Below are 56,570 nucleotides of genomic sequence, written 5' to 3'. Positions count from 1 at the left end.
AGACGCCGCCGGTGAGGGCCACGGTGGCCAGACCGGTGTCCCGGCGCGCCCGCTCGCAGATCTCCACCACCGCCTGTGCGACGCCGCGGTGGAAGCGCGCGGCGATCACCGGGACCGGGGTGCCGCGCCGCAGGTCGGTGACGATCTCCCGCAGCACCGGGGCCGGATCGCACCGCACCGGGCCCGGCCCGTTCGTGAAACCGAAGGCGTACGCCGAGGCGTCGGCGCCCTGGGCCGACGCGGCCGCGGCCTCCAACTCCAGGGCGGCCTGGGCCTCGTACCCGGCGCGGTGGCACACTCCCGCGAGGGACGACACGGCGTCGAAGAGCCGGCCCATGCTGGACGTGGGCACGCAGGCCAGCCCGCGTGGCAACTGCCGGTCCAGTACGGCCAGTTCCTCGGGCGCGCAGGCGGCGACGCTGGGCAGGTCCGCGTCCCACGGCAGGCCCGCGGCCCACAGCCGGGCCAGCGCCAGACGGCACGGGTTGGCCACGCCCGCGTCTCCGCCGGGGAGCGGGGCGGGGGTCAGATGGGCGAAGCGCCGGTAGCCGGTGTAGTCGGCGAGCAGGACCTCGCCGCCCCAGACGGTGCCGTCGTCGCCGTAACCGGTGCCGTCGAACGCGACGCCGATCACGGGTGCGGTGCCGTCCAGGCCGTGTTCGGCCAGGGCCGAGGCGATGTGTGCGTGGTGATGCTGGACCAACACTGGTTCCAGGCAGGGGAGTTGGCGGGCGCGTTGGCGGGCCCAGCCGGTCGAGTGGTAGGCCGGATGGCGGTCGGCGGCGACGAGGCCGGGGCTCACCCCGGTCAGACGCGCCACATGCTGCTCCGCCCGCCGCGCCGCCTCCAGGGTGGTCAGATCGCCCATGTCGCCGATGTGCGGGCCGAACCACGCCTGGTCGCCCTCGCCGAGGCACAGCGCGTTCTTCAGATCGCCGCCCACCGCGAGCACCGGACGCACCGCGACCGGCAGGCGCAGCGGCCGGGGCACGTACCCGCGGGAGCGGCGCAGTACCTGTTCTGTGCCGTCGGGGCGCACCCGCAGCAGCGAGTCGTCGCACGGCGAGGCGATGGGCCGGTCGTGGGCGAGCCACGCGTCGGCCAGCCCGGCCAGCCGGGTCAGCGCCTCGTCGTCGTCCGTGACGATCGGCTCGCCCGAGCGGTTGCCGCTCGTCATCACCAGCACCCGCGGCCCGGGCGGATCGCCGGGCAGCCCGAACAGCAGGGTGTGCACCGGGGTGTACGGCAGCATCACGCCGAGGTGCGGGCTGCCCGGGCACACCCCGGGAGCGAGCCGGAAGGCGGCGTCGTCCGCGCGGCGGCGCAGCAGGACGATGGGGCGGCGGGGACCGGTCAGCGCGGCACCCTCGGCGGCGGACACCGCGGCGATCCGCCGTACGTCGGCGAGGTCCGCGCACATCACCGCGAACGGCTTGCCGCCGCGCGCCTTGCGGCTGCGCAGCGTGTCGACGGCCCGTGCGTCGGTGGCGTCGCACGCCAGGTGGTAGCCGCCGAGACCCTTCACGGCGACGATCCCTCCGGTGGCCAGCAGCCGCCGGGCCGCCGTCAGGGCGTCGGCGTCCCGGGCCGGGCGGATGTCGCTGCAGGCCGCGGGCACCAGGCGCAGCCGGGGACCGCAGTCGGGGCACGCCAGGGGCTGGGCGTGGAAGCGGCGGTCGCCCGGATCGCCGTACTCCCGGGCACAGGCGGGACACATCGGGAAGCCGGCCATGGTCGTGGCCGACCGGTCGTACGGCATCCCGGTGGTGATGGTGAAGCGGGGGCCGCAGTGGGTGCAGGTCGCGAAGGGGTGCCGGTGGCGGCGGTCGGCCGGGTCGGACAGCTCGCGCAGGCATTCGGCGCAGGTCGCGGTGTCGGGCGGGAGCAGGGTGCGCCCCGGGGACTGCTCGGTCGAGCGGATGGTGAAGGCGTCGTCGGCGCCGGTGGCGGGGAGGTGTTCGACGTCGACGCCGGTGACAGCGGCCAGCGGCGGCGGCTCGGCGGCCAGCCGGTCGCAGAACCGTGCGACGCCCTCCGCCCGTCCCTCCACCTCGATGAGCACGCCGTACGCCGTGTTGCTCACGAACCCGGCCAGCGCGAGGTCGCCCGCCAGGCGGTGCACGTACGGGCGGAAACCCACGCCCTGGACCGTGCCGCGCACGGTGACGCGGCGGCGCACCGCCTCCGTGGCGGGCGCGGTCACGAGACGCGACCGGCCGAGAGAGCGGACGCGTGCCCGGCGTCCCCTCCCGCGCTCTCGTGATCATGGACGTGGGGGTGCGGTGCGAGGGGCGGCCGGTGGACCGGGGCGCCGTCCCGTGCGGCGAGCACGCGTTCCAGGACGACGTCGACGCCTTCGCCGGTGCGGGCGCAGGACCGTACGATCTCCACCCCCGGATTGACCCGCTCCACCTGGGCGTTGAAGGCGGCCTCGTCGAAGCCCGCGGGCTCGGCCAGATCGGTCTTGGTGAGCACCACCAGGTGGGCGGAGCCGAAGGCGGTGGGGTACTTCAGCGGCTTGTCCTCGCCCTCCGTCACCGCCATGAGGACGATGCGCAGGCTCTCACCGAGGTCGTAGGCCGCCGGGCAGACGAGATTGCCGACGTTCTCCACGAACAGCAGCGCCGTGTCCCGCGGCAACCAGTTCTCCACATGGCCGCGCAGCTGCCGGGCCTCCAGATGGCACAGCCCGTCGGTCAGCAGTTGCTTCACCGGCGCCCCGGAACGGGCGAGCCGGACCGCGTCGTTCTCCGTCGCCAGATCGGCGGTGAGCGCGGCCACCGGGACGCCCCGCTCCACCGCACGGGCCAGCACCCGCCCGAGCAGTTCCGTCTTGCCGCTGCCCGGACTGGACAGCAGATTGACCACACTCACCCGGCGCCGGGTCAGTTCGGCGCGCAGGCTCGCGGCCAGGCCGTCGTTCTTGGCCAGGACGGCCTGGGTGGTGACGTCCACGGAATCGCACATGGCGCTGCTCCTCGCGACGAGCTGTGGAAATGAGTCCGGGGGAGATTCGGAGAGATTGAGGGGGACGGGGGCGGCTGCTGCGCTACCGATCCTCGACGTCCCCGGCGCCCGTTCGCGCGAGACCGACCGATGACGGAACCCCGGATTCCTCCGAGCGGCTCAACGAGGGAGTGGCCGCGGGGTCAGCGAGCAGCACGGGAACCATGACGTGCAGCGCCTCGACGGCCCGGCCGACCGCGTCGCGCACCGGCGCGCTGAGGACGGGCAGGATGTCCTCGTCGCCGCGGGGCCGCACCTCCGGCTCGCAGGCGAGCACCAGGACGCGCGGCAGCGGCCCGTCGCCCAGATGGGCGGCCAGGGCAAGGACCTTCGCCGGGTCCATGCCGTGGGCCTCCGGCGGGGCCGCGGCCCGCGCGCCGTCCGGGAGTTCCGGCTCGATCAGCGACAGGGTGCCGGGCCGGTGGCCGCGCGCGGCCGCGTCGACCAGGACGGCGGTGGCGTAGCCGTCCAGCAGCTCGTACGCGAGATCCATGCCGCGGATGCCGAAGTCCCGGACCCGCACCTCGGGCGGCAGCGGGCGCCGGTCCAGGGCCCGGATCACCTCGGGGCCGAACGCGTCGTCCGCGAGGAAGATGTTGCCGACGCCCGCCACCAGCAGACGCGTACCGGCCCGGCTCATCGAGCGTCCCCGGTGCCCTGCTCGCTCACCGGGGACAGCGGCCGGGCGCCGGCGCCGGGCAGCTTCCGTACGAAGGCCGACCGCAGGGCGTGGTACGGGGCGTGCGGATCGAAGAAGACGGCGTGCATCCGGGCGAGTTCTGCATGCCGGTACTCCGCGAGCGGTCGCTCGTCCTCGTCCGCCCGCCGCGCCGCGGCCTTCGCGGCGATCCGCTGCCCGAGGTCCGGAGCATCGAGGAGCGCGTCCGCCATCCGCCCGACCTCACCGGCGAACCCCTGTGCCGGGACCAGCACTCGACGGTCCACCAGCCCGATCCGCACGGCCGACGCGGCGCTCACCGGCAACGCCTCGGTCGTCAACCGCCGGGCCGTCTCCGCTCCGACGCGGCGCGGCAGCGAGTACGTCCAGAACTCCGAGCCGTACAGGCCCATCCGCCGGTAGTGCGGGTTGAGGACGGCTCCCGCGCGGCACCACACCTCGTCGGCGGCCAGCGCGAGCATGAGGCCACCGGCGGCCGCGTTGCCGCCGAGCGCCGCCACCACCAGACGGTCGGTGGTCCGCAGCACCGCCTCGACCAGGTCGTCCATGGCGTTGAGGTTGGCCCAGGACTCCGCCGCCGGATCCGCGGCCGCCTCGATGACGTTCAGATGGATGCCGTTGGAGAAGAAGTCGCGCGCACCGCCGAGGACCAGCACCGAGGTGGGGCGGGTGAGCGCGTACCGGTAGGCGGCGAGCAGCCTGCGGCAGTGGTCGGTGCTCATCGCGCCGCCGGGGAAGGAGAAGTTCAGGAACCCGACGTCGCCGCGCTGCGCGTACCGGATGTCGGTCCAGGTGCGGCGGCCCTGGGGCAGTTCGAGCGGGACGGAGACCTCCTGCAACCACTGCACCCCGGCGTACGACCTCGGTACGGCGTCGGGCGGGGCCGGGAAGGTGGCGAGCACGGAGGCCGCCGGGCGGCGGAACGGCGCGGGGTCGCCGGAGTTCTTGCGGGGCCGTAGTTCGGGGATCCACACGGCGCCGTCCGCGGTGGCCCGGCAGACCGCTCCCGCCCGTGTCGCGAGCAGCTCACCGGGGCGGCCGCGCAGCCGGTCCTCCGAGTGGCCGCCGTGCAGGAACACCTCCCGGCCCAGCAGTTCGTCCAGGACGCCCGGCTGGGAGTCGGCCCCGCGCAGTTTGCGCAGCACCGTCTGCGTGCTGTCGCGCGCCCAGTCGATCCGTCGCTGCTCCTGGCGGAAGGCGTCGCGCCAGACCACGTCCACGACGGCGGGATCGTTCTGCCGCTGCGGCTTGAACGAACCGTCGCCGTAGCGCTGTACGGCCAGCCGGACGGCGGCCGAGGCGGCGTCGGAGACCTCGCCCCGGTACAGGTCGCTCTTGCCCACCGGCGACACCGGGAAGGACTCCGCCGCCCAGATGTCACCCGCGTCCATCGCCGCCTGTGCCTGGAGCACCGTCACCCCCCACTGCGGTGCCGCCTCGGCGATCGCCCAGTCCAGCGAGGAGGGCCCACGGTCACCGGGCGGTCCCGGGTGCACGATGAGGCAGGTGTGCTCCCGCCACACGTCCTCGGGCAGCGCCGTTTTCAGCAGCGGCGCGACGACCAGCTCCGGGCGCCGTTCGCGTACGGCGGCACGGACCGTGTCGGGGTCGTGCGAGGCGAGCACGACGTCCACCCGGTGCCCGAGGTCCGAGAGTTCGGCGTAGACGCGCTGGGACAGGCTGTTGAACGCGCTGACGACGAGCAAGATGTCCATGACGCGGCATGTTCGCGGGTTTCCGGCGGGACGGAAAGGACTACGGCGGCGTTTCGCCTGCCTCCGTCGGATCCCTTCCGCCATCCGGATCGCGTTCCTCAGCGTCCCTGCACGTCACCGGCGGCGATGCGGGCGGTCTCGGCGGTGACCAGGTCGAGCGCCTCGGTGATGCGGTCATGGTGCGTGCGATGGGAGACGACGCAGATGCGCAGGGTGTAGCGGCCGTCGACGACCGTGCTGGAGAGGACGACCCGCCGGTGGGCGTTGATCCGCTCCAGCAGGAGCCGGCTCGCCTCGTCGGCCCGCTCGGCGGCGGCCCGGACGTCGTCCGCGGGACGGACGCGGAAGATCACGGTGGACAGGTCCGGACGGTGCGGCACCTCCAACTCCGGTACCCGGGACAGGGTTTCGTGGACGTGCTCGGCCAGGTCGAGCTTCTCGTCCAGGGCGTCGCGGAAGGCGTCCGTGCCGTGCAGGTGCAGCGGAAGCCAGGCGCGCAGGCCGCGCATCTCGTGGGTCAGCTCGGGGCCCAGGCGGGCGGAGTCCGGCACGCCGCCAGCGTCGCCCATGTCCTGCAGGTAGCTGCCGGTGCCGTCGTGCGCGGCGTGCAGTGCGGCGAGGTCGCGGACGACGAGGGCGCCGGTGCCGAACGGTATGAACAGGGTCTTGTGCGGGTCGAGGGTGATCGAGTCCGCCTCTTCGAGGCCCGTCAGGCGCTGCCGGCCGCGTGCGGTGAGGCGGAAGAAGCCGCCGTACGCCGCGTCGACGTGGAACCACAGGTCCTCGTCGCGGGCCAGGTCGGCCAGGCGCGGCAGCGGGTCGACGGTGCCGCTGTCGGTGGTGCCGGCGGTGGCCACCAGCAGGAACGGCCGCAGCCCGGCGTCCCGGTCGGCGCGGATCATCGCGGCCGCGGCGTCGGCATCCATCCGCAGGTCCGGGGTGTGCGGCACGAGGCGTATGTGCGCCGCGCGAATCCCGGCGAGGCGGGCTGCCTTGGCGACGGAGTGGTGGGCGAAGGCGGTGGTGTAGACGGTGCCGGTGGCGAGGTCCTCGCCGAGCCGGTCGTGGCGGGCGGCCACCGTCGCGGAGAAGGTGGCCATGGAACCGCCGCTGGTCAGCAGGCCGCCGCTGCCCGCGGGCAGCCCGCACACCTCCGTCGCCATCCAGCGGAGCACGCTCTCCTCCAGCGCGGCGAAGGCCGGGGCCACCGCGGCGAGGCCGCCGTAGCGGTTGGTGGCGCGGTTGTAGAACTCGGCGAGCGCGGCGGTGAACAGGCCGCTGCCCGGGATGTACGCGAGGTGACCCGGCCCTGCGGTCTCCAGGGCGCAGTCGGCGGCCTCGTCCAGACGCGCGAGCAGACTCTTCAGCTCGCCGCCCCGCGCGGGCGGCGGCGCCAGGAAGGACTTCACCAGGTCGGCCGTCGCCTCGGGGGAGAGCGGGCTGGTCGCCGGGCGGGCCGGGAGCTGCTCGACGCGGTCGACGATCCGGTCCAGCACGAGGCCGCCCATGTCGGCCATGGCGGCGCGGTCGGGTTCCAGGGGGAAGGGGCGCATGCGGCAATCCAGGGGTGGGAGGGCTCGGATCGGAGGCGGCACTCCGGCCCGTCGGCCGGGGCGCGTGGCCAGCATGCGCCGCCCGGGGCGGCATACGATGGCGTCCTCAGCGCGTCAGGCGCCGGATGGCGGAGGATTGTGCGGGGGATCGGTCGTTACGCTGCATTTCATGCCACGCCCCCTCTACGACCGTATCGACCGGGCGATCCTGGACCACCTCCAGCGCCACGGCCGCACCCCGAACGTCGACCTCGCCGAGGCCGTCCATCTGTCGCCCACCTCCTGCCTGCGGCGCACCAAGGCGCTGGAGGCGGACGGCGTGATCGCGGGCTACCGCGCCGATCTGGACCGCGAACGCCTCGGCCTCGGCCTCACGGTGTTCCTCTCCCTCAAGGTCGAGCACTCGCGCACCACCTCCCGCGTGGTCGAGGAGGCCCTGAAGGCGATCGAGCACGTCGTCGCCTGCCACGTGGTCTCCGGTGACGCCGACTTCCTCGTGGAGCTCGCCGTACCCGACCTGCGCACCTTCGAGCGGGTCCTCACCGACCAGATCCTCGCGATCGGCCAGGTCCGGGACGTCCGCAGCACCGTCTGCATCCGCACCGTCGTGGACCGCGGCCCGCTGCCCCTCACCTCCTGGTCGCCCCCGCGCCCCTGACGGGCCGCGGCGGGCCGGCCCGTCCACCGTCATGAGGACTTGCGGAACCGCTCCACCAGAACGTGTCCTACGGGCGGGACGAGACGCTGGTCCGGGACGCTCACCCCGAACGCCGCGGCCAGTTCGTGGCCGTGGACGTCCACGACCGCCTCGACGACCTCGGCCAGCGTGTCCACCGCCGCCCGGGCCCGCCGCCAGGCCGTCACGCCGAGCCCCGCGCCGACGAGGACGGCCGGCCACCACAGGGCGCCGAGCAGCGCGTACAGCACCGCCCATCCGGCCAGGACCGTCGCGGCCGTGAGCCGCTCGCGGGCCGACTGCACGACGGCACGGGAGGTGTCCGGGAGTATCAGCCACAGCCGCGCCCAGGAGACCGTCAGGTCGAGCCCGTACTCCTGCCATATCCGGGAGTCGGCGGCCCGCAGACGGTCGGCCATCCACGTCGGCTGCGTCGGGCGCTCCAGCCCGATCCGGTTCCGCCGGGCCGTACAGGCGTCGAGTTCGGCGCCCACGGCCCCGGACCGGAGCGCGTCCGCGGCGTCCCAGGCCCGCACCCGCCGGGCCGTCCAGGGCGCCGCGACCCGCCGCGCCCAGCGGGGCCACGGTCCCGTCCACACCCGGTCCACCGTGGCGCCCGCGGCCTGGGCCGCCAGCCCGACCGCGCCCGCCGCGAGCAGAACGACGGTCAGCAGGACGACGACGGACACCCCGGAAGCCGGGGCCTGCGCACCGACGGCACCGGTGATCGGCCGCACCGCACGACGCACCGCCCGGGCGGCGCCGTCCAGGCGCGCACCCCCGAGTGCGGCCGCCGCCAGCAGACCGCCGACGTACAGCAGTCCCGGCAGGACCAGCAGCGCGATCAACCGATCGGCGAGCCGGCGGCCGAGCTCCGCCAGGACGCCGTTCATCGCCCGTCCGGCACGAACCGCAGCGCGTCGCCGTACACATGGCAGACCGGCAGACCCTCACCCGTGCCCCGTACCTCGGCCCGCAGGCACTTGCGGTGCGGGCACAGATACGTGCCCGTCACCACGTGCGGGTCGACTCGCAGCGGAGCCGTCGTGACTCCCGCGTCGCGTCCGGCGAGCGGGCTGTCCTCGCTGCCGACCGCGATCCCCAACTGCCGCAGCAGCGGCGCCACGGGCTCGCCCTCACGGACGGCGTGCTCGGCCCGGTCGAGCAGCGCGAGCTGCCGGGGCGATCCCCGCAGCGCCGCACGCAGGTCAGGCAACTCCGCACAGAAACGGGCAAGTTCGTCAACCGTCATCAGCGATGTCCTCGCAACAGCCTGAAGCGTCCGAATTCCTGATGTCTGTTCAGAAAGTAAGCGTGATCGTACTCTTGGTGGCATGGCGCTCTTTCGGCGATCCAGGTCCAACCGCTCACCCGTGCCGGTCTGGTGCGACTGGTGCACCGCCGAGGAGTGGGCGGCCTTCGAGGGCCTGGTCCGGGAATGCCTCGCCCACGACTACGCCGGGGCGCCATGGATTCCCTGGGCGCCGGGCGGGAGCCTGCTCCCCGAACTGGACCTCGTACAACTCGCCGGCCGACTCCGCGACGAGCCTCACGAGCAGTGGCGCGCGACGGTGGCGCAGTACCCGCAGTGGTCCGCGGACGCGGCGCGCGAGGCACAGGCGCAGCGGACCATGCCCTTCGACGCGGCCAGGCGAGCGCTCCTGCCTACGATCCGCCTCGCCGGTGCGTCCGAGGACCACCTGGACGCGATGACCCGGATCGTCGGCGGCGGACTGGTCGCCGAGGCGCAACTGACGGGTGAATACGCCGACTTGACGATCGGGACGGAGCAGACACGCCGCTGGGACGTGTCGCCCGCCGAGGTGTGGTCGGTCGCGATGGCCAACCTCCGGCGCCGGCCCTGCGACGTTCACGAGGGAGGCCCCGGTGACTCCCCGCTCCACGTGGTGCTGGGCAGCGGCCACCACACCGCCGCGCACGTGCTGCGGCTCGGCGAACTCGCGGGCCGCCCGACGCCGTACGGCATCCTCGTCGTGGTCCCGCGCACCGACGCCCTGGCGTTCTGGATCATCAACGGCCCGGACCTCATCACGGCCGGACCGACCCTCCAGAAGTACGGCAACACACTCCGCGACCTGCCGCAGTCCCCGCAACGGCGGCTGAGCGGCGAGCTGTTCTGGTGGTCGGAGGGCACGCTGGAGATCGTGGAGATGCCGGACTGGAAGGCCGATGCCGCCACCGGCATGGGCACCCGGGACCGGCCGCACACGATCCGCGGATCCGAGCGGTTCCACGACATGTTCTTCAGCCTCGTCTCGCCGCCGGGCGACCGGTGAAGGGCGACAAGCAGGCGGCGCTGGCCGCCGTCCGGGCCCGCGTCGACGCGTACCGGCGCACCGGTGACGCCGCGCTGGTGCTCGGGCCCGATGCCGACGCGGAGGCCACCCGTCTCGTCCTCATGCCGCTGGAGGACCGCCGCGGCCGGCCCGACACCGACGCCTTCCTGGCGCTGGGCTGGCTGCGCTGGTGCGCCCATCTCGCGCTGACACGGCAGGGCCACCCCGCACGCGCGGAAATGCCCTACCAGACCGCGCTCTCCCACCTCGCCGTCGCCCACCGCCGTCGCCCGAAGGCCGTACCCGAGCCGGTCGCCGCGCTGCTGCGCCGTACCTCGGCCGTACGACGCGACCCGCACGCGGCCGTGCTGCGGGCCGGCAAGGAGCTGATGGCCGCATCGACGGCAGGGATCTCGCCCCGAGAGCGGGACGACCTGCCGGACAGCGCGACGCAGCCCACCCGCGCGGCCCGGCGCGGCGGAGCACCGCCCGCCCTGGACGACGTCATCGACACCCTCTATCACGTGCTGGCGGTCACGGCGCGCGGCGACGGCACACACAACGCCGCCGACCTGTTCCTCAGCATGGCGCTGCAACTACGTGCCCAGGAGAACGGCGACCGCGCCGACCTCGACCGCGCCATCGCCAGGCTGCGCTGGGCCGTCGAGGAACGGACCACGCCCGCCGACCTCGACCAGGCCCGCCGCATGCTCGGCGAAGCCCTCTACCAGCGCGGGGCCCGGGACAACGACCCCGCCGAACTGGACGAGGCCGTCACCCTGCTGCGGGCCGGAATCGACAGCGTCCCGCTCAACCACCCCAGCCTGCCCGCCCGTTGGGCCCTACTGGCCGACGCCTGCTACGCCCGGCACCTGGCCGCCCCCGACCCGGCCACGCTGAGCGCGGCGATCACCGCCGTGCGCACCGCGATCCGGGTCGGCCGGTCCCTGGGCCACCGCACCCGCGTCGGCCATCTGACCCAGCTGAGCGGCATGCTGCGCGAGCGCTACCAGACCGTCTCCGACACCGACTCCCTGCACGAGTCCCTGGCGGCCGCACGCGAGGCCATGACCCTGGCCTCGGGAGACCCGATGCTGCTGAACAGCGCCCGGCCCACACTCGGCCGTGCCCTGCTCGTCCGCTTCCGGCACGGCGGAAAGCTCGGCGACATCCTCGAAGCCGTCAAAGTCCTGCGGGAACAACTCGCCGCCGTCAAAACGGATCCTGCGCCCTCACGCGGCCACAGCGCACGCGAGGACCTCGCCGCGGCCCTTCTGCAGTCCTACCGCGCACACGAGGAACTGGAGGGCGACGCCGCCGACCCCGCGCAACTGCAGGAGGCCATCGGCCTGTTGCGCCAGGTGCTGGCAGGCCCGCCCACGCCCCGGCGGGCCACCGTACTGAACAACCTGGGCGCAGCCCTCGCCACCTGGCACGGCCGACCGGACACGCCCGACACCCTCGACGAGGTCATCGACGCCTACCGCCGTGCGGTGGCCGAACCCGACCTCCCGAGCGGCCGCGTCACCTCCCTGCACAACCTCGCCCACGGGCTCGCCCAACTCTCCCGGGAGCGCGGGGACCGCGCCGCGCTGCGCGAGGCGATCGACGTGATGCGCACCGCCGCGTCGGCGCCCGGCGCGACGACCGAGCAGCGGATCGCGGACGCCACCCGGTGGGCCGACTGGGCGGCCTCGACCAGCGACTGGCCCGAGGCCCTGGACGGCTACCGCGCGGCCATCGCCCGCCTGCCGGAACTCGTCCCCGTCCACCTGCGACCCGCCGACCAGGAACGCCTGCTGGCCGGGCGGTTCCAACTGGCGGGCGACGCCGCGGCCGTCGCGCTCCAGGCCGGCCATCCCGAGACCGCCCTCGAAGTACTGGAACACGGACGTTCCGTCCTGCTGTCCGCCGCACTCGACGCCGACCGCGAACTGGACGAACTCCGCTCGCTGGCACCGCACTTGGCCGCCGAACTGCTCGCCGTCCAAGAGGCGCTCGGCGTGCCCCACCCCGACCCCGACCGACGGCACACGCTGGGCCTGCGCTGGGAGCGAACCCTGCGCGAGATCCGCCGGCTTCCCGGATTCGGACGCTTCCTCGACGCCCCACGGGCCGACCAACTGCGTGCGCTGGTCCCGCGGCAAGGTTCCGTGGTCACGGTGAACGTCAGTCGGCACAGATGCGACGCCTTGGTGCTCGACCGCGACGGTCTGCGCGTCGTGCCGCTGCCAGATTTGCATGACGACGAACTTGACCGGCGGGTCAGGGAGTTCACCTCGTCGGTGGCCACGGCCGAAAGTCCTCGCCTGGGGCTCGTCCACCGCCTGGAGGCCCAGGCCACGGTCCGGGAGACACTCGGCTGGCTCTGGGACACGGTGGCCGCTCCGGTGCTCCGGGCCCTCGGCCACACGGACCCGCCACCACCGGACGCCGACACCTGGCCCAGAGTGTGGTGGTCACCGACCGGCGCGCTGAACGCCCTTCCCCTGCACGCGGCCGGACACATCGAGGAGGGAGTTCCGCACGGCGAGGCGGTCCTGGACCGGGTCGTGTCGTCGTACACCCCGACGATCCGCGCGCTTCGGACGATCCAGGCCGGGATTGAGGCCGGGGCCGGGGTTTGGGGCGGGGCGGAGGCCCACGCCGGCGTGCCGACCGAGTCCGAGGTCCCGACCGATCGGCCTGCCGGCCGTCCCTTGGTCGTCGCCGTCCCGGACACCCCGGGCCACCCGCCCCTGCCCGCCACCCTGACCGAGGCCACCGAACTGGGCACCGCAGCCGGGGCGCGGCTCCTCCTGGGGCCACAGGCCACCAGGGCCGCGGTGGCCGACGCCCTACGGTCGAGCGGCTGGGCGCACCTCGCCTGCCACGCCCACCACGATCCGGCCAACCCGTCGGGCAGTCATCTGGTCCTGCACGACCAACCGCTGATGATCACCGACCTGCGGCGTCTGCGGGCCTCCCACGCACAACTCGCCTATCTGTCGGCCTGCTCGACCGCTCGCAGTACGGGCGAGTTCGTCGGCGAGTCCATCCACCTCGGCTCGGCGTTCCGTCTGGTCGGGTTCCGTCATGTGGTCGCCACCCTGTGGCAGGTCAATGACCAGACGGCGGCCCAGATCGCGCGCACTTTCTACGCCGGGTACGGAGTCGACACCGGTACGGACGGCGACGATCGGGTCGCACTCGCACTGCACCGGGCGGTGCGCGCGGCTCGGGCCGCCGATCCGTTGCTGCCGACCCGCTGGGCGGCCCACATCCACACGGGTCCGTGATCATCCGTGGATCCGCGTCCGTGCAGTCGACGTAAGCCTCTGCAACTACGAGGGCGACGCATTCACGAGGGCGTGCCTGTCAGGACTTCCACCTTGCCGGTGTCGAGGGAGTAGTAGGCGCCGACCACGGCAAGGGCGCCCTTGCGTACGAGCGGGGCGAGGTCCTGGTTGGAGCGCAGATCGTTCGCTGTCAACGTGACCTGGGCGCGGGCCATGGCCTCGACCGGGTCGTGGCCGCCTTCTTTCGCCGTCTGCTCGTACGCCGGCCGCAGGGCCCTGACGATCGCCTGCAGGTTGCCGGGGAGCGGCTTGCCGTCGCGAAGGGACTCGTACGCCGCCTTGACGGCGCCGCAGCGCTGATGACCGAGGACGACGATGAGCGGGGTGCCACTAGTCATCGGCCCGTACTCGACGGACCCGGTGACTACGGGACCGACCGCCTCCCCGCCCGTGCGCATCACGTACAGGTCACCGAGCCCGGTGTCGAAGAGGAGTTCAGGCGGCACGCGGGAGTCGATGCAGGCGAGGACCGACCCGAAAGGCTCCTGTTGCTGGGCCACGAGCTGACGCCGGGTCGGGTCCCGGTCGGGGTGTTGCAGGTCGCCGCTCACCCATCGCTTGTTGCCCTCCATGAGTCGCGCGACGGCCGCGGCGGGAGTGGTCGGCCGCGCTGCCGGTGACGAGCCGGCCGCCGATGGGCTGATCGCATGCGTCGCGGCGCTCGTCGACGTGCATCCGGCGAGCGCGACCGTGGCGCCCGCGAGTGCGCCGGCAAGGACGGCTCTACGTTCCGGACATCCTGCTGTGTCCATCGGTCGTTCTCCTCGGTGCCGTTCGGACGCGTGCGGGGCACGCGTGTCTTGAACGGGGCCATTGTTCAGCGAGGTGCGGACGACCGGACAGCAGGCGCAAGCGGGGCCGGCTACTTTGCCACCGACGGCCCACTGGACTTCGCCGGCACGCACACCCACGCGAGGACCGCGGCGATCAGGTAGGCCAGGGCGCCGATGCCCATGCTGACGCGCAGCCCGGTCCCGTAGTCGGCGCTGGCCGCCAGCAGGCTGCCTCCGAGGGCCACGCCCGTGGCGCTGCCGATCTGGCGGGTGGTGTTGAACAGGGCGGAAGCGGCGCCCGCGTAGGCCGAGGGCGCGGCACCCATCACGGTGGCGGTCGTGCCGGTGAGCGCGAAGGACGTACCGAATCCGGCGGCCATCATCGGCGCCACCAGCAGCGGGTAGGCGGGCTCGAGCCCCGCCGCGGTCCAGCCGGCCAGCCCCAGCGCGCCCAGCAGCATGCCGGTGACCACCAGCGGACGATCTCCCGTACGGCGGCTCAGCCGCCCGGACAGCACGGAGGCGAACATGGTCACCGCCACCGCCGGGAACAACGCCAGTCCGGTCTCCAGGGCGCTGAAGCCGCGCCGCCGCTGGAAGTCCAGGCTGGCGGTGAACACCATGCCGTAGAAGCCGAAGTTGAACAGCAGCCCGACGACGGCCGCGCCACTCATCGCGCGCGAGCGCAGCAGACGCAACGGCAGCGCGGGGAACCGGGCGAACCGCTCGCGCAGCACGAACGCCACGACGGCCAGCACGGCCAGGCCCAGCCCGGCGATCACGGCGGGATCGGACCAGCCGCGCCGTCCGGCCTCGTTCAGTGCGGCGGTCAGCAGGGCCACCGCCGCCACCACGGCGCACTGCGCCGGCCAGTCCAGGGCCCGGTCGGCGTGCCGCGGCGAGGGCGCCACGTACCGCAGCGTCAGCAACAGACAGGCGACCCCTACGGGCAGATTGATGAGGAAGACCCAGCGCCAGCCCACCGTGGTCACGAGCAGCCCGCCCAGCAGCGGCCCGGCGGAGGCCGCGACGCCCGCCATCGACCCCCACAGCCCGAAGGCGCGCGAGCGTGCAGCGGGCGCCGGGTAGGCCTGCTGCAGCAGGGCGAGGGAACCGGGCACGATCAACGCCGCACCGAGCCCTTCCACCAGCCGCGCCACGACGAGGAAGGAGGCATCCGGCGCGAACGCACACGCGGCCGAGGCCACCGTGAACACCACCACGCCCATACAGAAGACGCGCCGGTTGCCCAGCCGGTCGCCCAGCGCACCACCGGTCATCAGAAACCCGGCGAAGACCAGGGTGTACCCGTCCGTGATCCACTGGATCCCGGTGAGGGAGGCCGACAACTCCCGGCCCACCACGGGCACCGCGACGTTGATGATCGTGACGTCCAGGATGACCATGAAGTACCCGGCACACACGGCCAGCAACGGCGCCGGAGACCTCCGCCCGGCCCCCGCACCCGAGCACGCACGCCCGGGCTCCCCACCACCGGTCGACTCCGCGAAGGGCACGTCGCCAACTCCGTCCTGTCCGCGGAATCCCTGAGCGGTCAGCATGCTATGGGGCACAGAACGGCGAACCAGGCTCGCCGCGCAGGGGGATGCGCCAGGGCGGCCGAGCAAGCGGCACCAGATGCGCGCGAGCCCGTGCTGGGACACGGACCAGAACTTCTGTGCCTGGGGGAGTGGGTCAGTAACGGCGGCTCAAAGGGGTGGGCCGGTCACTGGCGCGTGGCAATGGCCAGGATGCGGCGGGTGACCAGCGGGAGCTGATTGTCCAATTGACGCTGCAACTCAGCGATCATGGCGACTGCGCGTTCCTCGCCAAGTTCCTCGACAAGTTCGGCGCGACGCGTGATCATGCCGTGACTGGTGGCCTGCCACCGGTGCCTCCAGTCAGTCGTCTCCTTGTAGCCGAGTACCTGGAATCCAGCACGTTCGAGCAGCGGGCGGTGGTCCTGGACCTGGGGCGGCCGGTTGTCCGGGGTGCGCTTGTAGTCCCAGCTGGTGAAGACCAGCCGACCTCCAGGTGCAAGGATGCGTGCCATCTCGGTGAGCGCCTGTTGCTTGTCGAGAGCGAAGGTCAGGGCGTCGACGCTCATGACTGCGTGGACGCAACGGTCTGTCAGACCAGTTGCGGCGAAACCGCCTCTGCGGAACTCCACCCGCTCGGTGAGACCAAACTTCTGTGCCGCCTGCTCCGCGTCAGCCAGAGCCACCTCGGAGATGTCCAGGCCGATCAAACGTGCGCCGGTGCGGAGAGCTACCACGAGTCCTGGGCCGCCCCTCCCGCAGCCGAGATCAACGAAGGCACCGGACTGCCCAATCTGCAAATGCTCTGCGAACTCCTCCAACTCGGAGCGGGACACGTAGCTGTAGGGTTCCGCGTGCTCCGCGTAGTCCTGTCCGTACACCTCACGCCAGACCCTCTGCCTTGTGGAGCGAGATTGCTCCGTGAAGCTGCGGTCGAAGACCCGAGCCCAGTCCACATCGGACACGCCGCTCCTCTTTCATTGCTAGGTCGGACAGGTCACCTTCGGGAGGTTTCCATCGCTGCGGAGGCATGTCCACGGGGCGTGATAATGGGCTGTGGCTGGGGGCGACGCCCTGTTCACCATGGAGTCAGCGCTGCACCGACCGGACGCTGACCCGCAGGTCGTGCGCGATGACCACGTTCTCGTCACCCTGGGCGAACCGCTCGGCCGCCGCCATCCTCAACTTCTCGCGGGAGGCCCGCCGTTCATCGGTCAGCCCGCCCCTTGCGCATACCTCATGCAGTCGGCATACCGCAGGGATCACCGGCCGTCAGCCCCTGCCGACACCACGCTTTGAAACTCAGTAATCAGCGGCCTCGCTGACCAGCGAGCCAGAAGAAGCCCACGGCTGTGACCAGTTCAGATGCCGTGGGCTTCCGTCGTTGTCGGTCGGGTCGGGCGGCCTCGCACGACCCAGAGACGGTCCGGGAGGGCGCTCGTGCGTGAGCACCGAATTAGGAGTTCGATCGCTGCTCGGCACTGCCGGGGAGTCACCCGGCCATGCTGGCCATGCCGGACCGCCCAGGAGTGCCAGCGTCTGGCGTCGTTGATGTCACTCGTGGATGTCACGCCAGAGTAAGACCTCGCGACCGCTGGTCACTCCGCCCGGGGAAGAGGTGAGACATCGTCCATCACGGGCTCGGATCGGTTGTCAGCGTCGTGGTGTTACATGGCGTGTTGATGCCCAGTCAGCGCTGACCGGGCGGGCGAGGATAAGGTGGTCATGGAACCGGTCTACCGAGGGCGGCGAGCGCCGAGCGGGGCACCAGCGGGTGGTCAACGGTTGGGGTGCGCGCCATGACGTTGGGTCCGGCCGGCCACCTCCGTCACTCCGTCGTTCTGGTCGCCATTCCCGCCGCGCGTCAGGGAGAGGTGCTCACGGCTGTCCAGGACCATGGCGCCGCCTGGTCCGGGGAACTGCCGGATCTCGTCCTGCGTCAGGCGGATGAGGAAAGGGCACAGCATCTCGCCAAGGCACTCACCGCCATCGGCGCTGTCACCGAAACCTGGCCGGAGCCGACGCCCGGTCACATGGCGGTCGAGCCTCAGCAGGAAAGCGACCTGGTCGCGGTCGCCTCCACGCCAAGTGACACCTGGGTGGTGCTCGCGCACGCAGGTGACCGGAAGATTCAGGTCATCAAGGTAATCAGGGAGATCACGGAACTGGGCCTCAAGGAATCCAAGGATCTCACCGACGAGGCACCCAGCATGCTGGGGCCCTTCGTCAGGGAGCAGGCCGAGGCCGCGGTCGATCTCCTGACAGCCGCCGGCGCGACCTGCGAGATCATGGAGCCGAGCCCCTCCTCCGTGCTCCTCGACGTCATCCTGACGGCCATCCCGCCCGGTCGTCGTCGAAGCTGGCCGTCGTGGCTCACGGAGCGGCTGGGCGGAAAGCGCCGGATCACGGCACATGAGAAGCCCTTCGTCATCGCGCCCCGAGTCAGCCACCACATCGCCGACAACATCGTGCGCATCATTGACGAACTGGGAGGGGAGACGATGACAGCCCCTTCCGAGAGTCATGACGGCGAGCAACCGAGTGGGGTCGTATGACTGACGTCGCTTTCAAGCCCGGCGAGGAATTCGAACGGGACGTGCGGTCCATCCTGGCGCTCCGCGGGGACATCCAGATCACGGAACACAAGAGGATCGGCGGCAAGGACGTCGACATCGTCTGCGAGGCGCGCAGCCCGATCGGGTCCGTGCAGACCATCGTCTTCGAGTGCAAGGACTATCAGCGGGCCCTGAGCAGGGAGCGCGTGGCGACCGAGATGTCGGGATACTGGCCCCTGCTGCAGAACGGTGACGTCGATCAGATCGTTCTCGTCACCCGTAAGGGCATCGTCGCGAACGCCCGCTCGATCTTCGACGGCAAGAGGACGCTCCACTTGACGCTGGCGGACCTCACAGGGCAGATCCTGCGACCCGAGGCACTGGTCCGCAGCATGATCGACTCTTTCGAACAGGATTTGAGCGACTACTACATGCCGACCAGGTGCCGGGCCATCGACCTGGACTGGGTCGCGGCCAACCACCGACTGCTCCACTCCGACTTCATCACGTTTGCCGAGCAGTCGGGACTGCTCCGGTACGCGGAGGCGGCGGAGCAGTGGGTCGCGTCCACGCGGGGCACCGCGGAGGAGAGCCAGCCGACCCTGTACACGGAGTCGTCCTTCCAGGAGGTGCTCGCCGCCCGCACCAGCTCGCAGATCACCCAACTCGAGCCCCTGGTGCAACAGTGGCTGCGAGACGACGGCATCACCCAGTCCCTGGCCGTGATCGGCTCCTACGGAACGGGCAAGTCGAGTTTCGCCCGCAAGATCGCCCACTCATGCGCCGTGAGCTTCGACAAGAGCGCCACCGGGCGCATCCCGCTCCTCATCGAACTGCGCAACTTCGGCGGCCACCAGACGATCGAAGGCCTGGTGATTCACGAAATCCAGCAGCGCTACGGCACGGCGTGGACCTTCCAGACTTTCAAGCGGCTCAATGAATCCGGCCGTCTCCTCCTGATCCTCGACGGATTCGACGAGATGAAGCACGGGATGACCCAGGAGGCCCTTTTCCACAGCTTCGAACAGATCGGTCGCCTCAGCAGAGGCAAGGCGAAGGTCATCATCTGCGGCCGGCCCACGGTGTTCTCGTCGGACGAGGAGCAGGCGAAGATCCTGGTCGGGAAGCCGGCAACCTACATCGAGCAGGCGACCGGCTACCTCCAGATCGACATCGCCCCCTTCAGCCACGAGGACACCATTACGTTCCTGCGGAGGTTCTGCCTGAGCCGTACTCCAGACATTGCCGCGCTGTTGGAGACCAAGCTTCCGCAACTCCAGCGGTTGGCCAGCGAGAACGACGAGATCGCTCGCCTGCTCGCCCGGCCGGTGCACCTTCCCATGATCGCTGAACTCCTCCCGAAACTGGAGATATCGGCGGATTCACTGAAACGCGCGAAGGTGTATGAGGGGTTCATCCAGCTCTGCATCGACCGCGAGATCCGGAAGCAGGCCGTTCCTCGTCCCTCCGCCGAGGAGCACGCCCGGTTCGCCCAGGAACTGGCGCTGACCATGCTGCGCAGCGGTGAGTCACGGTCCGTCAGGTACTCGGAGGTGACCGACGCGCTGGTGCTTCCCTTTCTGCGGAAGGGCCAAGAGATCGACGAGTGCCGCAGAGAACTCATCTCGGCCTGCTTCCTGGAACGCAAGGCCCCTGACGTCCTCTACTTCCCGCACAAGAGCTTCGCGGAGTTCCTGGTGGCACAGGCCCTGCTGCGCAGGGTCCGTTCGGGCACGGCGGGAACCTCGGGGCTCGGCACCGCCATGTCGGCCGAGGTGGTCTCCTTCTTCCGAGAACTGGCCACCCACCGGGACATGCGCGCGTTGGTCCTGGCATGTGGCAGCAACGTCGAACTGCTGGAACGCCTGATCACCGTCAAGGACACCCGGGTGGTCGGCCTGCTACACGAACCCGAGATCGTCGATTCCATCGGTGCGCGCATCCTCGAACTGCCGAAGCTGCTGCTGTTCCAGATCTTCAAGCTCTGGCGCACCTACGTCGCCTCGGAACCGAGGATCCGCACCGTCGCCGAGCAGATCGCCCCTTACCTCGATGGCGCCCTGAAGATCCTGGTAACGGAACTCACCACGTCCGACGACCCCCGCTAAAGGAGAGAGGCTGGGGTGTCGGGGCGGTGACCTTCTGCTTCGGCGGCCGAGTCAGGGGGCACGTATGCACCCGCCAGCTACCCTTGTTGACCGCTGCTGACCCCTGCATCTGGCACGGCTGTGGCACGGAGACCTCTTCGTCCCAAAGCAACTTAGGCCGGGGCAAGGCCCGGAGTTGTTGTGCCTCTCACCTGGCCGAATGATCCGCAAGTGCGCCTCGTTGGGCGTTGCCGTCTGCTGCCCTTCAACGGGCTTTGAGTGACAGTGCCTCGGCTGGATGGTCACTGCTCCTGGAGCAAGGCCCGTGTCAGTGCCCAGCTTTATCGTGGATCCATGGGGCCGGCCGGGGATCTACTCAGACCAACCACCGGTGACCTATCCTGCCAGCCTCTGTGCTCAGGCGGGGGGCTGCCGGTGGTGGAACTGGTTGGTGCGGGCGGGGAGGGTAATCTGAGCTGGCTCTACAATGCCACTGTCATTCGAACAATGGGGCATGCGGACGAGTATCAGCGGCCTCGATCTGTAAGGAATGTTTCGGCCGGGCAGATGAACCGCTCCGGGTCTGATGGAGGCTCGATTCCCTGAGAGGATCGAGTCATGGCACGTCCGTCCCCGTACCCTGCTGAGCTTCGTGAGCGTGCGGTGCGCATGGTCGCGGAGATCCGTCCCAACTACCCAACCGAATGGGCGGCGATGAAGGCGGTCGCCGCGAAACTGGGCATTGGTGCCGCCGAGACGGTGCGGACATGGGTCCGCAAATCCCAGGTCGACGCCGGCCAGCGGCCCGGCGTCACCTCCGAGGAGGCCGCGGAGATCAAGCGGCTCAAGGCCGAGAACGCCGAACTGCGACGAGCCAACGAGATCCTCAAGGCGGCCTCGGCTTTCTTCGCGTCAAGCTCGACCGGCCGTCGAAGTGCTCGTAGCGTTCATCGACGCACACCGCCAGGTGTTCGGAGTCGAGCCGATCTGCCGGGTCCTGACCAGCCACGGACTGAAGATCGCGACGAGCACCTACTACGCCGCCAAGAACCGCGCCCCCAGCACCCGGTCGGTCCGCGACGCGGAGCTGAGGACGCAGATCAGCTGCGTCCACACAGACAACTTCAGCGTCTACGGGATCCGAAAGGTTTGGCGGCAGCTGCACCGCGAAGGCATACCGGTGGCCCGCTGCACCGTCGCCCGGCTGATGCGTGACCTTGGCATCCAGGGCGCTCGGCGAGGGAAGAAGATCCGCACCACCGTCCGGGACGACGGCCATGAGCGAGCCGGTGACCTGCTCCGGCGCGACTTCACCGCGTCCCGTCCGAACGAGCGGTGGGTAGCCGACTTCACCTATGTCGCCACCTGGTCCGGGGTCGTCTACGTCGCGTTCGTCGTGGACGTGTTCTCCCGGGCGATCGTCGGCTGGTCCGCCTCCACCAGCAAACGGTCCAAGCTCGTCCTCGACGCCCTCGACATGGCGTTGTGGCGCCGGGACCGTGCCGGAACCCCCGTTGGCCCGGGGCTGGTTCATCATTCGGATGCAGGCAGTCAAGGCGGATTCAACCGGTTGTCGCAACACCGGCGTGCACTGATCGTAGATGATCGTCGAAGGCTTCCGCGGGTGTCTTCCACTCGAGGGTCTTACGGGGGCGGGAGTTGAGGACCGCGGCGATGGCGGACAGTTCGTCGGCGCTCCATCGGGACAGGTCGGTGCCCTTGGGGAAGTACTGGCGCAACAGCCCGTTGGTGTTCTCATTCGTGGCCCGCTGCCAGGGAGCGTGTGGGTCTGCGAAGTAGACGGGCAGCCCGGTCTCGACCGTGAGTTGGGCGTGAGCGGCCAGCTCCTTGCCGCGGTCCCAGGTCAGTGACCGGCGGAGCTGGTCGGGCAGGGTGGTCATCGTGGTGGCCAGGGCATCCTTCATGGCCACGGCGCCGTAGCCGCCCAATGCGGGCCCGTTCTTGATCGGTGGGATGGTGCCGTAGCCCTCGGCTCGTGGAAGGTGAACGAGCATGGTGTAGCGGGTCGTTCGTTCCACAAGCGTGCCGATCGCCGACCGATTCAGCCCGATGATCAGGTCTCCCTCCCAGTGTCCCGGCACGGCGCGGTCGGCGGCTTCGGCGGGCCGCTGGCTGATCACCACGTCCTTCGTGACGTGGCCGCCTGGCTTGTTGCGAGACCTGGCCCGTGGGACGCGCAGGGCGCGGCCGGTGCGCAGGCAGGCCACGAGCTCGCGTTTGAGGCCACCGCGGCTCTCGATGTAGAGGGACTGGTAGATCGCTTCGTGGCTGATACGCATGGATTGGTCCTCAGGAAAGTCGATCTTCAGGCGGGCCGATATCTGCTCCGGGCTCCAGGCGTTCGCCCACCGGCGGTCCTTGCGGTGCGGCTTGTTGCGCCCCTTCCATTCAGGAACCTGCGGCCCGGGAAGTACGGTGCCGTCCGGGGCTCGGACTACGCCCAGCAGGCGGTCCTGCACGTACTCCCGCAGCCGCTCGTTCCCGGCCAGCTTCGCCTCCTTGGGCCGCTGAGCTACCAGGTCGGCCTTCCACTGCGCGACCGAGGCCCGGTACTCGAGCTTGCCACCGCGGGTGGCCGCGTTGCGCCGCAGCTCCCGGGAGATCGTCGAGGGTGCCCGACCCAGCTGCTGGGCTATCTCCCTTACTCCGGCGCCCTGCACGCGCAACAGGGCGATCTCCTCGCGTTCGGCGAACGAGAGGTAGCGGCCCGAGACGGCAAGATCGATCTGCGGCCTCCCGCCAGCATGCCGGAACCACCGGGTGCCCACCGCCGGCGCCGCCCCGACAGCGACAGCCGCATCCTCACTGGTCAGCCCCTTGGCAATCTCTCGCCAGAACAGTCTCTCGACCTCCCGCCGAGTCGAGGGCCGTCCCGGCGACTTCATGGGCGACCGCCCCGTCAACTCCGTCATCCAACCCGCTGGTCGTCCCACAACACACTCCTCTGACCAGGGGTGTTGCAACGACTGGTTGAACCCGGGCAATACACGTCATTCGCGTTCGCAGCGCACCTCCTCGAGGCCGGCATCGACGCCTCGATCGGCACCGTCGGCGACGCTCTGGACAACGCGCTCACGGAGTCCCAGATCGGCCTCTACATGACCGAGTTGATCAGGCCCCGCAGGCCTTGGCACGGCCTCGCCGACGTCGAACTCGCCACCGCGGAATGGGTCGACTGGTTCAACAATCAGCGCCTCCACACCGCAATCGCCGACATCCCGCCGCACGAGCACGAGACCAACTACTACGCTCAACACCAGCCCCAACCGGCGGCTGGAGCCAACGCATAGAGCCTCCACCGATCCCGGAGCGGTTCACCAGCTGGGATCCGACACGGTTGCGTGGGGCTTGAAGTTCTGTGCGGTGGCCGGGAGGTCGGCATTCTGGTGGGCGGGAAGGGCAGAGCTGACGGCACCAGGGAGCACTGGAGCGCCCGGTCTGGCCGGGCCCAAGGGCGGGCCGTATTAGTGCGGACACACAGATCGCTGCACGCGAGTGATCAGGTTCTGGGCGTCGGTCCCGTACACCGCTGACTTCCGCAGCATGTTCCAGACTCGTAGGTAGGTGGCGATGGAGTCGGTGTCGTCCAGCCACAGCTCGGCGTGCCAGTCTTCTACGACTACCCGGCGTTCGTCGTAGATCCAGAAGCCGTTGCCCGGATAGATCTCGAGGGACGCAGTGAAGGGAACGATGCCAAGTTCCAAGGTGTCCAGGCCGATGACCGATGCCAGGCGGTCCAGCTGAGCGGCCAGGACGGAGGGCGGGCAGACCAGCGAGTGTATGGCGCCTTCCCATATCAGGATCCGGTACTTCCGGCCTGGTTCGTAGAGGCCCTCTTGCCGGCGGATGCGGGTCCGTACGGCGTCCTCGGTGTCCCGGGGCGACTGCATGAGGTTGGCGTGCCGGGTGAGGACATGTCGGGCATAGTCGGCTGTCTGGAGCATGCCGGGAACGAGCACGTTCTCCCAGATGGTCAGCACCCGCGTGCGGTCGTGCTCGGCTGTGATTGCTTCCTGCACGGGGCGATGGCCGGATGCCAGCTGCCGACGCCACGACCGGATGTGCGACTCGAAGCTGCGCAATTGGGCCAGCAGGCCGTCGCGCGCCTCGGGATGCCCGGTTGCTTCGGCCCACGCCTGGAGTTCATCGGCGGTCGCGGTCTGCCGGCCGTTCTCCAGCTTGCTGACCTTCGACTTGGTCCAGTTGCTGCCGAGGCGTTCGGCGAGCAGCTCGCCGGTGAGGCGACCGCCTGGGGCCGTGAGCCTCAGCTCCCGTAGAGAGAGGCCCAGAGCCTCACGGGCCTGCTGGTAGTCAGTGCTCACCGGACCTCACGTCATGTGTTGATCTCGAACTTGGCGTACGGAACGGCATAGTGCCAGGCCGCGTCCCGTGCCTGGCAATAGCGGTTCACGGCGGCCGGCTCCGTGATGAGTTCAATGCCCGTGAGGTGGTCGTCCATGTCGAAGAGCAGCCGGGCCACGAGCCGGGAGTCGAAGAGCCAGAAGTCCTCGTCCGGCAAGTGCAGCCGCTCGGCGCGGGCGCGGGAGAGGGTGCGGATGTCCTCGCCGACGGCGCAGTTCCGGGCGGCGTTGCTGCGCAGGTACAGCTGGCCGGGCGTGGCGGGGCTGTCGACCAGCCGCACCCGTTCGAACCGTTTGCCCTGGCGGGTCTGCGCGCGGAGGTTGCGGCACCAGGCATCGTCGTAGTCCCAGTCGATCCGCTGCCCCTTGGCGAACTGTGGCCACTCTTCCGTCTGTTCGTCACTGGCGTAGCGGCGCCGGGTCTCCAGTCGCCACGCGGTGTGGTCGAAGGTCGAGAAGAGGCGGTCGAATTCGTCCTCGGCGTTGATGAGCCGGGGCGTCCCGTCGCGCGGCCCGAAGTCCACCAAGGTGTTGCGCGGTACGACAACGGCCACTTCGCCGGCGCCGAGGTGTTGGAGCTGGGCCACGTCGTCGGGGTCGGTGAGCGGTGGCCCGTGGACGATGACCTCTCCGCTGTCGAGGTCCTCATGGATGCTGGGGCAGCCTCCGCCGCCAGAGCCGGTGCCGTTGAAGCGAAGGTTGCGCATGGTTCCCCTCCGACAGGTGCAGCGGATGCGGGCCAGTCTCCCCGAGGCCAACAGCCGAGACATCGCCTCCAGTTGACCCGTGTGGGAAACGTTGCGCAACTCCGGCAGATAGTCAAGAAACTTCGCGCAACTCCAGATGTGGTGAGCAACCTCCCATCCTACGGTCCTGTTCATGGCCTCACCACCCGAGAGGAGTGGCAGTGTGAGCGTGAGCGTAGTAGGCGGCGACCCCACCAGGCGGGCTCTCACCGCGCTCCCGTTGCCCCGCGCGATGCTGCTGTCGCCCACCCAACTGCGCGGTGCGGGCTGTGTCTGGTGCGACAGCGAGCTGCACGGCGACACCGCGCAAGACCTGGGGCAGCGCTACGAAAGCATTCTCGGCGTCGTCGGTCGCTGGTTCCCCCGCGGCTGCCGGGCCTGCACGCTGAAGGCCACGCTGGCCCAGTACAAGGCGCATCCGGGGGCGTGCAAGGAGTGCGTCGACGACCCCACCCGCTGCGAGGTCCGGCGCGGGCTGCGTGCCTTGGCCTTGGAGCTACGCCCATGACGTGCTGTGCGCGCTGCAACGAGCCGATCCGTCATGACGAGGAGGCCGAAGAGGTACCCAATCATGGAGCCACCGGCGCCGGCAGTGTCATTACCGTGCACGCCAAGTTGTGTGCCCGCGCCCCGAAGCAGGCCACTCAGATGGGCCGACCCCATTGACTGCCGTTGGCGGCCATGATGCCGACGACGGCCGGGAACGGAGTAGCCCCTCCAGCCAGGGGCCCACTGACGGCGGATCGGTGCAGGGCCACGCTGGAGCGGGGCATCCGCTCCCATCGAAGGACGGGGCATGTGGCATCCAAACGGCATCCGATCATGAAACAGGCCCCCCGTTCGCATAGAACGAGGAACCTGTGACCATCTGACCTGCTGCGCAGGTGGTGCCCTCGGCAGGATTCGAACCTGCGCACACGGCTCCGGAGACCGGTCCCGGAGTGATTGTCAGTGGTTCCTCCTTCGGCGGCTCTTCTGACCGGTGCGGCAGCTCAGAGCAGGCGGCCCGGGCTGGTGTGTGCGTGGCGGTTGAGGAGTGCCGCGCACCAGTGGAAGTGGCCGTCGCTGCCGTCCTGGCTGAACAGGTCGTAGGTGGTCAGGGCGTACGCGGTCTGATACAGGGTCAGGGTCTTCTCGTCGTGGTTCAGTTCCATTGCGAGTGTCCTGGTGAGTTCCTCTGTGTGGCGTGCGGCGTCGGGGCCGTACATGTCCCAGACGGCTGCCGCCACCGCGGCCTCGAAAGCCGGGTCGCCGGCCGTGGTGAAGAACCCGAAGTCCAGGACCGCCACCGGATGACCGGCGTCGTCGACATGGATGTTGGGGGCGACCAGGTCTCCGTGGACGACGGTGAGGGGTGCGCTCGGCAGGTCCCTCAGTGCGCGGGTGGTCTGCTCGATCACCGTGGCCAGTGCTGGTACGGCCGCACCGAGCACGTCCCCGTGACGGCGCGCGGCACGCTGGACCAGGGCGGCGAGCGCGTCGGGGAACCGACTGTGGCCCTCCCACAACGGTCGGTCGTCACCCTGGACCGTCAGTCGCCGCATCGCGGCGGACCCGGGCACGGAAGCCAGGCCGCGCAGCACGGTGAGCAGTACGTCCTTCTCCTGTGCGGTCAGGACCGGGGCGGGTGCCGGTTGCGAGTCCCCGGCGTCGACTCGTAGCGGTGAGCCGGGCAACTCGCGTTCGTATGTGACAAGTGTGCCGTCCCGGTCCTCGGTGGCGAGGATCTGCGGGGTGGCGAAGGGGAGGGGGTGGTGGGCGATGTCCGCGTAGACCTGACGGATCAGGCCGAGGTCAGCCGGCGGCCGACCGCTCCACACCTTGGCGACGATGCCGTTGCCGAGGCGGTAGACGGCGCCTTCGACGCCCGCTGCCAGTGGCCGTACCGCGGAATGGCCTTGGCTCGTGAAGTACTCGACCCAGTCGGTGGAATGACGTTGGAGGTAGTCGGCCATGGGGTGCAGTACATCGTGCTGTCCTCGTCCCACGCACCTCCTGGAGCGCGTTGCCTGTGCTTGTCGCCGGTCGACGGGCGATAAGTCTGTCGCCCTGCCTTGGCGCACGGTGGTAAGGACTGTGGACATGGAGTTCTTCTGTTTCCACCGGGATCGGCCCGGCTCCCCGCCGCTGCGTGACGAACTACTGGAAGAGCACTGGTCCTACATGGACCGGTATGCGAAGGAGATGATCGCCCGCGGCCCGACCTTCGCCGACGATGGGGACACGCCCACCGGCAGTGTGCACATCGTCGACCTGCCGGATCCTGCCGCCGCTCGCGTGTTCGCCTTCGACGAGCCCAACTATCAGGCCGGCGTCCATCGGGACGTGATGCTGCGACGGTGGCGCAACATGCTCGGGCGCACCATGTGGGACTTCCCTGGTGGCCGGACCGGTGGCAACCGGTACCTCGTGCTCGGCCTCGGCTCGGGACGGGCCTCCGACCTCGAGGTGCCGCCCGATCGGGACGAACTGATCGCGTACGGGCCGCTGCTGTCCGACGACGGCGCCACCTGGCTGGGTACGGCGGCGCTGGTCCGGGCGTCGGGCCCGGACACGGCACGTGCCGTCCTGACTCCGGACCGGTACGCCGGCATCGAGGTGCACCACTGGCGGTTCGGCGGACGGCCGTCCTGAGGCGTGGTGAGGCGTTCGTTGTCCGCAACGGACGACCGCCCAGTGGCCGCGTGATGGGGCGGCCACCGGCCGGAGGAGCGTTCAACCCGGGGTGACACGGCCGCGCCACGAGCCGGACTCGCCGCCGCGCGACTCGATGAACTCCTTGAAGCGCCGCATGTCGCCCTTGACGCGTCGGTCGAACGTTCCGATCAGGTCGGCCACCGTCTCGGCCGGCCCACTCGCTTCGACGTCCATGACGAGTTCCACGCGGGTGCGGTCGTCGCCCAGGCTCTGGAAGCGGACCATGCCGCGCTGCTGGGGGGCACCGCTGATCGAGCGCCAGGTGATCCTGTCGTCCGGGAGCTGGTCCACGATCTCGGTGTCGAAGTCCCGTTCCACACCCGCGATCTTGGTGGTCCAGTGGTTGTGGATGTCGTCGATCTGTACGACCTCCTCCACGCCCTCCATGAAGTTCGGAAACTCCTCGAACTGCGTCCACTGGTTGTAGGCGGTCCGAACCGGAACGTCGACCTCGACCGATTCCCTCACCGTGCTCATGACTGTCCTCCTTCGTGTGTCGCGAGTACCGCGCGGGCAGCGAATCCGCCGCGCGGACGGGCACGCTGAACCGAGTACCCGCATCGAGGCGACTACGGCAGCGGAGTGCCACCGGTCGCGTTCAGGATCTCCCCGGTGATGAAGCTCGCTCTCGGCGAGGCGAGGAAGACGTAGGCGGGCGCCAACTCGGCGGGCTGGGCGGGACGGCCGAGCGGCGACTGCTTGCCGAACTCGACGGTGTCGGGCATCGTCGCCGGAATCAGCGGCGTCCACACGGGTCCCGGGGCCACGGCGTTGACGCGCACACCGTCACCGATCACCATCTGCGCGAGACCCTGCGTGAACGTCACGATCGCGCCCTTGGTCATCGCGTAGTCCAACAGGTGAGGGCTCGGCTTGTACGCCTGCACGGACGTGGAGTTGATGATGGAACCGCCCGCCGGAATGTGCGGCAGGGCCATCTTGCACAGCCAGAACATTCCGTACAGGTTCGTGCGGACGACCCGGTCGAACTGCTCGGTCGAGATCGCCTCGATCCCGTCCGGCTGGGACATCTGGTACGCGGCGTTGTTGACCAGAATGTCGATGCGACCGAACTCGGCGACCGCACGCTCCACCAGCCGGCGGCACTGCTCCTCGTCACGAATGTCGCAGGGCACCGCCACGGCCTTGCGGCCGGCGTCCTCGACGAGGCGGGTGGTCACGGCGGCCTCGCTGCCCTCCTCGGGCAGGTAGGTGAACAGGACGTCGGCTCCTTCACGCGCGTAGGCGAGGGCGACGGCCCGGCCGATGCCGGAGTCGCCGCCGGTCACCACCGCCGTGCGGTCGCGTAGGAGCCCGCTGCCCTCGTAGGAGTCCTCGCCATGGTCGGGCGGCGGGTCCATCGGGCCGGTCCAGCCCGGATGCTGCTGCTCCTGTGCGGGAAAGTCGGGGCGTGGGTGCTTGCGGGTGGGATCCTCGGTCACGGGACGCTTCTCCTTCCTTCGTCGTCGGCCAACGGCACGCGCAGTGCGCTCTGCCGGCGCCGCCATGCGGTCAAGGCCCTTGCGGCGAAACGGTCTTCGAGCAGGCAGGTGGCCTGCACCCCGAAGGCGACGTCCGCTTCGAGGTGCGGCTCGACGGCCAGGAGTCCGCCGACCACATCGCGGCGTACGACCTGTTCATGGACGGCGTCCGCCTCCACGTGTTCGTCGTAGAACCGCTGCGCGGCGGCCCCTGCGCCGACGCCACGCAGAGCCGTGGCCAGGCGGTAGGAGCTCGGCGGCGAGGTCGCTTCGACCGTGGCGAAGTGCCCGACCAAGGCTCCGCGCAGAGCGCGGTGCAGCCCGAACAGGGACATGACGTTCACGGTGGCCAGCATCCCGGCGGGGGCGTGTTCGACATAGTGGCCGTACGCCGTCTCCAGGCCCAGGTCCCGCATGAGCTCGGCGAACAGGTGGGCGTGGATCTCGTCCGCACGTCCGGCACCGAACTCGTCGAACTCCACGGCCGCCATGGCCGCCTTGGCCCGGCCGCGCAGTCGGGGGATGACCCAGGCGTGCGGGTCGGCCTCCTTGAGGTGGTAGAGGGAGCGCAGCGCCGCGTACTCCCTGAGCTGCCACAGCTCGCCCGCGCGCTGCAGATGGCGGCTGACGCTGGTGTCCTCATCCCCGACGGGATCTCCGACGGGTTCCACCAGCAGCGCGGCCAGCGCCTGATCGGCACTTGCGCACGGAACCGCGTCGCGACGCAGGGCTTCGAGGAACCGCCGCTCCAGGGGGCGGCGAAGGGCCAGGAGCCCGGGGTCCCATTCACAGTCGTCGTCCACGCCCTCGAAGCCCCGATAATGGAGTTCGTAGAGAAGGTAGAGCGCCAGCTGGAGGTCTTCGCCGTACGGATCGAACGTGTTCGCAGGCGGAAGAGGCGTCTGGCCGCCGCGCAGCGCCGAGAGGACAGCGTCAGACAACTCGCCCCGTAGCAACGGGAGTTGAGGGAGTGCCCTGTCGGTTGTCATGTCGGCCCCCTGGGGTTCTGGTCCGGCGGGCGGGAGCGGCGATGACTGGTGTCGCACCAGGGGTAGATGCGGCTGCGGCGGCACATACAGAGCGCGACGGTGAAGCGCCGTGAGGTGACGACGGTGCCGTCGGCGCAGGTGACCTCGACCGGGCCTGCCACGAGCAGCGGCCCGTCGGCGGTGATCGTGACGCGGTGCGGGTTCTCGGGTTCGTTCGGCACGGATGACCACCAGTTCCTCTCGGTACACCGGCCACGCAGGCCGTGATGTCCCGCTTGTCCCTGTCGTCACAGTGAGTGCCCAGGATGCGGGGACGCACACATGCGCTCACCGGCAGGGGCGTGGGGGTATCGGATGCACGGGGCCTCTGCGGGCACTCGCCGGTCAGATCCCCGAGGGGACGGATGGCCGCCCGGCCGCGCTGCGATGTGGATCTTCGTGGGCTTTGGGGCGCTGCTTGAAATACTTCGCGCCTGGACGCTCAACCCGCCTGGCATGATCGGCATGGCTGATATTGATCGTTGGACTCGATGGGTGCACGGTGGCAGCGTGGAGCCATGACCTCCTCCGACGCGAACGGGACGAGCGCCGTGACCTTTCCCGAGCCGACCACCGAGACGCTGCGCTATTCGGCCTTCACCCACGATCCGGCGGGAGGCAACCCCGCCGGGGTCGTGCTCGATGCCTCGACGCTCGACGACGCGGCGATGCTCGCCATCGCGGCAGAGGTCGGCTATTCGGAGACGGCCTTCGTGACCGCCCACGACGAAGGGGCACGGCGGTTCAGGGTCCGGTACTTCAGCCCGCTCGCCGAGGTGGCCTTCTGCGGACACGCGACCGTGGCCCTCGCCGTGGCCCTGGCCGAGAGGCTGGGCCCGGGCGAGATCGTCCTCGACACACCTGCGGGCGAGGTCCCCGTGGCCACCAGGGTGGACGACAAGGGCGCGGTGCTGGCCACACTCACCAGCGTTCCCACTCGATCCCGCCCCGCCGAACGCACCGAACTGGCATCCGCGCTCGAAGCCCTCGGCTGGGCTCCCGACGACCTGGACCCGGAACTGCCGCCGCACTTGGCGTTCGGTGGCAACGACCACTTGGTCCTGGCCGCCGCCTCCCGAGCGCGTCTGGCGGACCTGGACTACGACTTCGACGGTCTCGCCGAGGTGATGCGGCGTCATGGCTGGACCACTCTGCACCTGGTGTGGCGTGAGTCGGCGGAGCGCTTCCACGCCCGCGACCCGTTCCCGGTCGGTGGTGTCGTGGAGGATCCGGCGACCGGAGCGGCTGCTGCGGCGTTCGGCGGGTACCTCCGTACGGTGGGGATCGTGACCCACCCCGCCACGATCACCATTCGCCAGGGCGAGGACATGGGCCGCCCCAGTGACCTGCGGATCGACGTGGACCCGCAGGACACCCGCACCCGAGTCACGGGGCAGGCCGTGCCGATCGGCTAGGACCCTGGAGCCGGGCCCGGTCCGGGGGCTCCCGAGGATGGAAGCGCACGCCGTCGAGCGCATCGACGGCGTGCCCACCTGCTCAGCCGACTACGAGCCGAGTACGACGGCGAACGCGCCGCGGCTCTCGGTGCTCTCGGGCAGGCTCCAGCCGGCGGTGACATGCCCGAGGGGCTCTGCCGTACCGGCCTCCGCCGCACCGGCGTCCGCCGTACCGGCTTCTGCCGCACCGCTGGCCGGTCCTCCCGGGCGGAGAACGCGCGTCACCCGAATAATCAACTCCTGCGCCGGTCCAGCCGGTTCAGTGACGACTTCACCGTCGATGGTGAGCTCCAGGCGGAGTTCGGTCCCCTCGCGTCCATGAGCAGTGGTCGAGGACTTGACCGAGGCTCGACCGCCGCTGGCCGCGAAGGAGCTGAGCACGGACGGGTCCGGGGTGTCGGACACACTCTGGGCCTGCGGTTCGGCGTCGCCCTGAAGGAGAGCGAGCAACTGCGCGGCGAGGACCGGGTCGTGGGTGCCGTCGTAGATCCACCGCTTCCCGAGGACCCCGTGCTCGGACATGCCGATGAGGGCGTCATCGGCTCCCTCGATCGGCGCCCCACGGTAGGTGAGCGGGATGTGGTACGCGATCGGCTCGTCGCCGGAGTCGTCGATGACCACCATGAACTCGATACCGACCTCACCCTTGGGGTCGTCGAGCCGGAAGCCGCCTGCCTTGGCCAAGGTAGGGCGCTCTCCCTCGCCCGCGTACCAAGGCTGCGTGGGAAGCCACGGTTCCAGAAGCTCCAGCTTGGTGGGCTTCATGGTTGTGCGGTGGATGATGGACATGACCAACGACCCTTCATATCGGCCTGAGTGGCTCGGCTACCTTCTCATTCCAAGGTCACATCGCCGCACAGGTGCACCTGCACCCCGAGAGCCTCGAACATCGCCGCCTTCGCCAGGAGGGCCTTGTCGGCTGTCTGCGCGTCCGGGCCGTAGGCGACGTTGAGGTGATTGGCCTTGTGACGCGCCATCAACTGGTCCCGACCGACGCCGTGCAGCACCGCGTGCATGATCGGCCACTGGGGCGTCGTGGCGTCGAGGCGGCGCTGCGTCTCCTCGGCGGGAAGCTCCGGTACAGTCCCGCGCCCGAGGTCGACGTGCAGGGCGCCGTCCATGATGAACACGCGCGACCAGACGATCTCCCCCGGCTTCGACACGCCACTGAGCGTGCCGCCGCCGAGCGGGAAGTATATGGGCGGCTGACGCATGCTGTACGACTTCTCGTAACCGCCGTTGTGGGAGGCCGGAACCGCGCCGGATATCTCGAAGACCCAGACGAAGTCGTCGCCGTACTGCTCTCCCCAGCGGATGTCGTGGAGGGTGGTGGCGGGATCGAGCCCCATCGCGGTCCATACGCGGTTGGTCACGAGGGCGTCGACGGCGACGCCCTCGTCCACCTCGTTGAAGTGGGGGAGCGGAGCGCCCGCGTACAGCTCGCGCGCACCGTCCCGGCTGCGGACCGGCGGGCGCTGGACGTTGTTGAGGAGTCCCTCCACGAGGTCGCTCGCCGGGACGAGGTCCTTGAGGCCCTGCTGGTACTGGATGCCGACCGCGTCCAGGCCGAAGTCGTCGGCGATGCGGAGCGCGGCGACGTACATCTTGCACTGGGTGTGCACCTGGTCGTCGGTCAACTCGGTGGCTTCGTCGGTGCCGATGTGGAAGGTCAGGCCCGCGGTGTCGAGCCAGGCGCGGACCGCCCGGGCCTCGTCGTCGGTGACCGTGTTCATCTCGGCGAACAGGGCGCTCTGGGAGAGCCGCTCCTTGTAGATTCCGAGCGGGTTGATCAACTCGTCGTCGAAGATGGCGTTGTACATGCCCATGCAGCCCTCGTCGAAGACACCGATGATCGCCTTCTCGGTGGAGAGCTGGGCCGCCAGGGCCCGGCCGAGTTTGACTTCGGGACCGGACAACGAGGACGACGGCAGCGGGCGTACATGACTCTGGTCGTGGGTCAACTCACCTGTGTTCAGCCATGACTTGAGACCGGCCAGGGCCCAGTCGTCGGTGAAGTCCTTGCTCCACAGGGCAGAGTGCGGCTTGCCCGCCTTGGTCAGGCTGGCGGTGAGGTTCAACAGCCCCACCAGGCCCGGGAATTGTCCGCTCCAGTTCGCCACGACCAGAATGGGGCCCTGGTGACTGCGCAGTCCGGCGAGCAGGTGGTGGCTGTACTGCCAGACCGCCTCCGCCACGATCAGCGGTGCGTTCGGGGGCAGCGTCCTGAAGACGTCGATTCCGGCGCGCTGGCTGTCGATGAAGCCGTGTCCCTTCGCCTCGTCGACCTCGTGGCCACGCCGCAGCCGCCAGCCGAGCGACGTGACGGCGGCGGCCAGATCGGATTCGAGCTGCTGCTGCGCCGGCCAGCAGGTCACGTTCGCGGCGGGGCGCAGATCGCCGTTCGCCACCAGATACACGGTGTGGGGGTCCGCCTGGGGTGATTCCGTGTGGGCGGGCATGCGGTAGCTGCTCATCGGGCGACTCCTTCGTTCGTATGCGTCCGTGATCTGCTGTGTCAGCGCTCCTGCTGAGCCGCGAGCGTGTGGGCGATGGTGCGTGTGCTGGGGTAGAGGTCGAGGTAGGCCGCGTAGAGCTCGTCGTACTTCTTGGCCAGGTGCGGGCGCGGTTCGCGGATCTCCTCGATCGGGTTCCAGGCCTCGATGGAGAACTCGCCGACCGTCTGTGCCGCCAGGAACGCGCCGCCGTAACTCGCGCCGATCGTCTGCGAGGGGATCTCCTGTGGGCGTTGGGTGATGTCGGAGACGATCTGGGTCCACAGGGAACCCTGTGCGCCGCCCCCCACGGCGACGATCCGGCGGACGTCGCCACCGGCCTCCTCGATGGCCGCGATGTTGTGGCGTACCCCGAAACCGGTCGCTTCCAGCGCCGCGCGGTACAGGTCGCCGCGGGTGTGGGACAGGGTGAGACCGGCGATGACACCCCGTGCGTCCGGGTCCATGACCGGGGTTCGCTCGCCGGCGAAGTACGGCAGCATGAGCAGGCCGTTCGCGCCGGGTGTCGAGCGTTCGGCGAGCTGCATCAGCCCGTGGTAGTTCGACGCTCCGAACAGGTCGCGCAGCCAGCCGGTGATGGCGCCGGACGTGGCCATGCCGCCTGCGAGATTGCGGGTGTCCGGAAGCGCGCCGACCGTTCCCCACAGGCAGGGGCTGGTCGCCAGGTCGGGAACGGTGTTCACCAGGAACATGGTGGTGCCGTACATCAGCATGAGGTCGCCCACGCCCTGCGCGCCGACACTGATCGCCTCGGCCCAGGCGTCGATCGTGCCGGTGATCACCGGGATGCCCGCGGGGAGCCCGGTGAAGGCGGCGGCCTCGCGGCCCACGACCCCGGCGACCTCACCGGGCCAGCGCAGGGGAGGCAGTTCGAGGTCGGGTGCGATCAGATCGGCCCAGGGCTGGTGCCACTGACGGCTCCTGGTGTCGTACAGCGGGGTGCACTGGCTGGCCGAGTGCTGGTCCAGGACGTACTCACCCGTCAGTTTGTGGACCAGCCAGGAACTCGGCATGAACAGGCGACGGGCCCGTGCGAAGATTTCGGGTTCGTTGTCGGCGACCCAGGCGACCTTGGGGCCGGCCGCCTGTGTGGAGAGTGCCGAACCGCATCGGTGCAGGATCTCGTCGGCGCCCAACTGGTGGTCGAGCCGGGCGATCTGCGCTGTGGCGCGGGTGTCGATGCCGTAGAGGATGGCGGGCCGCAGGGGCACCCCGGCCTCGTCGGTCAGCAGCACGCACGGGCCCATGCCGCTCACCCCTACGGCGACGACCTCCGCCTCCTCCTGCTCGAGCAGTTGCCGGCTGAGCTGAAGGAACTCCTGCCACCATGTCTCGGCGTCCATTTCGACCCAGCCCGGGCGGGGCCGCCTGACCGGATGCTGCTGAGTGGCGCTGCGGAGCACCCGACCGTCGAGGGTGACGAGCACCCCCTTGCTGCTGGACGTGCCGATGTCCACGCCGATAACTGCTGGGACCGTCATGCCCGGCAGGCTGACAGAAATCGATTTCTCAGTCAATAGACCGGCCGCGTACGGGGTGTTGGCGTGGTTATGGGGTGTCTGTCGCTCGGGCGTCTGTCATTCGGGTGTCTGTCGTTCAGTCCAGGCTGGTCGGGAGGACGACCGTACGGCTCGGCTGGGTGTCGCCGTTGATGCGCTCGATCAGGAGACGAGCCGCGACCACGCCGATCTCGCGGGCCGGATGGTGGATGACCGAGACGCCCGCCGGAGTCAGGATGCCGTACGGGAGGTCGCCGAACGCGACCATACCGAGGGCGGGCGGGGCCTGGTTCAGCTCACTCAGGCACTGCAACGCACCCAGCGACATCAGGTTGTTGGCCACGAACACCGCGTCGGGCGGCTCGGGCAGCTTCATCAGCTCCGCCATGGCCGCGAATCCGCCGTCGACGCGGTAGTCGGCGAAGCGGAGGTAGTCGTCGGGCACCGCCTCGGGGCTGCGGGCGGTGAACACCTCGCGCCAGCCGGCGGCCCGCTGCTCGGCCGTCTCCACGTCGGAGGGGCCGGTGATGCATGCGACCCGGGAGAAGCCCTGGTCGTACAAGGCCACGGTCGCGGTCCGGCCGCCGGCCGCGTTGTCCACCACCACGGCGTCGACGTCGTTGTGGTGCGCGGTCCGGTCGACGACCACCACCGGCGTCCTCCGTGCGATCACGGTGTCGAGGTTGGTGTGGTCGGACGCCGGAGCGAGGATGACGCCGGCCATGTGTTCCGACAGCGCGATCTCGAGGTACTTGGCCTCCTTGTCCTGGCGATCGTCGGTGTTGCACAGGACCACGGAGTACCCCTCCGCCTGCGCCCGGTCCTCGACGCCTCGGGCGAGCGCCGTGAAGAACGGGTTCTCGATGTCGGGGATGATCAGCGCGATCACCTCTGCCGAGCGGCGGCGCAGCGTACGCGCGGTGCGATTGGGCTTGTAGTTCAGCGTCTCCGCCGCCTGGCGGACCTTGTCGGCGTACGGCTGTCCGACCGGGGCGCCATTGAGGACACGGGAGACGGTGGCCGGAGAGACCCCGGCCAGAGCTGCGACCTCGTAAATGGTTGCCATGATGCCGAGAGATTACCTGTGCCTCTCACTTTCCCTCCCGCCGCTCCGGATGTCCGCAGGTCACAGGCCTGGGCGTGCGTGCTTGCGGGCGTACGTACCGCCCTCCGGGCCGCGTCGCGGGCGCCGCCAACAAAGGCGGACGCAACCGTTGACGCGCCTCAGGGCCACCCCTACGCTGCCAGAAATCGATTTCTGGAGGTGTCATGCCGTCGGGGAATCAGCCGCTTCGCACCGGTGGATCGCAGCGGACGGAGCGGACCACGACCGACACGCCGCTGCTCGAACTGGAGGGCGTCAGCAAGGGTTTCCCCGGCGTCCAGGCGCTGTCGGACATGCGGCTGGACCTTCGCGGGGGCGAAGTGCTGGCGCTGGTCGGGGAGAACGGGGCTGGCAAGTCCACGCTGATGAAACTGCTGTCGGGTATCCACGCGGCGGACACCGGACACTTCCGGCTGCGCGGCGAGCCCCTGCATGTCACGGGACCCAAACAGGCACTTGAGCTGGGCATCAGCATCATCCATCAGGAGTTCAACCTGATGCCCGACCTGACGGTGGCTCAGAACATTTTCATCGGGCGGGAACCGTCGGTCAGGAGGTTCGGATTCCTGCTGGACGAGCGGGGGCTCAACGCTCAGGCGCAGGACCTGGTCGACCGGCTGGAACTCCCGCTGGATGTCAGAAAGTTGGTCGGCAACCTGACCGTGGCGCAGCAGCAGATGGTCGAGATCGCCAAGGCCCTGTCGTACGACGCCAAGGTGCTGATCATGGACGAGCCGACCGCCGCGCTGAACGACGCCGAGGTCGCGACGCTGCACGGGCTGATCCGCAGGTTCGTCCGTGAGAACACGGGTGTCATCTACATCTCGCACCGCATGGACGAGTTGAAGACCATCAGCGACCGGATCACGGTCGTCCGTGACGGCAGGTACATCGGCACCGTCGACACCGAGGCCACCACCATGAAGGAGGTCATCTCCATGATGGTGGGACGGGAACTGGCCAGTGACGCACGGCCGGAAGGCGTCCGCGCCGACCGTGAAGTGGCCCTGTCGGTACGGGGGTTGTCCACCAAGTCGCTGCTGAGGGACGTGTCCTTCGAACTGTACGAGGGCGAGATTCTGGGCTTCGCGGGCCTGATGGGAGCGGGGCGCACCGAGGTCGCCCGGGCGCTCGTCGGGGCGGACAAGATCGAATCGGGCACGTTCGAACTCCGCGGCAGGGCCGTCAGGATCGGCAGTCCCGCCGAGGCGGCCAGGCATCGCATCGGCTATCTCTCCGAGGACCGCAAGAGCCTCGGACTGCTGCTCGAACAGGACGTGAACAGCAACATCGCACTCAGCTCGATGAGCGAGCTCTTCGCCGTCGGCGGTTTCGTCAAGGACCGGGCGATGCGCGCGAAGTCCGCCGAGCTGGTCGCCTCCCTGAGGATCAGGACGCCGTCCGTTCACCAGGCCGCGAAGCACCTCTCCGGCGGTAACCAGCAAAAGGTGGTGATCGCCAAGTGGCTGGTCAAGGACTGCGACATCCTGATCTTCGACGAGCCGACGCGGGGCATCGACGTGGGCGCGAAGGAGGAGATCTACCGGCTCCTCAACGAACTGGCCGTCCAGGGAAAGTCGATCATCGTGATCTCCTCGGAGCTTCCGGAGGTCCTGCGTCTCTCCCACCGCGTCGTGGTGATGAGCGAGGGCCGTGTCACGGGCGTCCTGAACGCGGACGAGGCCACGCAGGAGACCGTGATGCATCACGCGACGATGCGACGCGACCCCGATGCCGGTGCCCCGGCTCCCGTCGCTTCTTGAGGCACCCGGCGCCCAGCGCCCGGCACCCCACCGATACCCGAGCGAATGTCCGGAAGGCCCCCAGGAGGACAACCGTGACCACTCTCAAGTCACCGGCGGACAGCATGGCGAAGACCCCCACCGCGCCATCGGGTCGAGCGAAGTCAGGTGGACTCGGCGGCGCCGCCAGGGACCGCCTGCAGCAACTGCTCGCCTGCGCGAGCCTGATCGTCATCGTCGCGTTCTTCTCCTTCGCGAGCGGCGACTTCTTCACCTACGGGAACATCACCAACATCCTGTTCTCCACCGTGGTGATCGGGCTGCTCTCGGTCGGCACCACCTTCGTGATCATCACCGGCGGCATCGACCTGTCCATCGGAACCGGGATGGCGCTGTGCGCCGTCATGTCGGGGGCGTTCATCGTCAAGATGGGACTGCCCCTCCCCGTCGGCGTGCTCGGAGCGGTCCTCTCCGGCGGCCTGATCGGGCTGATCAACGGCCTGAACGTCGCGATGCTGCGCATCCCGCCCTTCATCGCGACCCTGGCGATGATGCTCGTAGCCCAGGGGCTCGCCCTGGTGATCTCCGACAGCGCGCCGATCTACTTCACCAACGCGCCCGGCTACACGGAGATTTCGACCGGAAACCTGATCCCGGGCGCCGACTTCCCCAACGCGGTCGTCATCCTCGTCCTCGTCGCCGTCATCGCCGGAGTCGTACTGAACAAGACGACCCTCGGCCGGTACACGTACGCGATCGGCAGCAACGAAGAGGCGACCGCGCTCTCGGGCATCAACGTCCGGAAGTGGAAGATCGTGGTGTACACGCTCGCCGGCCTGTTCATCGGTCTCGCCGGCGTGATGATCTCGGCACGTCTGGGATCCGCGCAGCCCGCGACCGGCATGGGATACGAACTCCAGGCGATCGCCGCGGTCGTCATCGGAGGCACCTCACTGAGCGGCGGCAAGGGATCGCTGGTCGGCACGGTCATCGGCGCCCTCATCATCTCCGTGCTGAACAACGGCCTGCAGATCATGTCCATTCCGCAGGAGTGGCAGGACGTGATCCTGGGATGCGTCATCCTCGTCGCCGTCTACGCCGACATGATGCGCAAACGAGCCGCCTGAACCGACGCGCATACGCAGGTCGATCCGCTCATGGAGCAGCAACAACCCGCGACAAGGAGTCGAGCCGTATGAACAGCCGCATGCACACACGACGCGTCCGGGCGGTCCTCGTGGCCGCAGCACTGCCCCTCGCACTGACCGCGTGCAACCCCTCGAACAGTGCCGACGGAGGGAAGCCGCGCATCGCGATCGTTTCCAAGGGTTTCCAGCAGCAGTTCTGGCAGTCGGTGAAGAAGGGCGCCGAGAAGGAGGCCGCCAAGGAGGGCGCCACGATCACGTTCGTCGGGCCGGCCACCGAGTCGGACGTGGAGCAGCAGACCAACATGCTCTCCAACGCGCTGGCCAAGAACCCTGACGCCATCGGGTTCGCCGCCCTGGACAGCAAGGCCTCCGCTCCGCTGCTCCAGCAGGCCAAGTCCCAGAAGATCCCCGTCATCGCCTTCGACTCCGGAGTCGAGTCGGACATCCCGGTCACCACCGCCGCGACCGACAACAAGGCCGCCGCCGCCGAAGCGGCCCAGCACATGGCCACGCTGCTCGGCGGCAAGGGCAAGGTGGCCATGGTCGTCCACGACCAGACCAGCCGCTCCGGCATCGACCGCAGAGACGGCTTCGTGCAGTGGATGAAGAAGAACGCCCCCGGAATCAAGCTGCTCCCACCCCAGTACGGCGGAGGGGACCAGATCAAGTCCGCCGACATCACCAAGTCGATCATCACCTCGAACCCGGATGTCGACGGCATATACGGTTCCAACGAAGGCTCGGCCATCGGCGTCATCAACGGCGTCAAGGAAAGCCACAAGAAGGGCATCAGGATCGTCGGCTTCGACTCCGGCGAGGCCCAGATCGACGCCATCAAGAGTGGCCTGGAGGCGGGAGCCGTCACACAGGATCCGATGGGGATCGGCCGAGAGGTCGTCAGCGCCGCCATGAAGGCGATCAACGGCAAGCACGTCCCCAAGTCCATCGACACCGGCTACTACTGGTACGACAAGAGCAACATGGACGACAAGAAGATTCAGGCCGCCCTCTACCGGTGAGCGACGACCGGGCCCCGGTCGTCCGGCAGGAGAGCAAGAGAGGGAGGGAGGCGGCGCCCTGCGGTCGTCTCCCCTCCGTGGGTGTCAACACGCCCGCGGCGGCTGCGTCGTAGGAGTCAATGCCGGGTCAACTCCGCGGGAGGGCAACCGTGTACGTCTCTCCGGGCGCGATGCTGACGGCGCGGTCGGGCAGCACCACGCGGATCGGTGCCTCCACCGAGGCGGGCACACCGATCTCCAACTGCCCGTTCCGGCGGCGTACGCCGATGCCCCAGTGACCGCGGTAGCGCATCGAGAACCCGTACCGGGAGAGCGCGGGAAGCGGCACCGGGTCCAGCCACAGGGCGTCCTCGCGGGTCTCCAGTCCCGTCAGGCCGCGCTGGACCAGGTCGAGGGTTCCGGCCATGGCCCCGAGATGGATGCCCTCGCCGGTCGTGCCGCCCTGGATGTCGGCGATGTCCGCCCGCAGGGCCTCGTCGACGTACTGCCATGCCTCGGCCCGTCTCGCCCTGGCGAGGACGAGGCCGTGGACGAGTTGGCTGAGCGTGGAGCCATGGCTGGTGCGCTGAAGGTAGTAGTCGACGGTTCTGTGCCAGATCTCGTCGTCCAGGTCGTAGCCGAGCCGCCGGAACAGGGCGCGCAGTTCGGCGGGCGAGAACAGGTAGCCGAGCATGAGGACGTCGGCCTGCTTGGACGCCTTGTAGCGGTTGACCGTGTCGCCCTCGGCCTCCAGGATCCGGTCCAGCCGCCGGATGCTCCGGTAGCGCGCGCGGTAGGCGTCCCAGTCGAGCTCGGCGAGAGCGTCGTAACCCTCGAACTGGCTGATGACGCCCCGGTGGAACGGCACGCGCAGGCGGCGGGAGACCTCCTCCCACCGAGGCAGCTCGTCGGCGTCCAGGCGGATCCGCCGGAGCAGTTCCTCGCGGCGCCACGCGGGAAGGCGCCGTAGCAGGTCCAGCGCACGGGTGAGGACCCAGGCGGCGGTGACGTTGGTGTACGTGTTGTCGTCCAACCCGGGCCGGTGGGCGCCCGGGTAGCCGTCGTGATACTCGTCGGGACCGACGACGCCACGGATGCGATACCGACCCGACTCCGGCTCGAAGTCGGCGATGTCCGCCCAGAAGCGGGCGATCTGCAGCAGCATCTCCGCGCCCCTGGTGTGCAGGAACTCGGTGTCGCCGGTGGCCTCGCAGTACTGCCAGACGTTGTACGCGATCGCCGAGCCGACGTGGTGCTGGAGCCGGGAGTGGTCGGGGAGCCAGCGCCCCGAGTGCGGGTTGAGATGCCACTCCTGGGTCTCCTCACGGCCGTTGCTCCCGCTCTGCCACGGGTACATCGCCCCCGCCCGGCCGGTCGCGGCGGCCGCTCGGCAGGCCCGCGGAAGGCGCCGGTAGCGGTAGTTCAGCAGCGCTCGGGAGACCTCCGGCAGGCGCAGGTTGAGATACGGCAGGACGAACAGCTCGTCCCAGAAGACATGGCCGCGATAGGCCTCGCCGTGCAGGCCCCGGGCCGGCACCCCCACGTCCAGATCCGCGGTGTGCGGGGACAGTGTCTGCAGGACGTGGAAGAGATGGAAGCGCAGGATGCGGCCGGCCTCGCCGGGCACCTGGAGGTCCGCGCGCCGCCACAACTCCTCCCACGCGGCCGCATGGGAGTCCAGCAGAGCGGCGAAGTCCCCCGCCGCGGACACCCGGTCGACCGCCTCGCCGAGCGGGTCGCTGATCGCCGTGTCCCGTGCGGTGTGCAGCGCCACGGTCTTCTCCACGGTGACGGGCCGACCGGGAGAGAGCGGGACCAGCAGACGGTGGACGGCACGGCGCCGGGCCGGACGAAGCTCCGAGACGGCCGCGCCCCCGTCGGCGACGACCGTCGTCCGGGCGGCCAGCGCGACGGCGACGTCCGACGTTCTGGTACGGCAGCTCAGCCAGAGCGTGTCGGGCTCCTGCGCCCCAGTCCGCACGCGGGTCACGTGGCGTTGGTCGAGGGCGCGGTAACGGTGCACGTTGCCGTTGATCACCACCCCGTCGAGGCAGGACTCGATCTCGATCTCCGCCGGCCGGTCCTCGGCCGTGAACACCGTCCGCAGCGCGGCCAGATGAGGATCGCCCATGTGCACCAGACGGCTCTGCTCGACGCCGAGCACCCCTGCCTCGTCGTCCCGGTGGCGGAAGGTCCGGGTGAGCGTGGCGCGCCGCAGATCCAGGGTGTGCCGGTGGTCCAGGAGGGTGTGCGTGTCGGGGGAGAACCAGGGGCTCCACGCTCCCTCGGCGCGGCGCAGACGGAACCGCAGAAGCAGCCAGTTCGGGAGGTTGACCAGGTCCTCGTTCACCACCTGCCGCCCCGCCACGGCCGACTCCAGACGGTTGTAGCAGCCGGCCGCGTAGGTGCCCGGGCCGTGCACCAGGGCCGCCCGGCACTCGGGCAGCGCGCCGCGCGTGGCGAAGTAGCCGTTGCCGAGCGTGCAGAGCGATTCACGCAACCGCTCGCCGGCCGGGTCGTAGCCCGTCCACTCCCAGATCCACTCCGACATCCGCCGCCCTCTGGCCGTCTACCGAGGGGCCGGAGTGATACGACGGCCGGTGAGGCTCGTGGGCCGGATCGACACCCACATCTCGCGCTCCCCGCCCGCCCATGGCGTGGTGTAGGCGTGTTGGGCGAGCCGGCGCACGGCGTCGGGATCCGTCACGACGTTCGCGGGGCCGACGGCGAGCACGCTCCAGCCCTGGCTCAGCGCCTCGTCCAGGTGGTCGACCTCGAAGGCGACCTCCGTCTCGGCGGCGGCTGCCGCGACGGAGTCGGGCGCGGTGCGGAAGACGATGGCGTCGTCGACGACGTCGTAGTTGACCGGCACGACGGCCGGGCGACCGTCGGACGCCGACACCGCGACGCGCCCCACCCCATGCGTGGAGAGCAGAGCGCGGCACTCGTCCGGGCTGAGGTCGTGCAGCTGAGGGTGCAGCAGCGCGTGGCCCTGACCGGGTGGGAGATCCATCCCTCCGCCACGCAGAGCGTCGACCGTGGTGCCCAGCGCGTCCGCCAGCCTGACGAGAGTCGCCACCGTCGGGTCGGCGGGCCGTTCTTCCAGATACGCCAGGTAGTCGGACGACATCCGGGCGCGGCGGGCCGCTTCCTCCCGGCTGAGCCCCTGCCGGTGGCGTTCGACGGAGACCCGTCGGCCGATGTCGCCGGGATCGGGTCTCCGGGCCGACGAGGGGACCGTCGACACGGCTTCCGCGCCACCCGTGTCCGGCTGTGCCGCGCCGCCCGTGGTCCCGGGCTGCCCGTGTTCGAGATGCCGGATGTGTGCGTCGGGCCCGGGGAAGACGAGGGTCACCTCGTCCGTGTCCGACCAGCGCACATCGTAGGGAGGCGTGCCGTCGTCGTGGTGGAGTCCGACGATCTCGCCGTCGCGCCGGGAGGCGCCGGTCGTGGGACTTTCGATGACCAGTTGGTCGCCGAGGTGAGCTCGCATGATCGCCGCCCTCTCCCCAGAGTGGTGCTGTATCCAACCTGCCACGCGGGACACACCGCCGCACGGGCGAGAGCTCCGCGGCCTGCTCACCGGTGCGGCCTGCCGCGCCCCGTCTCATGCCGAAGCCTGGGCTGTGCGCACCTCGCCCCCCGCCTCAGACGATGTCGAGCAGTTCGGCCACCGGGCGCCGGGGACTCGGGTGGCCTTCCGGGCCGTAGCCGAGACGCAGAATCATCTGCACATGGGCCATGGCCGAGACCGGGTCGCGGGCCACCCACCGCAACTCCGGCCATTCCAGGGGCTGTGACGTCATCGAGGCGACCAGCCCGTGCAGGGTGGCCAGCAGCAGGACGTGCTCCAGCGCCTGACCCGCGCGCAGCCAGTCCGCCGGTTCGTCATGGGCGGTTCCCAGCAGGGCGATGTGCGGATTCCTCTCGAAGCGGGCCCAGCCGCGTCCGGGTACCGCGCGGCCGGCGGCGAAGTCGCGCACAGGGGCTTCGGCGCCGCGTGGGCGAGGGCCGAACGCCTCGGCGGGGATCCCCTCCGACACCCCGGCCGTGCCCCGCGGCTCCGTCCGGGCCCAGCGTGCGGTCTCACCCCGTACGCCGGGGTCGACCGCCTCCCGGCCCTCGGCGTCCCGTACGAGCTCCAGCAGTGACCGCACGTGCCAAGCCCCGGGGAAGAGCAGCTGGGCGCCCTCGGAGCGCGCCGCCTCGTACAACAGGGCCTCCAGCGGGGCCGGGATGTCCTGCTCGCGGAAGGGACGGCGGCTGCAGTGACGGCGGCGAATCGCCGGGTGCAGCCGGGCGAGGGCCTGGTCGGGGGACACCGTGGCGCGCAGGCCGACCTCGGCGAGCAACTCGGCGTCCGCCGGATCCGGCAGCAGCCGGACGTCCGGTGCCAGCCCCGCCGCGGCGGCGGCCACGCGCAGGTTGAACAGCGCGGCGCCGCAGCCCACATGCAGGCCACGGGCGTCCGGGTCGGTCCGCGGCAGTGCCCGCGCCGGGTCGGCGTACAGGCGCAGGACGCCGTCGGCGGACAGGAAGCGGAAGATCCAGGGCTGGGCGTTGTGCAGGGACGGTGCCGCCACGGCGTCCGCCACGAGCGCGGTGACGGTGCCCGCGTCCGGTGCTGGTGCGGTCACGGTGCCTTCCCTTCATCACCCCTGAGGAACCTCGTCGCCTGCGAGGAAACGGGGTTCACGTCTGTGGTGCCGGAACCGCGAGCACCGGACAGCGGGCGTGCTGCAGCACTCCCTGGCTGACCGAGCCCAGCAGCAGACCGGTGAAGCCTCCGCGGCCCCGCGTCCCCACCACCAGGCCCAACGCGTGGGCGGAGGCCTCGGTGAGCGCCTCCACGGGATGCCCGATGACCAGCTCGGAGTGCAGGTCCACGTCCGGGTAGCGGTCGTGTCGGCCGGCCACGCACTCGGACAGCAGGCGGCGGCACTCCTGCTGTGCCGCGATCTCGTTGAGGAACCCCAGCGGCCCGGGCTGCCACACGTACAGCGCCCGCAGTTGCGCGCCGCGCAGGGCGGCCTCCTCGAAGGCCAGGTCTACCGCGGCGGCGGAGAGCTCGCTGCCGTCGACGCCGACGACGTAGTACGCGGGGTCCTGCGTGATGTGCTCCGCCTCCGGTACGACGACCACCGGGCAGTGCGCGCGGGCCATGACCGGCACGGCGACCGAGCCGGAGCCGAGCGCCTCCTGGGCCCGGCTCAGATGCTGGGATCCCAGTACCACGGCCGTCGCGTCGCGGCTCTGCTCGCGCAGCACCCACACCGGGTCGCCCTCGGCGAGCAGGGTGTCCGCCTCGACCCGCGGGTGCCGGGCCGCGACGAAGGCCACGGCCTCCTCGAGCACCTCCGTCCCGGCCTTGTGCAGCGCCTCGTTCCATTCCTCCCAGGACGGCGGGACCTCCCGCCGGTAGCCGCCGGTCGGCACACCCTCCGCGTGGACCACACGCAACGGCAGCCGACGGCGGGCCGCGTCGTCGGCCGCCCAGGCGAGCGCCATGCGCAGACTGGGATCCGGGTCGACGCCCACGACGATCGGCCGGCTGTCACTCGGCCCGGACATGACCGCCTCCCGCAACCGTCTCGTCGGGAGCCGACGGTGGGTCGGCCGATGGCGTGCCCCGTACGGCGATCTCGTGGCCGGCACGGACCCGCAGGACGGCGCCGGTCGCCTCGGGACATGTCCTCGGGTCTGCCTTCCCGGCCCGTGCTGGAGCCCTCATCGTCCTTGCCTCCTCCCTGCGGCGGCGTGCTTCCCGCAGTGGTGCGTTGCCTGCGGCGACGCGGAGCGAGGTCGCCACCGTCCCCATCGAAGCCCCCGGTGCGCCGGGGCTCCAGGGGCCATTGGTCCTCGTGCGGGACCCGTCGGCCCATCGGGGTTCGGTCACTTCGGGGCCGGTCACTCCGGGGGTGGATCTGAGCCGACCCGGACTTCGGGGTCTGCCCCGCACCGCACCGGACAGGGCCGTCACGCCGCCGTACCAGGGCCGTTCGGCTCTTGGCGTGGGCCAGTGGAGCGGAAGACTGGGACGGTAGGCAACTCGACGGAGTCCGGAGGCCATCGTGAACGCGCACGAGAATTTCTCCACGGGGTCCGATGCCGGACGGTCCGTGCCCTCCCGTTCCTGGAACCCCGGCGACACGGCACGCGAGGACAGGCTTCTCCGCTACCTGGGCGCCGTCGCCACGGCCGCCGCCACGCACGCCGGCACCCAAGCCGCGCCGGTCGCCGACCGCGACACAGCTCATCCGGCAGCGCCGATCGTCTCCGCCGTGGGAGGGGCTTCACCGGCCGAGGCCAAGCTTCCGCTGGTGCGGGACGTGATGGACGTACCTGCCGCGTCCGTCCCTGAGGACCTGCCGTACCGCGACATCGCCCGCCTGCTGGCGCGCGAGCAGACGGGCGCGGTCCCGGTCGTCGACGCGGGGGACCATGTGATCGGCGTCGTCTCGGAGTCCGATCTGCTGGCGAAGGTGGCCTTCGAGGTGTCCGGTCACCGGCCCGGACCCATCGGCAGGCTGCGCGAGCGGCGGCTGCACGGCAAGGCCCGCGGTGAGACGGCGGCCGACCTGATGACGAGCCCCGCGATCACGGTGCTGCCGGGTGCGACGGTCGCCGAGGCCGCGTGGCTCGTCGCACTCTCCCGGCTGAAGCGGCTCCCCGTCACCGACCACGAGGGACGCCTGGTCGGCGTCGTGCGCCGCAACGCGCTGCTGCAGACCCTCATCAGGGACGACGCGGGAATACGGACCGAGGTCGAGACCACGATCGAAGCCCTCTGCCCGCCCGATGACCGGGACGAGGTGGTGGTGGCCGTGCACGACGGCATCGTGGAACTGAGCGGACGGGTGCCGACGGCGACGAGGGACCGGCTCGTGGCCGAGGTCGAGCAGATCGTCGACGTCGTCGAGGTGAAGAACCTCCTCACCGCCGGCTGACCCCACCGGAATCAGTGGTCCTCGCATCAGTGGTCGTCAGGCGCGTCGCCCGTCGGCGTGAGCAGGACGCCGGTGACGAGGTCGGGATGGATGCGTACCGCGTGGTCCGCGCCCGGCTCGGCCGCCCAGGGCTCCAACAGGGCCCGGATACGGGCCAGTTCCTCGCCGTCGGTCACCACGTGCGCGTAGCCCGTGACCACCACGCTCCAGCCGAGGTGCGTATCCGGGTCGATGACGTCGGCCTCGTAGGCGACGACGACACCCGGGCCCTCGGCCTGATGGTCCCGGGAGGTCAGGGCCGCGCCCTCATAGGTGCGGATGACGATGTCGCCGCCGTCCAGTACGTGGTTGACCGGGCGCACGGTGGGCAGGGCCTGCAGGGTGAAGACGACCCTGCCCAGGGACACGCTGCCCAGCAGCCGCAGGGCCTCCGCCGCGTCGAGGTCGATGCGCCGGTGCGCCGGGATGTCGTCGGGGAACATGGCTGAGCTTCTTCACACGTGGGTCGCTGTGTGCCGCCTGCACCGAAGCGCCGGGCGGATGCGGGGCCGGGGGAGCGGGATGCGGGCGTAACGACACCGCCAGGGGGCGGGACCGGTGCCGCTTCTGCTCTCACGCTCTGCCATGCCGTGCTCCCTCTCCAGTGCCGACCGGTCCCGATCGCAGGGCCGGACGTCCCCGGCGCACCATGTGCCGTCGCCGGCCTCGATCCCGTCCGGGGCGGCCCCCCTTTGCTGTGGAGTACCGCCTCCCGCCGGGGGCCGATACCGTGGAGACGAAGCGATCCGACGGGACCGTGCCCGCGTGCCGACGGGACCAGGAGGAGCGTGGTGACCAGCCCCGAGGCCCCGCGCGTACGACTGCCTCAGCTGAAGCTCGACGAGCTGCTGGAGGAGCTGCAGGCCCGGATCGACGCGGCCCGGGGCACCCGGGACCGGGTGCACAGCCTGCTGGAGGCGGTCCTCTCCGTCGGCCGGGAACTGGATCTGGAGCAGGCCCTGCACTCCATCGTGGACGCGGCCGCAGTCCTCGTGGACGCCGAGTACGCGGCGCTCGGCGTCATCGGCCCCGACGGCAGGACCCTGTCGGCGTTCCACACCGTGGGCGTGACCGGGAGGCAGATCGCCGCGATCGGCCCCTACCCCGAGGGCCACGGAATCCTGGGCGAACTGATCCGTCACCCGGAGCCGCTGCGGCTCGCGAAAATCTCCGAACACCCGTCCTCGTACGGCTTCCCGCCGAACCACCCGCCCATGAACCGCTTCCTCGGCGTCCCGATCCGGGTCCGCGACCAGGTCTTCGGCAACCTGTACCTGACCGAGAAACGCGGCGGCGCGGAGTTCGACGAGGAGGACGAGTCGGTGCTGTCCACGCTGGCCGTGGCCGCCGGCGTGGCCATCGACAACGCCCGCCTGTACGAGGACTCCCGGCTGCGCGAACGCTGGCTGCGGGCGAACGCCGACATCACCCACAGCCTGATGTCCGGCAGCGCCCGCGCCGAGGCGCTGGACCTGATCGCCGAACGGGCCCGGGAGATCACCGGATCGGCGCTGGCAGCGGTCGCGATGCCCGTGGCGGAGACGAAGTCGCTCACCGTGGAGATCGCCGTCGGAGTGGACGCCGAGGCACACCGCGGGCTGGTGCTGCCCATGCACGAAAGCCTGATGGGACTGGCCTACACCGCCGCCGCCCCGGTCGCCAGCGCGGACGTCACCCAGGACCCACGAATCTCCCAGGAACCCCCGCGCTTCGCCGGCCTCGGCCCCGCCGTCGCCGTCCCCATCGGTACGGCCGAGGGCGGCACCCGCGGCGTGGTGCTGCTGGCGCGCGCGGCCGGGCGGCCGGCCTTCTCGGAGCGGGAGACCGAGATGCTGCAGGGCTTCGCCGCACAGGCCGCCCTCGCGATGGAACTGGCCGAACGCCGCCAGGACGCCGAGCGGATCGCGGTGCTCCAGGACCGCGACCGCATCGCCCGCGACCTGCACGACCTGGCCATCCAGCGGCTGTTCGCCACGGGCATGACGCTGCAGAGCACGGGCCGCTTCATCGACCACCCGGAGGCCTCCCAGCGGGTCCAGCGGGCCGTCGACGACCTGGACGAGACCATCAAGATCATCAGGTCGGCCATCTTCGGCCTGCGGACCCACGAGGGCGCCGTCGGCAGCGGACTGCGGGCGCGCGTCGTCGGCGTGGTCGGCGAGGCGGCTCCCGTGCTGGGCTTCGCCCCGAGCCTGCGCATGGAGGGCCTGGTCGACACCGACGTACCGCGTGACGTCGCCGACCACATCCTGGCCGTGCTCTCCGAGGCCCTCACCAACATCGCCCGGCACGCCCGCGCCGACCGCGCGCAGGTCGCCTTGACGACGGACGGCCGCGAGGCGGTTCTCACGGTCTCGGACAACGGCGTGGGCATCCCCGCGCAGGGCCGCCGCAGCGGGCTGCGCAACATGGCCGAGCGTGCGGAACAACTGGGCGGACACCTGACCGTGTCCAGCCCGGAAGACGGCGGCGCCGTGCTGGAGTGGCGGGTCCCACTGCCGGCGACGTAGCGGGCCGCCGGGACCGGCCGTCTTGGCGGGCACCTGCCTCCTGGCGGCCACCTGTCACCTGGACGGTGCGCGGGGACATCTCGCCGTACAGGGGCCGCGCCGTACCCCGGACCCGGACCCGGCCCGCCGGACCCGCCCGGCCCCGTGGACGGGCCACTCGGCCCATGCGCTCGACGAACCGCGGTAGCAGGCTGAAAGTGTCGTAGCAGCACGGCATCCGAGCTGGAGGACGCCATGGACGGCACTCCGACCGTGGACGACGTGATGACCCGCACGGTCGTCGCCCTGCGCACGGGCGCGGCCTTCAAGGACATCGCGAAGACGATGCGGGAATGGCGCGTGAGCGCCCTTCCGGTGCTGGACGGTGAGGGGCGCGTCGTCGGCGTCGTCTCGGAGGCCGATCTGCTGCCCAAGGAGGAGTACCGCGAGGGCGAAGCGGGCGACGCGGGCCCCTACGGACAGATGCGGCACGTCGCCCACGTCCGCAAGGCGGGTGCGGTGACCGCCGAGCAGCTGATGACCAGCCCGGCCGTCACCGTGACGCCCGGTGCCACGCTGGCCCACGCCGCGCGTCTCATGGCCCGCAGTGGGGTCAAGCGGTTGCCGGTCGTCGGCCACGACGGTGTGCTGAAGGGCATCGTCAGCCGCTCCGACCTGCTGAAGGTCTTCCTGCGCGAGGACGAGGACATCGCCGAGGACGTGCGGCGGGAGGTCGTAGTACGCCTCTTCGGTACGGCCCCGGCCCCGGTGGGTGTCGAGGTGCGCGACGGAGTCGTCACCCTCGCCGGCCGCGTCGACGACACGGCGCTCGTACCGCTCGCCACGCTGCTGGCACGGGCCGTACCGGGCGTCGTCGATGTCCACTGCGTCCTGATGGGCCGCCGGCGTCACCCGAATCTCGACCCGGACCTGCCGGAGCCGAAGCGCACGACCTCCGGCTGACGACGGCCTCCGGCGGCGCGAGGTCGAGCGCCGCCGGCCACGTCGCCACCATGCCGCGACCGTTCGGTACCACCCCGCCGGATCAGTCCGTGTCGGCCGCCGTGATCCGGCAGTCCACATCCACCACGCCCTCGACGCCCCGCACCATGCGAACGGCCAGCGGAATCCGAGCGGCGTCCCGCACCCGGCCGGTGAGTGTCGCGACTCCGTCGGCGACCATGATGTGCACGGGCTCGACGGGCGCCGGGAAGAGGACGTCGACGATGTCGCGCCGGATCTCGTCGGCAAGGTCGTTGTCCGGGCGCAGGAAGACCTTGAGCAGATCCCCGCGGCTGACCACGCCTTCGAGCAGCCCCTCTGAGTTCACGACGGGCAGTCGTTTGACGTGTCGCAGCGCCATGATGCGGGCCGCCTCGGCCAGGGTGGCGTCGGAGTGGACGGTGACGGCCGGGGTGCTCATCAGCTCCTCCGCGGTCAACGCCCCGGCCTTGGCGAGGTCGGACAGCCGGTGTTGCCGGGTGAACCGCTCCGGATCGCTGTCCCGGAACTCCTCCTTGGGCAGCAGATCGGCCTCCGAGACGAGTCCGACCACCCGGCCGTCACCCTCCAGCACGGGCAGGGCGCTGACCTGCCACCGCTCCATGCGCGCGACGATGTCCTTGAACGGGGCTCCGCGCCCCACCGCCACGACGGCACACGACATCACGTCACCGACACGGCGCGGACCGCCGGGCAGGCCCGCCTCCTCGGCATGCCGACGAGGTTCGGGGACGGCGGTCACGTCAGGCCCCCGCTGCCGTAGGGCGCGTAGAGATCGAGCAGCCGGATGCGAGAGGCGTGCAGCCGCTGGGCGACCACGCGCCCGACCCAGACCGCGATCGCCCGGCCGAACTCGGCGTCCTCGGCGCACATCCTCCGCACCGCCTCGGCGTCGATCTCCCATGCCCGCACCGGGGTCATCGCCTCGGCGCCCAAGTGCCAGACGTACGGCGGGAAATGCCAGGACCAGCCGACCAGTTCGCCGTGGCCGAGCGATTCGATGACGGCGGGGCGGCGGCCGGGCACGCGCAGGTCGAGGGTGACGGTCCCGGTGCGCACGATCCAGAAGCGGTCGGCGCGCCGGCCCTCCGCGAACAGACGGGCCCCGTCCTTGAAGGCGACCTCACGGGCCGCCTGCATCAGCCGCTCACGGTATTCGGCGGGGAGCGCCGCATTCATGGTGGTGGTGGCGGAGGTCATCGCACCGGCTCCCTTCGTGGTTCCTGACCCCAGCGTGCGCGCGGCACCGGCCTTCCACCACGGGCCGCCCGGGCCCGACGAGGGACTTTCGGCCCACGCGGAGCCGAGGAAAGAGCACTGGCAGTGGGGAGCCACGAGGGCGCGGCATGACAGGACGGTCGGCCACGGCTCGGCACGACAGGACACAGCACGCCACGGCACGCCACGACGGGAAGGACATCCGCTTCTCGTGGATCCGGATTGCGCGGTGCGTGGCTGCGGGCCACTTCTCCGCGTCTCGAACGGTCCTTCCCGCCACCACCAGCACATCACGGGAACCGCCCGACCACCAGGGCCGAGCGGCCCCGATACGACCGATGCGCCCGATACGAGGGCACAGGCCAGGAGTCCGAGAAGGCGAGGACCGCCGAGAACGGCGAGTGAGCCCGCGGTCGGCGGCTTCAGAGGTTCACCGTGTGATCCGGCACGTACGTCTGCAGGTCCCGCGGCGTGCGCTCGTAGCCGGTCGACGGTGGCCGGTCCGGCAGTTCCAGGACCGGTGGGGGCACGTCGTGGTACGGGACGGAGTCCAGCAGGTGGGCGATCATGTTCAGCCGGGCCCGGCGCTTGTCGTCGCTCTCGACGATGTACCAGGGCGCCTCCGCGACGTCGGTGTGCACCAGCATCTCGTCCTTGGCGCGGGAGTAGGCCTCCCAGCGGGTGATCGACTCCAGGTCCATCGGCGACAGCTTCCAGCGCCGCACCGGATCCTCGAGACGGCGCCGGAACCGCTCCTGCTGCTCGGCGTCGCTCACCGAGAACCAGTACTTGCGCAGCAGGATCCCGTCCTCGACCAGCATCCGCTCGAAGATCGGGCACTGACGCAGGAAGCGCTGGTGCTCCTCCTTCGTGCAGAAGCCCATCACGTGCTCGACGCCGGCCCGGTTGTACCAGGACCGGTCGAACAGCACGATCTCCCCCGCGGCCGGCAACTGCTCCACGTACCGCTGGAAGTACCACTGCGTCCGCTCGCGCTCGGTCGGCTTGGGCAGCGCTGCGATCCGCGCCACGCGCGGGTTGAGATACTCGGCGACCCGTTTGATCGTGCCGCCCTTGCCTGCCGCGTCCCGCCCCTCGAAGACCACGACCAGCCGGACGCCCCCCGCCCGAACCCACTCCTGCAGCTTCACCAACTCCGTCTGCAGGCGCAGCAGTTCCTTCTCGTACACCTTGCGCGGCAGCGCCGGCGCCTTCTTGTCGCCCATGCTGCACCGTACTTTCCGACGAGAGCCCGCGCACGCCGGATGGGCCGGGGCGGACGCGTGAGCTGGGAGCACATCGAGGCCGGAACACGTCACAGCGCTGCTGCCCAAGCGGAACCCACCGGTGGCGTACAAGCTGGATATGTCCACATGTGCGGAGAGGAGCCTCCATGGCGGTGCGGTCCCGCGGCGCGCTCGTGCCCGCGCTGCGTGACGTCGACGCGGTCGTGCTCGACACCGACGGGGTGATCACCGACTCGGCCCGGCTGCACGCCGCTGCCTGGAAGGCGGCCTTCGACGCGTTCATCAGCGAGTGCCCGCCCGAGGAGCCCGGGCATCGGCGCCCCTTCGACACCCAGGACGACTATCTGCGGTACGTCGACGGCCGGTCCCGGCTGGACGGCGCCGCCGCGTTCCTCGCGTCACGCGGCCTCGCCCCGTCGTCGGAGGCGGTGCGCGCCGTGGCCGCGGAGAAGGAGCGCCTGTTCACCGAGCAGCTGCGCGCGCAGGGCGTCCGCGCCTATCCCGGTTCCGTGCGGCTGGTGCGCGCCCTGCGCGGGGCAGGAGTCCCCGTCGCGGCGGCCTCGGCGTCACGCCACGCTCGTGAGCTCCTCACCCTGGCCGGGGTGCTGGACCTCTTCGACGCCCTGGTCGACGGCGGCGAGGCGGCCCGGCTCGGGCTAGCGGGCAAGCCGCAGCCCGACCTGTTCCTGGAAGCGGCCCGGCGGCTGGGCGTCCCCGCCGAGCGTGCCGCGGTCATGGAGGACGCTCTGGCCGGTGTCGAAGCGGGCTGCCGCGGACACTTCGCCGTCGTGGTCGGTGTGGACCGCACGGGCGGCGCGGACAGCGGACAGAGGCTGCTGCGGTACGGCGCCGACGTCGTCGTACACGACCTCGGAGAACTGCTCGAAGAGGGACCTTCACCGTGAGACGAGGAGAAGCACGATGTCGCACACCGGTGAATGGACAGTCCGCCTCCAACTCTTCGAGGAGGAGGGGACGACGAAGGTACGCGTGCTGCTGGACACCGGAACCACGGAGCTCACCGGCCAGGGCGTGGCCCACCGCAACCCGGCCGACGTCGATGTGCCGGAGATCGGTGACGAACTGGCGGCGGGCCGGGCTCTGCACGACCTCGCCCGGCAGCTGGTGGAGGCCGCCGAGCGCGACATCGAGGGCATGGGCGCCGAACGGCCGGCCATCCAGCAGGTGGCCGGCTGGCCGATCTGAGCGGCGGATGCGTCGTGCCGAGCACTGTGCCACGGGTGTGCCGAGCGCTGTGCAGCGCGAATGAGGCGTCGAGCCCGTCCGGGTGGGAGGGCCGCGTCGGCCACTCGGCGGGGTGCCTTCGGACACTTGACGGATGTTGCGGCGGGATGTTTTTACCGACCCTGGTGTGCATGAGTCACGACGCGCACTCGCCCGCGCCATCCGCTGCAGGGCAGGGCTGTCCGGACTCTTACTGGGCCTTTTGCCGGGCCTGGAAGGAGGCAGGGATATGACCGTTCGCCTGACGTTTCTGTGTGCACCCGGCGGTGACGCCACCGTGGATCCGCTCCTCGGCGACGCTCCCCTCAGCGAGCACAGCCTGCATGCGGCAGGCGCCGTGGGAGCAGCGCTCCCTCGGGAGGGGCTGGCCGTTCGGGCCCCCTCGGTCCGCTGCTCGCAGACCGCTGACGCCGTCCACCTGGTGGCCGTGTCCGAACCTGCGCTGCGCGACATCGACCTCGGCACGTGGTGCGGTCGTAGCGTGCACGACATTGCCGCGAGCGACCCCCAGGGGTACAGCGCGTGGCTCACGGATCCGGATGCCGCACCCCACGGAGGCGAGTCCGTACGCCGGCTCTGCCGCCGCACCGCGGACTGGTTGAGCTGCGTGGCGTCCGACAGGGGCGACGCGGTGGCCATCACCGAAGCAGCCGTGGTCAGGGCGGCGCTCGTCCACGCTATGGGCGTACCCGCACGAGCCTTCTGGCACCTCGCCGTACCGCCCCTGTCCGTGGTCTCCCTCACCTGGCGAGGCGGCTCCTGGGACGCCCGGCTCGGCTACGGCACCGCCGGTACGCTCGACGACGGCTCCTCGCCCGATCAGCTACACCCGTACGCGCCGATGGTGACCGGCCCGCGCCGCCCCGCCCGGGTGGCGGGAAGCGATCACGTCCAGCGCGGAGAATGATCTCCGTCGTGTAGGGGAGCGCGGGAGCTCCCCTACCTGACGTGCCGCGCAGGTTGTGTGGCCACGTGGAGGAGGTGCTCCAGGGGGCCGCGCCGGTAGCGGCGGCTCCACACCATCGCGAGGAGCGCGGCCGCCGCGATGAAGCCCAGCAGCACGGGCAGGGCGGACAGGGTCCCGCTGTCGACGGCCGGCACGTACCAGACGTCGGCGAAGAACCAGAGGGCGACGATGTGCAGGACGTACACGCTCAGGCTCATCGTGCCGACCGCCGCGACGGGCTTCGCCAGGCGCGTGAGGCGTGGCATCCGGTCGGCGACGGTCAGGCACCCTGCCACGACGGCGAGAGCGACGCCCGTGTTGCCGAGGATGGAGAAGGTCGTCTGGCTGTGTGGCGCCGCCACCAGCAGCCAGGCGAGCGGGGCGCGGGCCCCGGGTTCGCCGACGGCGTCGGACCACCAGGCGG

Annotated in this window: 50 protein-coding genes (1 of these 50 running past the window's edge); 19 read left to right on the top strand and 31 right to left on the bottom strand. The window is 70.5% G+C overall.

Going from position 1 to position 56,570, the window contains the following annotated elements; translation table 11 throughout:
• The 5 genes from hypF to ABZ910_RS27940 form a co-directional block, all read right to left on the bottom strand.
• Positions 1-2,203, bottom strand: partial view of a carbamoyltransferase HypF gene (gene hypF, locus ABZ910_RS27960; RefSeq protein ID WP_361369991.1) — the 5' portion only. Its footprint begins 149 nt before the window's first position; 2,203 of the gene's 2,352 nt are visible here — the first part of the coding sequence; it begins with the start codon at positions 2,201-2,203; the stop codon falls past the left edge of the window.
• On the bottom strand, positions 2,200-2,967 hold the full coding sequence (gene hypB / locus ABZ910_RS27955; protein ID WP_361369990.1) for a hydrogenase nickel incorporation protein HypB: 768 nt from the start codon (positions 2,965-2,967) through the stop codon (positions 2,200-2,202). Before hypB ends, hypF begins: the two co-directional genes overlap by 4 nt.
• Before the next feature lie 82 nt (positions 2,968-3,049).
• Complete coding sequence (locus tag ABZ910_RS27950) at positions 3,050-3,646, bottom strand: hydrogenase maturation protease (protein WP_361369989.1); 597 nt, start codon at positions 3,644-3,646, stop codon at positions 3,050-3,052.
• On the bottom strand, positions 3,643-5,400 hold the full coding sequence (locus ABZ910_RS27945) for a hydrogenase maturation protein (protein WP_361369987.1): 1,758 nt from the start codon (positions 5,398-5,400) through the stop codon (positions 3,643-3,645). The genes ABZ910_RS27950 and ABZ910_RS27945 overlap by 4 nt, the downstream gene beginning before the upstream one ends.
• Positions 5,401-5,498: 98 nt before the next feature.
• The gene (locus tag ABZ910_RS27940; RefSeq protein WP_361369985.1) at positions 5,499-6,953 is read right to left on the bottom strand and encodes an aminotransferase class V-fold PLP-dependent enzyme; all 1,455 of its coding nucleotides are present in this window, start codon (positions 6,951-6,953) and stop codon (positions 5,499-5,501) included.
• A 169-nt stretch (positions 6,954-7,122) separates the two neighbouring features.
• On the opposite strand from ABZ910_RS27940, the gene ABZ910_RS27935 reads away from it, so the two are divergent.
• Entirely contained in the window at positions 7,123-7,611 is a 489-nt protein-coding gene (locus ABZ910_RS27935; protein WP_361369983.1) for an Lrp/AsnC family transcriptional regulator, read from the top strand.
• Positions 7,612-7,640: 29 nt separating this feature from the next.
• Here ABZ910_RS27935 and ABZ910_RS27930 read toward each other — a convergent pair whose 3' ends face one another.
• Entirely contained in the window at positions 7,641-8,522 is an 882-nt protein-coding gene (locus ABZ910_RS27930; protein WP_361369981.1) for a hypothetical protein, read from the bottom strand.
• Positions 8,519-8,881: a hypothetical protein gene (locus ABZ910_RS27925; RefSeq protein WP_361369979.1), complete on the bottom strand. Its 363-nt coding sequence runs from the start codon at positions 8,879-8,881 to the stop codon at positions 8,519-8,521. Before ABZ910_RS27925 ends, ABZ910_RS27930 begins: the two co-directional genes overlap by 4 nt.
• Positions 8,882-8,963: 82 nt before the next feature.
• Here ABZ910_RS27925 and ABZ910_RS27920 point away from each other — a divergent pair, with 82 nt between their 5' ends.
• Positions 8,964-9,926 carry a hypothetical protein gene (locus ABZ910_RS27920; RefSeq protein ID WP_361369977.1) on the top strand — a complete coding sequence of 321 codons (963 nt, stop codon included), beginning with the start codon at positions 8,964-8,966 and terminating at the stop codon, positions 9,924-9,926.
• Complete coding sequence (locus ABZ910_RS27915; RefSeq protein ID WP_361369975.1) at positions 9,923-13,204, top strand: CHAT domain-containing protein; 3,282 nt, start codon at positions 9,923-9,925, stop codon at positions 13,202-13,204. The genes ABZ910_RS27920 and ABZ910_RS27915 overlap by 4 nt, the downstream gene beginning before the upstream one ends.
• A gap of 62 nt (positions 13,205-13,266) precedes the next feature.
• Here the strand turns inward: ABZ910_RS27915 and ABZ910_RS27910 are convergent, their stop codons facing one another.
• The 3 genes from ABZ910_RS27910 to ABZ910_RS27900 form a co-directional block, all read right to left on the bottom strand.
• Entirely contained in the window at positions 13,267-14,016 is a 750-nt protein-coding gene (locus ABZ910_RS27910; protein ID WP_361369973.1) for a carbonic anhydrase, read from the bottom strand.
• Positions 14,017-14,126: 110 nt separating this feature from the next.
• Positions 14,127-15,554 (bottom strand): MFS transporter, encoded by a 1,428-nt coding sequence (locus ABZ910_RS27905; RefSeq protein WP_361369971.1) that lies wholly within the window; start codon positions 15,552-15,554, stop codon positions 14,127-14,129.
• Positions 15,555-15,763: 209 nt separating this feature from the next.
• Positions 15,764-16,540 carry a methyltransferase domain-containing protein gene (locus tag ABZ910_RS27900; RefSeq protein WP_361369969.1) on the bottom strand — a complete coding sequence of 259 codons (777 nt, stop codon included), beginning with the start codon at positions 16,538-16,540 and terminating at the stop codon, positions 15,764-15,766.
• An 834-nt stretch (positions 16,541-17,374) separates the two neighbouring features.
• Between ABZ910_RS27900 and ABZ910_RS27895 the strand changes: the two genes are divergently transcribed.
• The 3 genes from ABZ910_RS27895 to ABZ910_RS27885 all read left to right on the top strand — a co-directional run bounded on the left by ABZ910_RS27895 (position 17,375) and on the right by ABZ910_RS27885 (position 21,880).
• The gene (locus tag ABZ910_RS27895; RefSeq protein ID WP_361370090.1) at positions 17,375-18,130 is read left to right on the top strand and encodes a ribosomal protein L7/L12; all 756 of its coding nucleotides are present in this window, start codon (positions 17,375-17,377) and stop codon (positions 18,128-18,130) included.
• Positions 18,127-20,238 (top strand): NACHT domain-containing protein, encoded by a 2,112-nt coding sequence (locus ABZ910_RS27890; protein WP_361369967.1) that lies wholly within the window; start codon positions 18,127-18,129, stop codon positions 20,236-20,238. The genes ABZ910_RS27895 and ABZ910_RS27890 overlap by 4 nt, the downstream gene beginning before the upstream one ends.
• A 724-nt stretch (positions 20,239-20,962) precedes the next feature.
• Complete coding sequence (locus tag ABZ910_RS27885; protein ID WP_361369965.1) at positions 20,963-21,880, top strand: IS3 family transposase; 918 nt, start codon at positions 20,963-20,965, stop codon at positions 21,878-21,880.
• Here ABZ910_RS27885 and ABZ910_RS27880 read toward each other — a convergent pair.
• Positions 21,780-23,150, bottom strand: coding sequence for an IS30 family transposase (locus ABZ910_RS27880; RefSeq protein ID WP_361370088.1), 1,371 nt, complete (start codon positions 23,148-23,150; stop codon positions 21,780-21,782). The two genes, ABZ910_RS27885 and ABZ910_RS27880, sit on opposite strands and share 101 nt — an antisense overlap.
• 45 nt (positions 23,151-23,195) lie before the next feature.
• Between ABZ910_RS27880 and ABZ910_RS27875 the strand changes: the two genes are divergently transcribed.
• Positions 23,196-23,528: an integrase core domain-containing protein gene (locus ABZ910_RS27875; RefSeq protein ID WP_361369964.1), complete on the top strand. Its 333-nt coding sequence runs from the start codon at positions 23,196-23,198 to the stop codon at positions 23,526-23,528.
• Between the two features lie 174 nt (positions 23,529-23,702).
• On the opposite strand, the gene ABZ910_RS27870 is transcribed toward ABZ910_RS27875, so the two are convergent.
• A complete protein-coding gene (locus ABZ910_RS27870) occupies positions 23,703-24,560 on the bottom strand; it encodes a helix-turn-helix transcriptional regulator (RefSeq protein ID WP_361369962.1) in 858 nt (285 codons plus the stop codon).
• Between the two features lie 11 nt (positions 24,561-24,571).
• Positions 24,572-25,306 carry a DUF6879 family protein gene (locus tag ABZ910_RS27865; RefSeq protein ID WP_361369960.1) on the bottom strand — a complete coding sequence of 245 codons (735 nt, stop codon included), beginning with the start codon at positions 25,304-25,306 and terminating at the stop codon, positions 24,572-24,574.
• A gap of 208 nt (positions 25,307-25,514) precedes the next feature.
• Between ABZ910_RS27865 and ABZ910_RS27860 the strand changes: the two genes are divergently transcribed.
• On the top strand, positions 25,515-25,853 hold the full coding sequence (locus tag ABZ910_RS27860; protein WP_361369958.1) for a hypothetical protein: 339 nt from the start codon (positions 25,515-25,517) through the stop codon (positions 25,851-25,853).
• Between the two features lie 484 nt (positions 25,854-26,337).
• Here the strand turns inward: ABZ910_RS27860 and ABZ910_RS27855 are convergent, their stop codons facing one another.
• The gene (locus ABZ910_RS27855; RefSeq protein WP_361369956.1) at positions 26,338-27,300 is read right to left on the bottom strand and encodes an aminoglycoside phosphotransferase family protein; all 963 of its coding nucleotides are present in this window, start codon (positions 27,298-27,300) and stop codon (positions 26,338-26,340) included.
• Positions 27,301-27,427: 127 nt separating this feature from the next.
• Between ABZ910_RS27855 and ABZ910_RS27850 the strand changes: the two genes are divergently transcribed.
• Positions 27,428-27,979, top strand: coding sequence for a YciI family protein (locus tag ABZ910_RS27850; protein ID WP_361369954.1), 552 nt, complete (start codon positions 27,428-27,430; stop codon positions 27,977-27,979).
• A gap of 81 nt (positions 27,980-28,060) precedes the next feature.
• Here ABZ910_RS27850 and ABZ910_RS27845 read toward each other — a convergent pair whose 3' ends face one another.
• From ABZ910_RS27845 to ABZ910_RS27830, 4 genes are all read right to left on the bottom strand, one after another.
• A complete protein-coding gene (locus tag ABZ910_RS27845; RefSeq protein WP_361369952.1) occupies positions 28,061-28,519 on the bottom strand; it encodes an SRPBCC family protein in 459 nt (152 codons plus the stop codon).
• A 92-nt stretch (positions 28,520-28,611) separates the two neighbouring features.
• On the bottom strand, positions 28,612-29,550 hold the full coding sequence (locus ABZ910_RS27840) for an SDR family oxidoreductase (RefSeq protein ID WP_361369950.1): 939 nt from the start codon (positions 29,548-29,550) through the stop codon (positions 28,612-28,614).
• Complete coding sequence (locus tag ABZ910_RS27835; RefSeq protein WP_361369948.1) at positions 29,481-30,512, bottom strand: iron-containing redox enzyme family protein; 1,032 nt, start codon at positions 30,510-30,512, stop codon at positions 29,481-29,483. The genes ABZ910_RS27840 and ABZ910_RS27835 overlap by 70 nt, the downstream gene beginning before the upstream one ends.
• The gene (locus ABZ910_RS27830; protein WP_361369946.1) at positions 30,509-30,733 is read right to left on the bottom strand and encodes a CDGSH iron-sulfur domain-containing protein; all 225 of its coding nucleotides are present in this window, start codon (positions 30,731-30,733) and stop codon (positions 30,509-30,511) included. The genes ABZ910_RS27835 and ABZ910_RS27830 overlap by 4 nt, the downstream gene beginning before the upstream one ends.
• Positions 30,734-31,069: 336 nt before the next feature.
• Between ABZ910_RS27830 and ABZ910_RS27825 the strand changes: the two genes are divergently transcribed.
• Positions 31,070-31,966 carry a PhzF family phenazine biosynthesis isomerase gene (locus ABZ910_RS27825; protein WP_361369944.1) on the top strand — a complete coding sequence of 299 codons (897 nt, stop codon included), beginning with the start codon at positions 31,070-31,072 and terminating at the stop codon, positions 31,964-31,966.
• 90 nt (positions 31,967-32,056) lie between these two features.
• Here the strand turns inward: ABZ910_RS27825 and ABZ910_RS27820 are convergent, their stop codons facing one another.
• From ABZ910_RS27820 to ABZ910_RS27805, 4 genes are all read right to left on the bottom strand, one after another.
• A complete protein-coding gene (locus ABZ910_RS27820; protein WP_361369942.1) occupies positions 32,057-32,797 on the bottom strand; it encodes a 1,4-alpha-glucan branching protein in 741 nt (246 codons plus the stop codon).
• Positions 32,798-32,841: 44 nt separating this feature from the next.
• Positions 32,842-34,482: a fucose isomerase gene (locus ABZ910_RS27815; protein ID WP_361369940.1), complete on the bottom strand. Its 1,641-nt coding sequence runs from the start codon at positions 34,480-34,482 to the stop codon at positions 32,842-32,844.
• A gap of 41 nt (positions 34,483-34,523) precedes the next feature.
• A complete protein-coding gene (locus tag ABZ910_RS27810; protein WP_361369938.1) occupies positions 34,524-36,002 on the bottom strand; it encodes an FGGY-family carbohydrate kinase in 1,479 nt (492 codons plus the stop codon).
• A gap of 115 nt (positions 36,003-36,117) precedes the next feature.
• Entirely contained in the window at positions 36,118-37,086 is a 969-nt protein-coding gene (locus ABZ910_RS27805) for a LacI family DNA-binding transcriptional regulator (RefSeq protein ID WP_361369936.1), read from the bottom strand.
• 203 nt (positions 37,087-37,289) lie between these two features.
• Here ABZ910_RS27805 and ABZ910_RS27800 point away from each other — a divergent pair, with 203 nt between their 5' ends.
• The 3 genes from ABZ910_RS27800 to ABZ910_RS27790 all read left to right on the top strand — a co-directional run bounded on the left by ABZ910_RS27800 (position 37,290) and on the right by ABZ910_RS27790 (position 41,034).
• Positions 37,290-38,888 carry a sugar ABC transporter ATP-binding protein gene (locus tag ABZ910_RS27800; protein ID WP_361369934.1) on the top strand — a complete coding sequence of 533 codons (1,599 nt, stop codon included), beginning with the start codon at positions 37,290-37,292 and terminating at the stop codon, positions 38,886-38,888.
• 74 nt (positions 38,889-38,962) lie between these two features.
• Positions 38,963-39,994, top strand: a complete 1,032-nt coding sequence (locus ABZ910_RS27795) for an ABC transporter permease (protein WP_361369932.1) — start codon at positions 38,963-38,965, stop codon at positions 39,992-39,994.
• Positions 39,995-40,062: 68 nt separating this feature from the next.
• Positions 40,063-41,034 carry an ABC transporter substrate-binding protein gene (locus ABZ910_RS27790; protein ID WP_361369930.1) on the top strand — a complete coding sequence of 324 codons (972 nt, stop codon included), beginning with the start codon at positions 40,063-40,065 and terminating at the stop codon, positions 41,032-41,034.
• 127 nt (positions 41,035-41,161) lie between these two features.
• Here ABZ910_RS27790 and ABZ910_RS27785 read toward each other — a convergent pair whose 3' ends face one another.
• The 4 genes from ABZ910_RS27785 to ABZ910_RS27770 all read right to left on the bottom strand — a co-directional run bounded on the left by ABZ910_RS27785 (position 41,162) and on the right by ABZ910_RS27770 (position 46,584).
• Positions 41,162-43,564, bottom strand: a complete 2,403-nt coding sequence (locus ABZ910_RS27785) for a glycosyl hydrolase family 65 protein (protein ID WP_361369928.1) — start codon at positions 43,562-43,564, stop codon at positions 41,162-41,164.
• Positions 43,565-43,582: 18 nt separating this feature from the next.
• A complete protein-coding gene (locus ABZ910_RS27780; RefSeq protein ID WP_361369926.1) occupies positions 43,583-44,506 on the bottom strand; it encodes a pyridoxamine 5'-phosphate oxidase family protein in 924 nt (307 codons plus the stop codon).
• A gap of 154 nt (positions 44,507-44,660) precedes the next feature.
• Positions 44,661-45,650 (bottom strand): nitroreductase, encoded by a 990-nt coding sequence (locus ABZ910_RS27775; RefSeq protein WP_361369924.1) that lies wholly within the window; start codon positions 45,648-45,650, stop codon positions 44,661-44,663.
• A gap of 55 nt (positions 45,651-45,705) precedes the next feature.
• Positions 45,706-46,584, bottom strand: a complete 879-nt coding sequence (locus tag ABZ910_RS27770) for a universal stress protein (protein WP_361369922.1) — start codon at positions 46,582-46,584, stop codon at positions 45,706-45,708.
• Between the two features lie 500 nt (positions 46,585-47,084).
• Between ABZ910_RS27770 and ABZ910_RS27765 the strand changes: the two genes are divergently transcribed.
• The gene (locus ABZ910_RS27765) at positions 47,085-47,960 is read left to right on the top strand and encodes a CBS domain-containing protein (RefSeq protein WP_361369920.1); all 876 of its coding nucleotides are present in this window, start codon (positions 47,085-47,087) and stop codon (positions 47,958-47,960) included.
• Between the two features lie 26 nt (positions 47,961-47,986).
• Here ABZ910_RS27765 and ABZ910_RS27760 read toward each other — a convergent pair whose 3' ends face one another.
• Entirely contained in the window at positions 47,987-48,442 is a 456-nt protein-coding gene (locus ABZ910_RS27760) for a pyridoxamine 5'-phosphate oxidase family protein (protein ID WP_361369918.1), read from the bottom strand.
• A gap of 348 nt (positions 48,443-48,790) precedes the next feature.
• Between ABZ910_RS27760 and ABZ910_RS27755 the strand changes: the two genes are divergently transcribed.
• Positions 48,791-50,509, top strand: a complete 1,719-nt coding sequence (locus ABZ910_RS27755) for a GAF domain-containing protein (RefSeq protein ID WP_361369916.1) — start codon at positions 48,791-48,793, stop codon at positions 50,507-50,509.
• A gap of 234 nt (positions 50,510-50,743) precedes the next feature.
• Positions 50,744-51,451 carry a CBS domain-containing protein gene (locus ABZ910_RS27750; protein WP_361369914.1) on the top strand — a complete coding sequence of 236 codons (708 nt, stop codon included), beginning with the start codon at positions 50,744-50,746 and terminating at the stop codon, positions 51,449-51,451.
• Positions 51,452-51,533: 82 nt separating this feature from the next.
• On the opposite strand, the gene ABZ910_RS27745 is transcribed toward ABZ910_RS27750, so the two are convergent.
• The 3 genes from ABZ910_RS27745 to ppk2 all read right to left on the bottom strand — a co-directional run bounded on the left by ABZ910_RS27745 (position 51,534) and on the right by ppk2 (position 53,934).
• Positions 51,534-52,154, bottom strand: a complete 621-nt coding sequence (locus tag ABZ910_RS27745; RefSeq protein ID WP_361370086.1) for a CBS domain-containing protein — start codon at positions 52,152-52,154, stop codon at positions 51,534-51,536.
• Between the two features lie 74 nt (positions 52,155-52,228).
• A complete protein-coding gene (locus ABZ910_RS27740; protein WP_361369912.1) occupies positions 52,229-52,690 on the bottom strand; it encodes a cyclic nucleotide-binding domain-containing protein in 462 nt (153 codons plus the stop codon).
• Positions 52,691-53,130: 440 nt separating this feature from the next.
• Positions 53,131-53,934, bottom strand: a complete 804-nt coding sequence (ppk2, locus tag ABZ910_RS27735) for a polyphosphate kinase 2 (RefSeq protein ID WP_361369910.1) — start codon at positions 53,932-53,934, stop codon at positions 53,131-53,133.
• 167 nt (positions 53,935-54,101) lie between these two features.
• Here ppk2 and ABZ910_RS27730 point away from each other — a divergent pair, with 167 nt between their 5' ends.
• The 3 genes from ABZ910_RS27730 (at position 54,102) to ABZ910_RS27720 (ending at position 56,107) form a co-directional block, all read left to right on the top strand.
• Positions 54,102-54,860, top strand: coding sequence for an HAD-IA family hydrolase (locus ABZ910_RS27730; RefSeq protein WP_361369908.1), 759 nt, complete (start codon positions 54,102-54,104; stop codon positions 54,858-54,860).
• A 16-nt stretch (positions 54,861-54,876) separates the two neighbouring features.
• Positions 54,877-55,161 carry a DUF1876 domain-containing protein gene (locus tag ABZ910_RS27725; protein ID WP_361369906.1) on the top strand — a complete coding sequence of 95 codons (285 nt, stop codon included), beginning with the start codon at positions 54,877-54,879 and terminating at the stop codon, positions 55,159-55,161.
• Between the two features lie 268 nt (positions 55,162-55,429).
• Positions 55,430-56,107 carry a histidine phosphatase family protein gene (locus ABZ910_RS27720; protein ID WP_361369904.1) on the top strand — a complete coding sequence of 226 codons (678 nt, stop codon included), beginning with the start codon at positions 55,430-55,432 and terminating at the stop codon, positions 56,105-56,107.
• A gap of 32 nt (positions 56,108-56,139) precedes the next feature.
• Here ABZ910_RS27720 and ABZ910_RS27715 read toward each other — a convergent pair.
• A partial coding sequence (locus ABZ910_RS27715; RefSeq protein WP_361369902.1) for a DUF418 domain-containing protein occupies positions 56,140-56,570 on the bottom strand: 431 nt, incomplete at its 5' end.

It is taken from the genome of Streptomyces sp. NPDC046805 (assembly GCF_040645355.1).
GTDB lineage: Bacteria > Actinomycetota > Actinomycetes > Streptomycetales > Streptomycetaceae > Streptomyces.
Note: the sequence above shows the minus strand (reverse complement) of the source record. Positions and strands in the feature narration are given on the sequence as shown.

Excerpts from the sequence above, each read along its gene's own strand:
- ABZ910_RS27850 (WP_361369954.1), top strand. The coding sequence starts at position 27,428 with ATGGAGTTCTTCTGTTTCCACCGGGATCGGCCCGGCTCCCCGCCGCTG.
- ABZ910_RS27730 (WP_361369908.1), top strand. The coding sequence starts at position 54,102 with ATGGCGGTGCGGTCCCGCGGCGCGCTCGTGCCCGCGCTGCGTGACGTC.
- ABZ910_RS27770 (WP_361369922.1), bottom strand. The coding sequence starts at position 46,584 with ATGTCCGGGCCGAGTGACAGCCGGCCGATCGTCGTGGGCGTCGACCCG.
- ABZ910_RS27845 (WP_361369952.1), bottom strand. The coding sequence starts at position 28,519 with ATGAGCACGGTGAGGGAATCGGTCGAGGTCGACGTTCCGGTTCGGACC.
- ABZ910_RS27720 (WP_361369904.1), top strand. The coding sequence starts at position 55,430 with ATGACCGTTCGCCTGACGTTTCTGTGTGCACCCGGCGGTGACGCCACC.
- ABZ910_RS27910 (WP_361369973.1), bottom strand. The coding sequence starts at position 14,016 with ATGGACACAGCAGGATGTCCGGAACGTAGAGCCGTCCTTGCCGGCGCA.
- ABZ910_RS27800 (WP_361369934.1), top strand. The coding sequence starts at position 37,290 with ATGCCGTCGGGGAATCAGCCGCTTCGCACCGGTGGATCGCAGCGGACG.
- ABZ910_RS27930 (WP_361369981.1), bottom strand. The coding sequence starts at position 8,522 with ATGAACGGCGTCCTGGCGGAGCTCGGCCGCCGGCTCGCCGATCGGTTG.
- ABZ910_RS27790 (WP_361369930.1), top strand. The coding sequence starts at position 40,063 with ATGAACAGCCGCATGCACACACGACGCGTCCGGGCGGTCCTCGTGGCC.
- ABZ910_RS27760 (WP_361369918.1), bottom strand. The coding sequence starts at position 48,442 with ATGTTCCCCGACGACATCCCGGCGCACCGGCGCATCGACCTCGACGCG.
- ABZ910_RS27750 (WP_361369914.1), top strand. The coding sequence starts at position 50,744 with ATGGACGGCACTCCGACCGTGGACGACGTGATGACCCGCACGGTCGTC.
- ABZ910_RS27810 (WP_361369938.1), bottom strand. The coding sequence starts at position 36,002 with ATGACGGTCCCAGCAGTTATCGGCGTGGACATCGGCACGTCCAGCAGC.
- ABZ910_RS27855 (WP_361369956.1), bottom strand. The coding sequence starts at position 27,300 with ATGGCCGACTACCTCCAACGTCATTCCACCGACTGGGTCGAGTACTTC.
- ABZ910_RS27785 (WP_361369928.1), bottom strand. The coding sequence starts at position 43,564 with ATGTCGGAGTGGATCTGGGAGTGGACGGGCTACGACCCGGCCGGCGAG.
- ABZ910_RS27820 (WP_361369942.1), bottom strand. The coding sequence starts at position 32,797 with ATGTCCATCATCCACCGCACAACCATGAAGCCCACCAAGCTGGAGCTT.
- ABZ910_RS27740 (WP_361369912.1), bottom strand. The coding sequence starts at position 52,690 with ATGACCTCCGCCACCACCACCATGAATGCGGCGCTCCCCGCCGAATAC.
- ABZ910_RS27725 (WP_361369906.1), top strand. The coding sequence starts at position 54,877 with ATGTCGCACACCGGTGAATGGACAGTCCGCCTCCAACTCTTCGAGGAG.
- ABZ910_RS27865 (WP_361369960.1), bottom strand. The coding sequence starts at position 25,306 with ATGCGCAACCTTCGCTTCAACGGCACCGGCTCTGGCGGCGGAGGCTGC.
- ABZ910_RS27890 (WP_361369967.1), top strand. The coding sequence starts at position 18,127 with ATGACTGACGTCGCTTTCAAGCCCGGCGAGGAATTCGAACGGGACGTG.
- ABZ910_RS27920 (WP_361369977.1), top strand. The coding sequence starts at position 8,964 with ATGGCGCTCTTTCGGCGATCCAGGTCCAACCGCTCACCCGTGCCGGTC.
- ABZ910_RS27925 (WP_361369979.1), bottom strand. The coding sequence starts at position 8,881 with ATGACGGTTGACGAACTTGCCCGTTTCTGTGCGGAGTTGCCTGACCTG.
- ABZ910_RS27880 (WP_361370088.1), bottom strand. The coding sequence starts at position 23,150 with ATGACGGAGTTGACGGGGCGGTCGCCCATGAAGTCGCCGGGACGGCCC.
- ABZ910_RS27940 (WP_361369985.1), bottom strand. The coding sequence starts at position 6,953 with ATGCGCCCCTTCCCCCTGGAACCCGACCGCGCCGCCATGGCCGACATG.
- ABZ910_RS27840 (WP_361369950.1), bottom strand. The coding sequence starts at position 29,550 with ATGGCGGCGCCGGCAGAGCGCACTGCGCGTGCCGTTGGCCGACGACGA.
- hypB (WP_361369990.1), bottom strand. The coding sequence starts at position 2,967 with ATGTGCGATTCCGTGGACGTCACCACCCAGGCCGTCCTGGCCAAGAAC.
- ABZ910_RS27780 (WP_361369926.1), bottom strand. The coding sequence starts at position 44,506 with ATGCGAGCTCACCTCGGCGACCAACTGGTCATCGAAAGTCCCACGACC.
- ABZ910_RS27895 (WP_361370090.1), top strand. The coding sequence starts at position 17,375 with ATGACGTTGGGTCCGGCCGGCCACCTCCGTCACTCCGTCGTTCTGGTC.
- ABZ910_RS27945 (WP_361369987.1), bottom strand. The coding sequence starts at position 5,400 with ATGGACATCTTGCTCGTCGTCAGCGCGTTCAACAGCCTGTCCCAGCGC.
- ABZ910_RS27815 (WP_361369940.1), bottom strand. The coding sequence starts at position 34,482 with ATGAGCAGCTACCGCATGCCCGCCCACACGGAATCACCCCAGGCGGAC.
- ppk2 (WP_361369910.1), bottom strand. The coding sequence starts at position 53,934 with ATGGGCGACAAGAAGGCGCCGGCGCTGCCGCGCAAGGTGTACGAGAAG.
- ABZ910_RS27825 (WP_361369944.1), top strand. The coding sequence starts at position 31,070 with ATGACCTCCTCCGACGCGAACGGGACGAGCGCCGTGACCTTTCCCGAG.
- ABZ910_RS27950 (WP_361369989.1), bottom strand. The coding sequence starts at position 3,646 with ATGAGCCGGGCCGGTACGCGTCTGCTGGTGGCGGGCGTCGGCAACATC.
- ABZ910_RS27805 (WP_361369936.1), bottom strand. The coding sequence starts at position 37,086 with ATGGCAACCATTTACGAGGTCGCAGCTCTGGCCGGGGTCTCTCCGGCC.
- ABZ910_RS27835 (WP_361369948.1), bottom strand. The coding sequence starts at position 30,512 with ATGACAACCGACAGGGCACTCCCTCAACTCCCGTTGCTACGGGGCGAG.
- ABZ910_RS27935 (WP_361369983.1), top strand. The coding sequence starts at position 7,123 with ATGCCACGCCCCCTCTACGACCGTATCGACCGGGCGATCCTGGACCAC.
- ABZ910_RS27745 (WP_361370086.1), bottom strand. The coding sequence starts at position 52,154 with ATGTCGTGTGCCGTCGTGGCGGTGGGGCGCGGAGCCCCGTTCAAGGAC.